56 protein-coding genes, 1 tRNA gene and 1 pseudogene (1 of these 58 cut by a window edge) are annotated in these 57,469 nt (G+C 38.4%); 26 read left to right on the forward strand and 32 right to left on the reverse strand.

The window, feature by feature from the left end:
• Positions 1–178: 178 nt before the first annotated feature.
• Entirely contained in the window at positions 179–709 is a 531-nt protein-coding gene (locus ACLBWE_RS13565; protein WP_447603505.1) for an NMCC_0638 family (lipo)protein, read from the forward strand.
• Between the two features lie 60 nt (positions 710–769).
• On the opposite strand, the gene ACLBWE_RS13570 is transcribed toward ACLBWE_RS13565, so the two are convergent.
• The 3 genes from ACLBWE_RS13570 to ACLBWE_RS13580 form a co-directional block, all read right to left on the reverse strand.
• The gene (locus ACLBWE_RS13570; protein WP_447603507.1) at positions 770–2,143 is read right to left on the reverse strand and encodes a dihydrolipoyl dehydrogenase; all 1,374 of its coding nucleotides are present in this window, start codon (positions 2,141–2,143) and stop codon (positions 770–772) included.
• Positions 2,144–2,226: 83 nt separating this feature from the next.
• Positions 2,227–3,423 carry a hypothetical protein gene (locus ACLBWE_RS13575; RefSeq protein WP_205470168.1) on the reverse strand — a complete coding sequence of 399 codons (1,197 nt, stop codon included), beginning with the start codon at positions 3,421–3,423 and terminating at the stop codon, positions 2,227–2,229.
• Positions 3,424–3,787: 364 nt separating this feature from the next.
• On the reverse strand, positions 3,788–4,123 hold the full coding sequence (locus ACLBWE_RS13580) for a TIGR01244 family sulfur transferase (protein WP_002116083.1): 336 nt from the start codon (positions 4,121–4,123) through the stop codon (positions 3,788–3,790).
• A 189-nt stretch (positions 4,124–4,312) separates the two neighbouring features.
• Between ACLBWE_RS13580 and ACLBWE_RS13585 the strand changes: the two genes are divergently transcribed.
• From ACLBWE_RS13585 to ACLBWE_RS13595, 3 genes are read left to right on the forward strand one after another with little or no spacing between them, the layout of a single operon-like run.
• Positions 4,313–5,209 (forward strand): alpha/beta hydrolase, encoded by an 897-nt coding sequence (locus tag ACLBWE_RS13585; RefSeq protein ID WP_003655110.1) that lies wholly within the window; start codon positions 4,313–4,315, stop codon positions 5,207–5,209.
• On the forward strand, positions 5,210–5,647 hold the full coding sequence (trxC, locus tag ACLBWE_RS13590; protein WP_004638738.1) for a thioredoxin TrxC: 438 nt from the start codon (positions 5,210–5,212) through the stop codon (positions 5,645–5,647).
• A gap of 1 nt (position 5,648) precedes the next feature.
• Positions 5,649–6,068 carry an acyl-CoA thioesterase gene (locus ACLBWE_RS13595; RefSeq protein WP_004638741.1) on the forward strand — a complete coding sequence of 140 codons (420 nt, stop codon included), beginning with the start codon at positions 5,649–5,651 and terminating at the stop codon, positions 6,066–6,068.
• A gap of 40 nt (positions 6,069–6,108) precedes the next feature.
• On the opposite strand, the gene ACLBWE_RS13600 is transcribed toward ACLBWE_RS13595, so the two are convergent.
• On the reverse strand, positions 6,109–6,603 hold the full coding sequence (locus ACLBWE_RS13600; protein ID WP_447603511.1) for a DUF4442 domain-containing protein: 495 nt from the start codon (positions 6,601–6,603) through the stop codon (positions 6,109–6,111).
• A gap of 35 nt (positions 6,604–6,638) precedes the next feature.
• Positions 6,639–7,127, reverse strand: a complete 489-nt coding sequence (locus ACLBWE_RS13605) for a YajQ family cyclic di-GMP-binding protein (protein WP_004638746.1) — start codon at positions 7,125–7,127, stop codon at positions 6,639–6,641.
• 91 nt (positions 7,128–7,218) lie between these two features.
• On the opposite strand from ACLBWE_RS13605, the gene ACLBWE_RS13610 reads away from it, so the two are divergent.
• Positions 7,219–7,533, forward strand: a complete 315-nt coding sequence (locus ACLBWE_RS13610; RefSeq protein ID WP_004638747.1) for a rhodanese-like domain-containing protein — start codon at positions 7,219–7,221, stop codon at positions 7,531–7,533.
• Between the two features lie 37 nt (positions 7,534–7,570).
• Here the strand turns inward: ACLBWE_RS13610 and mnmC are convergent, their stop codons facing one another.
• Genes mnmC through ACLBWE_RS13630 form a run of 4 tightly spaced genes read right to left on the reverse strand, consistent with a single transcriptional unit; the run spans position 7,571 to position 10,889 of the window.
• A complete protein-coding gene (gene mnmC, locus ACLBWE_RS13615) occupies positions 7,571–9,445 on the reverse strand; it encodes an FAD-dependent 5-carboxymethylaminomethyl-2-thiouridine(34) oxidoreductase MnmC (protein ID WP_447603514.1) in 1,875 nt (624 codons plus the stop codon).
• A 23-nt stretch (positions 9,446–9,468) separates the two neighbouring features.
• The gene (locus ACLBWE_RS13620) at positions 9,469–9,933 is read right to left on the reverse strand and encodes a hypothetical protein (RefSeq protein ID WP_416660133.1); all 465 of its coding nucleotides are present in this window, start codon (positions 9,931–9,933) and stop codon (positions 9,469–9,471) included.
• Between the two features lie 4 nt (positions 9,934–9,937).
• A complete protein-coding gene (locus ACLBWE_RS13625; RefSeq protein WP_003655119.1) occupies positions 9,938–10,240 on the reverse strand; it encodes a YciI family protein in 303 nt (100 codons plus the stop codon).
• Between the two features lie 34 nt (positions 10,241–10,274).
• Positions 10,275–10,889 carry a septation protein IspZ gene (locus ACLBWE_RS13630; protein ID WP_003655122.1) on the reverse strand — a complete coding sequence of 205 codons (615 nt, stop codon included), beginning with the start codon at positions 10,887–10,889 and terminating at the stop codon, positions 10,275–10,277.
• Positions 10,890–10,933: 44 nt separating this feature from the next.
• Here ACLBWE_RS13630 and ACLBWE_RS13635 point away from each other — a divergent pair, with 44 nt between their 5' ends.
• Positions 10,934–11,785, forward strand: coding sequence for a PHP domain-containing protein (locus tag ACLBWE_RS13635; protein ID WP_133747698.1), 852 nt, complete (start codon positions 10,934–10,936; stop codon positions 11,783–11,785).
• A 4-nt stretch (positions 11,786–11,789) separates the two neighbouring features.
• Here the strand turns inward: ACLBWE_RS13635 and ACLBWE_RS13640 are convergent, their stop codons facing one another.
• Both ACLBWE_RS13640 and radC read right to left on the reverse strand, forming a co-directional pair.
• Entirely contained in the window at positions 11,790–12,701 is a 912-nt protein-coding gene (locus ACLBWE_RS13640) for a bestrophin family protein (RefSeq protein ID WP_003655126.1), read from the reverse strand.
• A gap of 61 nt (positions 12,702–12,762) precedes the next feature.
• Positions 12,763–13,482 (reverse strand): RadC family protein, encoded by a 720-nt coding sequence (radC, locus tag ACLBWE_RS13645; RefSeq protein WP_080595481.1) that lies wholly within the window; start codon positions 13,480–13,482, stop codon positions 12,763–12,765.
• Positions 13,483–13,581: 99 nt separating this feature from the next.
• On the opposite strand from radC, the gene coaBC reads away from it, so the two are divergent.
• Positions 13,582–14,835, forward strand: a complete 1,254-nt coding sequence (gene coaBC / locus ACLBWE_RS13650; protein ID WP_003655128.1) for a bifunctional phosphopantothenoylcysteine decarboxylase/phosphopantothenate--cysteine ligase CoaBC — start codon at positions 13,582–13,584, stop codon at positions 14,833–14,835.
• 65 nt (positions 14,836–14,900) lie between these two features.
• On the opposite strand, the gene secF is transcribed toward coaBC, so the two are convergent.
• From secF to queA, 7 genes are all read right to left on the reverse strand, one after another.
• A complete protein-coding gene (gene secF / locus ACLBWE_RS13655) occupies positions 14,901–15,866 on the reverse strand; it encodes a protein translocase subunit SecF (protein WP_017392409.1) in 966 nt (321 codons plus the stop codon).
• A gap of 8 nt (positions 15,867–15,874) precedes the next feature.
• Positions 15,875–17,776, reverse strand: coding sequence for a protein translocase subunit SecD (gene secD, locus ACLBWE_RS13660; RefSeq protein ID WP_447603519.1), 1,902 nt, complete (start codon positions 17,774–17,776; stop codon positions 15,875–15,877).
• Positions 17,777–17,827: 51 nt separating this feature from the next.
• The gene (yajC, locus tag ACLBWE_RS13665; protein ID WP_003655131.1) at positions 17,828–18,157 is read right to left on the reverse strand and encodes a preprotein translocase subunit YajC; all 330 of its coding nucleotides are present in this window, start codon (positions 18,155–18,157) and stop codon (positions 17,828–17,830) included.
• A 97-nt stretch (positions 18,158–18,254) separates the two neighbouring features.
• The gene (tgt, locus tag ACLBWE_RS13670) at positions 18,255–19,388 is read right to left on the reverse strand and encodes a tRNA guanosine(34) transglycosylase Tgt (protein ID WP_004638765.1); all 1,134 of its coding nucleotides are present in this window, start codon (positions 19,386–19,388) and stop codon (positions 18,255–18,257) included.
• 153 nt (positions 19,389–19,541) lie between these two features.
• Positions 19,542–20,111 carry a LemA family protein gene (locus ACLBWE_RS13675; RefSeq protein WP_347019488.1) on the reverse strand — a complete coding sequence of 190 codons (570 nt, stop codon included), beginning with the start codon at positions 20,109–20,111 and terminating at the stop codon, positions 19,542–19,544.
• A gap of 82 nt (positions 20,112–20,193) precedes the next feature.
• On the reverse strand, positions 20,194–21,222 hold the full coding sequence (locus tag ACLBWE_RS13680; RefSeq protein WP_447603522.1) for a hypothetical protein: 1,029 nt from the start codon (positions 21,220–21,222) through the stop codon (positions 20,194–20,196).
• A 235-nt stretch (positions 21,223–21,457) separates the two neighbouring features.
• A complete protein-coding gene (gene queA, locus ACLBWE_RS13685) occupies positions 21,458–22,495 on the reverse strand; it encodes a tRNA preQ1(34) S-adenosylmethionine ribosyltransferase-isomerase QueA (RefSeq protein WP_447603524.1) in 1,038 nt (345 codons plus the stop codon).
• A 182-nt stretch (positions 22,496–22,677) separates the two neighbouring features.
• Here queA and ACLBWE_RS13690 point away from each other — a divergent pair.
• The 3 genes and pseudogenes from ACLBWE_RS13690 to ACLBWE_RS13700 all read left to right on the forward strand — a co-directional run bounded on the left by ACLBWE_RS13690 (position 22,678) and on the right by ACLBWE_RS13700 (position 23,938).
• Positions 22,678–22,764 (forward strand) — tRNA-Leu (locus ACLBWE_RS13690).
• Between the two features lie 92 nt (positions 22,765–22,856).
• A pseudogene (locus ACLBWE_RS13695) lies at positions 22,857–22,955 on the forward strand (helix-turn-helix domain-containing protein); the annotation flags it as partial.
• A gap of 11 nt (positions 22,956–22,966) precedes the next feature.
• Complete coding sequence (locus tag ACLBWE_RS13700) at positions 22,967–23,938, forward strand: hypothetical protein (RefSeq protein WP_447603526.1); 972 nt, start codon at positions 22,967–22,969, stop codon at positions 23,936–23,938.
• Between the two features lie 28 nt (positions 23,939–23,966).
• On the opposite strand, the gene ACLBWE_RS13705 is transcribed toward ACLBWE_RS13700, so the two are convergent.
• Positions 23,967–24,182, reverse strand: a complete 216-nt coding sequence (locus ACLBWE_RS13705; protein ID WP_447603528.1) for a hypothetical protein — start codon at positions 24,180–24,182, stop codon at positions 23,967–23,969.
• Positions 24,183–24,456: 274 nt separating this feature from the next.
• Between ACLBWE_RS13705 and ACLBWE_RS13710 the strand changes: the two genes are divergently transcribed.
• The 8 genes from ACLBWE_RS13710 (at position 24,457) to ACLBWE_RS13745 (ending at position 34,064) form a co-directional block, all read left to right on the forward strand.
• Entirely contained in the window at positions 24,457–25,728 is a 1,272-nt protein-coding gene (locus ACLBWE_RS13710) for a sensor histidine kinase (protein ID WP_447603530.1), read from the forward strand.
• Between the two features lie 67 nt (positions 25,729–25,795).
• Entirely contained in the window at positions 25,796–28,546 is a 2,751-nt protein-coding gene (glnE, locus tag ACLBWE_RS13715; protein ID WP_270903437.1) for a bifunctional [glutamate--ammonia ligase]-adenylyl-L-tyrosine phosphorylase/[glutamate--ammonia-ligase] adenylyltransferase, read from the forward strand.
• Between the two features lie 24 nt (positions 28,547–28,570).
• Complete coding sequence (locus ACLBWE_RS13720; protein WP_416703442.1) at positions 28,571–29,497, forward strand: branched-chain amino acid transaminase; 927 nt, start codon at positions 28,571–28,573, stop codon at positions 29,495–29,497.
• A gap of 67 nt (positions 29,498–29,564) precedes the next feature.
• Positions 29,565–30,455, forward strand: coding sequence for a mitochondrial fission ELM1 family protein (locus tag ACLBWE_RS13725; RefSeq protein ID WP_447603533.1), 891 nt, complete (start codon positions 29,565–29,567; stop codon positions 30,453–30,455).
• A gap of 22 nt (positions 30,456–30,477) precedes the next feature.
• Positions 30,478–31,506: a glycosyltransferase family protein gene (locus ACLBWE_RS13730; protein ID WP_209735013.1), complete on the forward strand. Its 1,029-nt coding sequence runs from the start codon at positions 30,478–30,480 to the stop codon at positions 31,504–31,506.
• Positions 31,503–32,258, forward strand: coding sequence for a polysaccharide deacetylase family protein (locus ACLBWE_RS13735; protein ID WP_447603535.1), 756 nt, complete (start codon positions 31,503–31,505; stop codon positions 32,256–32,258). The genes ACLBWE_RS13730 and ACLBWE_RS13735 overlap by 4 nt, the downstream gene beginning before the upstream one ends.
• Entirely contained in the window at positions 32,255–33,022 is a 768-nt protein-coding gene (locus ACLBWE_RS13740) for a glycosyltransferase family 2 protein (RefSeq protein ID WP_447603537.1), read from the forward strand. Before ACLBWE_RS13735 ends, ACLBWE_RS13740 begins: the two co-directional genes overlap by 4 nt.
• 7 nt (positions 33,023–33,029) lie before the next feature.
• On the forward strand, positions 33,030–34,064 hold the full coding sequence (locus ACLBWE_RS13745; protein WP_447603539.1) for a glycosyltransferase: 1,035 nt from the start codon (positions 33,030–33,032) through the stop codon (positions 34,062–34,064).
• Here ACLBWE_RS13745 and ghy read toward each other — a convergent pair.
• Positions 34,061–34,948 (reverse strand): glycosyl hydrolase Ghy, encoded by an 888-nt coding sequence (ghy, locus tag ACLBWE_RS13750; protein ID WP_447603541.1) that lies wholly within the window; start codon positions 34,946–34,948, stop codon positions 34,061–34,063. The two genes, ACLBWE_RS13745 and ghy, sit on opposite strands and share 4 nt — an antisense overlap.
• Positions 34,949–35,031: 83 nt before the next feature.
• Here ghy and ACLBWE_RS13755 point away from each other — a divergent pair, with 83 nt between their 5' ends.
• Complete coding sequence (locus ACLBWE_RS13755) at positions 35,032–35,790, forward strand: glycosyltransferase family 25 protein (protein ID WP_045435562.1); 759 nt, start codon at positions 35,032–35,034, stop codon at positions 35,788–35,790.
• Positions 35,791–35,828: 38 nt separating this feature from the next.
• Positions 35,829–36,773, forward strand: a complete 945-nt coding sequence (locus ACLBWE_RS13760) for a glycosyltransferase family 2 protein (protein WP_447603543.1) — start codon at positions 35,829–35,831, stop codon at positions 36,771–36,773.
• A 6-nt stretch (positions 36,774–36,779) separates the two neighbouring features.
• On the opposite strand, the gene ACLBWE_RS13765 is transcribed toward ACLBWE_RS13760, so the two are convergent.
• Both ACLBWE_RS13765 and ACLBWE_RS13770 read right to left on the reverse strand, forming a co-directional pair.
• Positions 36,780–37,703, reverse strand: a complete 924-nt coding sequence (locus tag ACLBWE_RS13765; RefSeq protein WP_209832015.1) for a capsular polysaccharide synthesis protein — start codon at positions 37,701–37,703, stop codon at positions 36,780–36,782.
• A 32-nt stretch (positions 37,704–37,735) separates the two neighbouring features.
• Entirely contained in the window at positions 37,736–37,951 is a 216-nt protein-coding gene (locus ACLBWE_RS13770) for a hypothetical protein (protein ID WP_005036150.1), read from the reverse strand.
• A 204-nt stretch (positions 37,952–38,155) separates the two neighbouring features.
• On the opposite strand from ACLBWE_RS13770, the gene ACLBWE_RS13775 reads away from it, so the two are divergent.
• Complete coding sequence (locus tag ACLBWE_RS13775) at positions 38,156–39,184, forward strand: stealth conserved region 3 domain-containing protein (protein ID WP_447603546.1); 1,029 nt, start codon at positions 38,156–38,158, stop codon at positions 39,182–39,184.
• Between the two features lie 65 nt (positions 39,185–39,249).
• On the opposite strand, the gene aspS is transcribed toward ACLBWE_RS13775, so the two are convergent.
• The gene (aspS, locus tag ACLBWE_RS13780; protein ID WP_005036159.1) at positions 39,250–41,034 is read right to left on the reverse strand and encodes an aspartate--tRNA ligase; all 1,785 of its coding nucleotides are present in this window, start codon (positions 41,032–41,034) and stop codon (positions 39,250–39,252) included.
• Positions 41,035–41,204: 170 nt separating this feature from the next.
• Positions 41,205–41,969 carry a DUF4184 family protein gene (locus ACLBWE_RS13785; protein WP_447603548.1) on the reverse strand — a complete coding sequence of 255 codons (765 nt, stop codon included), beginning with the start codon at positions 41,967–41,969 and terminating at the stop codon, positions 41,205–41,207.
• A gap of 137 nt (positions 41,970–42,106) precedes the next feature.
• On the opposite strand from ACLBWE_RS13785, the gene znuD reads away from it, so the two are divergent.
• Together znuD and ACLBWE_RS13795 are read left to right on the forward strand one after the other, a co-directional pair.
• Positions 42,107–44,182, forward strand: coding sequence for a zinc piracy TonB-dependent receptor ZnuD (znuD, locus tag ACLBWE_RS13790; protein WP_447603550.1), 2,076 nt, complete (start codon positions 42,107–42,109; stop codon positions 44,180–44,182).
• 75 nt (positions 44,183–44,257) lie between these two features.
• Complete coding sequence (locus ACLBWE_RS13795; protein WP_447603552.1) at positions 44,258–45,721, forward strand: phospholipase D family protein; 1,464 nt, start codon at positions 44,258–44,260, stop codon at positions 45,719–45,721.
• 279 nt (positions 45,722–46,000) lie between these two features.
• On the opposite strand, the gene ACLBWE_RS13800 is transcribed toward ACLBWE_RS13795, so the two are convergent.
• Entirely contained in the window at positions 46,001–46,447 is a 447-nt protein-coding gene (locus ACLBWE_RS13800) for a hypothetical protein (protein ID WP_004638883.1), read from the reverse strand.
• A 165-nt stretch (positions 46,448–46,612) separates the two neighbouring features.
• Here ACLBWE_RS13800 and ACLBWE_RS13805 point away from each other — a divergent pair, with 165 nt between their 5' ends.
• A complete protein-coding gene (locus ACLBWE_RS13805; protein ID WP_005036171.1) occupies positions 46,613–47,002 on the forward strand; it encodes an RcnB family protein in 390 nt (129 codons plus the stop codon).
• Between the two features lie 48 nt (positions 47,003–47,050).
• Here the strand turns inward: ACLBWE_RS13805 and ACLBWE_RS13810 are convergent, their stop codons facing one another.
• The 4 genes from ACLBWE_RS13810 to ACLBWE_RS13825 all read right to left on the reverse strand — a co-directional run bounded on the left by ACLBWE_RS13810 (position 47,051) and on the right by ACLBWE_RS13825 (position 52,072).
• Positions 47,051–47,533 (reverse strand): phosphate-starvation-inducible protein PsiE, encoded by a 483-nt coding sequence (locus ACLBWE_RS13810; RefSeq protein ID WP_005036172.1) that lies wholly within the window; start codon positions 47,531–47,533, stop codon positions 47,051–47,053.
• A gap of 120 nt (positions 47,534–47,653) precedes the next feature.
• The gene (locus tag ACLBWE_RS13815) at positions 47,654–49,435 is read right to left on the reverse strand and encodes an acyl-CoA dehydrogenase C-terminal domain-containing protein (protein WP_045125954.1); all 1,782 of its coding nucleotides are present in this window, start codon (positions 49,433–49,435) and stop codon (positions 47,654–47,656) included.
• Between the two features lie 167 nt (positions 49,436–49,602).
• Entirely contained in the window at positions 49,603–51,405 is a 1,803-nt protein-coding gene (locus ACLBWE_RS13820) for an acyl-CoA dehydrogenase C-terminal domain-containing protein (protein WP_447603555.1), read from the reverse strand.
• Positions 51,406–51,694: 289 nt separating this feature from the next.
• Entirely contained in the window at positions 51,695–52,072 is a 378-nt protein-coding gene (locus ACLBWE_RS13825; protein ID WP_107881273.1) for a hypothetical protein, read from the reverse strand.
• Positions 52,073–52,204: 132 nt separating this feature from the next.
• Here ACLBWE_RS13825 and baeS point away from each other — a divergent pair, with 132 nt between their 5' ends.
• A complete protein-coding gene (baeS, locus tag ACLBWE_RS13830) occupies positions 52,205–53,863 on the forward strand; it encodes a sensor histidine kinase efflux regulator BaeS (RefSeq protein ID WP_447603558.1) in 1,659 nt (552 codons plus the stop codon).
• A 21-nt stretch (positions 53,864–53,884) separates the two neighbouring features.
• Positions 53,885–54,571 (forward strand): response regulator, encoded by a 687-nt coding sequence (locus ACLBWE_RS13835; RefSeq protein WP_447603560.1) that lies wholly within the window; start codon positions 53,885–53,887, stop codon positions 54,569–54,571.
• A gap of 70 nt (positions 54,572–54,641) precedes the next feature.
• Here the strand turns inward: ACLBWE_RS13835 and ACLBWE_RS13840 are convergent, their stop codons facing one another.
• The 3 genes from ACLBWE_RS13840 to ACLBWE_RS13850 form a co-directional block, all read right to left on the reverse strand.
• Positions 54,642–55,223, reverse strand: coding sequence for a L,D-transpeptidase family protein (locus ACLBWE_RS13840; RefSeq protein WP_447603562.1), 582 nt, complete (start codon positions 55,221–55,223; stop codon positions 54,642–54,644).
• A 77-nt stretch (positions 55,224–55,300) separates the two neighbouring features.
• On the reverse strand, positions 55,301–56,743 hold the full coding sequence (locus tag ACLBWE_RS13845; RefSeq protein WP_447603564.1) for a protein adenylyltransferase SelO: 1,443 nt from the start codon (positions 56,741–56,743) through the stop codon (positions 55,301–55,303).
• A 99-nt stretch (positions 56,744–56,842) separates the two neighbouring features.
• A protein-coding gene (locus ACLBWE_RS13850) for an acyl-CoA desaturase (protein WP_017392438.1) crosses the window boundary here: on the reverse strand, positions 56,843–57,469 show its 3' portion. The gene runs 546 nt beyond the window's last position; 627 of the gene's 1,173 nt are visible here — the last part of the coding sequence; the start codon falls outside the window, past its right edge — the gene reads right to left on this strand; its stop codon occupies positions 56,843–56,845.

Here is a 57,469-nt window from a genome sequence, read left to right on the forward strand (position 1 = left end):
GGTAGTGTGGGGTTTCCCATGTGAGAGTAAGTCATCGCCAGCTCATTATTCTAAACACCCTCAACTTAACAGTTGAGGGTGTTTTTTTATGCTTGGGAAAATTGAAAATGATAGAATAATTTTGGAATGAATTATGATATAAACCAAATACCTTAAAATGATAACAAGAGTATGAATAATGAAATTTATAGGATTGAAAATATTTGTCTGTATGCTAGCTATAACACTTGGTAGTAAATCTATCTATGCTAATGAAGCTGTAGAAAGTTTATTTAGCACAAAAGCTTTTTTAAATATTTGTGTTAGTTCTAGAGGAAATCCAGAAATAATAAATAAACAAGCAAAAAATATGGGTTTTATTCAAATGCCTAATGAGTATGCTGCACATTTTTTAAAAGATTATAATGGGAGCGCTTGGATGATAAGCTCTTCAGAAGGGAAGTTTGTTATTACTCAACTCGATAACGGTGCATGTTCATTATTTATAAATAAAGGAAACTCAACTGAAATTCAGAAGAGTTTAGAAAGCTGGTTGCCCCCTAAATCTACTGGTTTAACTTATAAAAAGGAAATATCTAAAGATAAAAATTTGACTACAACAAATTATATTATTTCTAAAGATGGAAAGGCTTTAGAGACATGGATATATACTAGTTCATCTGAAAAGAATGCTTCATTAGTTGCAGTTATTTCCCATCAAATGAATTAATTAAAACAATTTAATGTATAGAAGAGCCAACTTTTATTAAAAGAGCTCTTCTAAAATTGATTATTTCAACTGTCTACGTGCATGTTTTAAAGCAGTTCGAAGACCTTCTTCTAGAGTTGGATGATAAAAGGGTTTCTCTAAAATATCATTTAAGGTTAAACCTTCGCCTATTATCCAGCTTAATAGGTGAGCCATATGTTCTGTTGCTTCTGTAAATAACTCAGCACCCAGAAGCTTTTGACTTTCTTTATCTATATAAACCTCAATGCCTCCTTTGTTTTTTCCAAGGACGATAGCTCTACCTTGTCGTTCATAAGAGGCTTCGCCAGTAATAAAGTCTATACCTGTGTCTTTTAGTTGTTTAGAACTTTGCCCAACGATCGCCATTTCTGGATCACTAAATACAATTCCTAATGGGGTAAGAGTCTTAATTGAATTGATTTGTGGATAGTTCAAACAGTTATGAACAACTTTTTTCCCCTCATGTGCTGCTTCATGTTGTAATGGTGTTGAGGTATAAGCATCACCGACAATAAAAATTGGATAGGTCTCTAATTGCTTGGTTTTTGCATTTATAGGTAATGACTTAATATCTTTAAAAGAACTATCAATATTTTCTAGTTTTAAAGTATCAAGCAAACTTGAACGGCCTGTTGCAACTAGAACATATTCAACTTTGAGAGTTTTCTCTTTTTCTTCAAGCTTATAATTTAATATGACACCTTCAGAATTACACTTAACTTCACTTGGTAAAGTCTCGAATAGAATTTTTAATTCTTTCCCTAGCTCTTTTTGCGCAAGTTGTTGAAGTTTCGAGCTAGTCAGTATTCCAATTCGTTTACTGCGAGCAAATATAGTGGTTTCTACGCTCAAACGATGCAAGGCTTGCGCGATCTCAAGGGCAATCACACCACTACCAATGACGGCAATAGATTTAGGTAGTGTTTTTAATTCGAATATTTGATCTGTTGTTATAAGTCGATTACCGAGTTCTTGCTTCCAGGCTTGATCATAATTAGGAGTTGAACCAACCGCCAGAATAAAACTTTTTGATTGGTAATGTTTCCCGTTAACTTCTACAGTCTGTGCATCAATAAAATGTGCTTTACCAGAAATTTTATGTTTAGCAGGCCATTGTTCTACATCTTTTAAAGTTGCTTGTGTAAAACGATCACGCAATGTTTGTACGTGCTGCATAACCTGAGTCGTATTAATTTTTGCAGATACATCCAAAGCAACCTCTTGAGCATTTTGAATGTCAAACATACGGTTTGCTGTAGAGATGAGGATTTTACTCGGCATACAGCCTACACGAGCGCATGTCGTATCCCAAGGTCCATCATTTATAATTAAAAGATTCTTAGTATATTTAACTGCTTCTTTGTAGGCGCTGATGCCTGCTGTACCTGCGCCAATGATAATAATATCGAACATTTTTCATTAAGCTATTTTAATAGATATTTAGAATATATAGAAAAACCCTCTTGAACAGAGGGTTTAGTTCTAATTATTTAGCTTTAAAATGTAAATTTTTGCATAAAAGGTGTTTTTAAAGTAGTGGAAACAGTTCCATTCTGATTAATAGACTGACCTTCAATACTTATGCCATTAATTAAATGTTTAAAGTTCAAAGTGGTTCCGTTCATACTTTGTTTAAAGGTAAATATATCTTTTCCTTCTAGATAAATACTGCCATTAAATTTTTGTGTATTAGTCGCTGGAGCTTCGTTCTCAACGCGACTTCCTTCAAGGCTACTAATATTAGGTAAGCTTAGGATTTGATTACCAGATTGACTCACCTTATATGTCGCATTATTTGTGTTTCCTGCTGTTGAGTTCACGACAAATGAGATTGGTTCTGCAAAAGGAACATTAGAGTTATCATTGATAAGTACGTTGAAACCAGAACCACCCTGAACTACGTAGAGATCACCATCTGTTGATGTATTATCTTTATATACACTCATTGCACCAGTAGTAACTTCTTTTTCAGTGGGTTGACCTGTTTCTGGATCTTGAACAATAGTAGTTGTAGTAATTTTATAATCACTTGTTGTTGAATTAATTAACACAAATCTTTTTTGCTTTGTTTGTTCAAGTCCCCATGACTGTTGAAATGGATACGCAAAGGCTCCAGTAATTGTTACATCCTGGAAGTTCTTATCATTATTTTCGTTTTCAAAAATATAAATTCTGGTATTTGATTGATAATCCTCTAAATTTGGAGATATGTTATCGCTTGCCAGTTTAATATTCTTTAAATCATCTGCTGTAATATCAAAGTCCCAATCATTATAACCAGAAAGCAAGGTTTTAATTTCTTCACCTTTAAATACATAGCAGGCGCGGTAGTCTGTAGTACTCTTAATAAAGCATTTATCACGATAGTGGTCGGAGTACTTGGTAAGATCTACTTTTCGAATATCTAATGTTAACTTGAGTGGACCTTGTGCGAAGGTATCTAATGCGTGATCAATATAACCTTTTGATAATTTTTCATCATTAAGATCATATGCACCAAATAAATATTTCCCTTCTTGCTTTACGCTATTTAAAACAGAAGTCGCTAACTCTTGATCTGTTGATGGTGTGGTTGGTGTTGTCGTAGAACCAGAGTTTGAATTCTGGTTATAGTAGCCATCACTGCCACCCCCACCACAAGCTGTCAAAAAAGCAGCCAAAGTAACCCCACATACCCCATGAGTAAGTTTCATCATTATCCCCAATTAAAATGATAAGTTATTTAAAATAATTTTTTAGATTTATAAAATAACATATATTTCATGAGGTTGCTCATTATATTTGTGGGGAAGCTATCCGATTAAATTCGTGTACCCATAGTTACTCCAACTGTAGGCTTTACTTGCATTGATGAGCATGCTGTAAGAATTAAACAGGTTAAAAGAGCAAATATAAATTTATTCATGAAAATTAATAAATGATTCAAAAGATTTAAATACTTTAGATCAATATTATTTTTAGTTCTGTTGAGTTCGTGCAGAGATATGCAAACTAAGTTATCAAAAAACCCTACTTTAAAGAAGAAATAGGGTTTTATAAAATATTAATTTCTTAAAATTAATCGTCTAGCAAATCCATTTGTTTTGCTAATTGATATAGGTTGTTTGAGCGGTTTCCTGTACGGCAGAACATAAGTACAGGTTTTGGCAACTCATTGTAATGATTTGCGAAAGTACGTACATCGAGTTCTGTAATCTGTCCAGCTACAACAGGTTGATAAACGTAGTCTAGACCTACTTGACGTGCTGCTTCTTCAATTTGAGCACTTGTAGGTTGTTCTGGGCCGCCTTCCATATCTGGTCGATTATTAATAATCGATTTAAATCCTTTTTCTACAACTTGGCCAACATGCTCTGGACCAATTTGACCTGCGAAACCAACATTATCTGACATTTCGTCACTCCAAAATTTAACAAAACCTCTTATGCTGTATCATAGCATTAAGCCTAACCTGAGATACAAGACACTCGTGTGTTGTTCTGACTGAGAAAGTTATGTCTTATAGCTAAGTTATAAATTTTAAAAATGATCATCAAGCTATTTTAAAATTGGTTATTCATATTCTATTTCAACGGAGCACATATGCACGCTTATACGGTTGAGCCTTTATATGTTCCATGTGGTCAGGAAACGATCGCAGCTGATTTTTATATTCCAAAAACAAATAAGAAATCTGCCGTTATTATTATGGCCCATGGTTTTGCAGCGTTGCGTCAATTTAAATTAATCCAATATGCTCAGCGGTTCGCACAGGCGGGTTATGCTGTTATTTTGTTTGATTATCGATATTGGGGAGGAAGTACAGGTAAACCCCGAGAAATGGTCTCCATCAACTCACAGTTAGAAGATTGGAAGACAGTAATTCAATATGCTTCTACCTGTAAGCTTGTGGATAATCGAAGGATCGTGTTGTGGGGGACCTCATTAAGTGGGGGATATGCGCTAAGTCTGGCTTCTGAATTAAAAAATATTCAGGCAATTTTAGTACAAATTCCTTATGTCGATGGCGCTGAAACTGCCAAGCTTTATCCTTTGCAACGCTATCCTCAAGCATTGAAGTTATCGAGTCAGGATTATATGGGATCAAAAATGGGGCTTAATCCCAAAAGATTGCCTGTCGTCGATCAACATAATTTATGCTTTATGCCTACAGCTGATAGTTATTATGGTTATTTATCGATTGTAAATCCTGACTATTATTGGAGTGGGGAAGTTCCTGCACGTGTCTTTTTTAATTTGATGCGATACCGTCCAATTCAAGTTGTACGCCAGATTAATATTCCAGTTTTATTTATTGCGGCCCAAAAAGATTCACTTATTCCTATTGAGTCCAGTCGCGAAGCTGCGACAAATATTGCGCCTTTTGTGAGTTATCATGAGTGGGATATGAAACATTTTGATATTTATCACGGTTCATGGTTTGAAAAAGCAGTGATAACCCAATTAGAATTTTTACATCAGCATATAGGAGTGGTGTAAATGATTATTGTATGTGCATCGTGCGGTGCAAAAAACCGAGTTCCGGAAGAAAAACTTCCTGAGCAACCAAGCTGTGGGCAATGTCATCAGCCATTACTACCGCTTGCGCCTATTGAGTTAAATGAGCAAAATTTTAGTAACTACATCACGAATAGTGATCTACCTATTTTCATAGACTTATGGGCAGAATGGTGTGGACCTTGTAAAATGATGGCGCCACATTTTGCGCAGGTCGCAAAACAGAATCCAGGCGTTATTTTTGCCAAGATTAATACCGAAGAATCTCCTCGCTTGAGCCAAGCTTTTCATGTGAGAAGTATTCCGACACTTGTCTTAATGAATAAAACGACAGAGGTCGCGCGTATTAGCGGTGCATTACGTGCGCCTGAATTGCAACAGTGGCTTGATCAACAACTTCAAACGAATTTCGGGAGCTAAGGTGTCAGAAGCTTATACCAAACCAGAAGGGGTTTTATCCTTACAAACGATTGCCATGCCAGCCGATACAAACTGGAGTGGTGATGTCTTTGGTGGATGGATTGTGTCACAAATGGACTTGGCTGGAGCAATTCACGCAGAACGTTTCAGTCGTGGCCGCTGTGCTACGATTTCCATTAATCAAATGACCTTTTTGGTTCCGGTAAAGGTTGGCTTTGTCATTAGCTGCTATACCAAAATCTTAAAAGTTGGAAATACTTCTATTCAGATGCAAATTGAAGTTTGGGATAGTCATGATGACTCTCGTGAGCCAATACGTATTACTGAAGGAGTCTTTACCTTTGTAGCAGTGGATGTGAAAGGTAATAAGCGTCAGATTCCCGAAGAAGCGAGACAAAAGTTTTTAGTATCTTGTGAATAATAAAAAAAGCCCAAATTCAAATTTGGGCTTTTTTATATCTTTATTTCTTACGTTTAGGTAACCATGCCCACAGCATTTGGCAATGGATTGGTTCATTGCCTGCATCATCAATCACAGTAACCGGAATCACAAGTTCACCTTTCTCATTATCTGCAATAAACTTTTGCTGTTCAGTAGATAACGTTGCTGTAGCAGTTAAACCACCTTCAACCACTTTTAAATAATCTACATGCAATGATTTGATTAATAAAATGCGGTTATCAGGAATGTGTAAACCCGTTAGGAAACCAGTCGCAGTTTCTGCTAAAAGAGCCATAGCAGCAGCATGGACTCCTTTAATATGATTCTGCATATTTTTTTGGTTTTCTAAACGGACAGTAACGTGATTTGAGTCTACTTCCAGATAGCGAATATTTGCTGTACCCACCATTGGCACGATACGACCAAACGCCTTGCTCCAAAGTGTACTCCGAATACCTTGAGGGAATTTTGAAGTCGCTTTTACCAGTTTTGATAGACGATTGGATTGAGACATGGAATTACCTTAGCTTTGAATGTCACGACAAGAGATTAATCTTTAAAGTTATTAAACTGTAATGGCACACCAAATTGTTGTTCACGTAAAAAATTCATCACTTGTTGTAAAGTGTCGCGCTTTTTATCCGTTACACGAATTTTGTCGCCTTGGATAGAAGATTGCACTTTAACGCCACTTTCTTTAATGGCTTTATTAATTTTTTTTGCAGTATCTGAGTCAAGACCGTCTTTAAGTTTAATTACTTGTACAAAATTTTTGCCTGAAGCAGCAGCTTTTTGCGGGTCTAGAGCTTGTACATCAATTTTACGTTTGTAAAAATGATTTTCTAACATGTTGTAAACTTGTTCACACTGGAAATCACTTTCGGTACTGATTTTAATTTCTTTATTTTTTTCGTTTATTTCGACTGAAACATCATGACCACGAAAGTCAAAACGTGTTGCAATCTCTTTTTGTGTGTTCTGTACGGCATGATTAACTTCAAAAATCTCTAATTCAGAGACAATATCGAAAGAAGGCATAGTTTAGACCTTTACAAAGGGAAAGAATATTTGAGATGCTAAGAGGGTTTTCTTCATTTGCCAAGTGTTGTTTACATCAAAGGAGTGCACAATGATCCGTAAACAAGAAATTACAACATTTGAATTCCCAGAAAATGCTGTTATCTGGGATGTCCGTGATACAAATGCTTATGCAGAAGGGCATGTTAAAGGTGCGGTAAATCGCCCGATTAATGATTTGAATGCTGATATTTTGAACCAGGTCTCTGCGGGTCAGCCGATTTATATTTTATGTGGTGGTGGTAGCAAAGCTCCTCGTGCAGCTGAGACACTAGAAGGATTCGATGCCTCGCGTGAATATGTCGTGCTGATGGGGGGGACACGTGCAGCTCGTGATGCCGGCTTGCCTCTAGAGCAGGGCGCATAAAAAAAAGCACCTTCGGGTGCTTTTTTATGGAATTGAACTATTGTGGTTTGAAATAAGGCTTTCTAGGTTTTACTTTTTTTTGGAATCGTTGCGGATTCAATTTTTGTAATAAGCGGTCGGGTACTGGACAAGCTTCTTCTAACATTTGGGCAACTAAGATCTCACTGCATAGCGGAGCAAATAAGAAGCCCTTAGAACCAAGACCAGCAAAAGTAGCAATTTGGCTATTCTCCTGCATTTTTCCAACGAGAGGAAAATAATCTAAGCTTTGTGCGCGGATAGATGCTCGGCCTTGCCAAGTAGTTGTAGAAGGCAATTGTTGTGCATATTCAGGGAATACGCTGTGGATTAATTCAAAGTTATGCACATGGTCTTCTGGCACTACTTCTTGATCCTCACGATTTGGGTAGAAAGACGCACCTAAAATCATCTGTGAAGCATTAAGTTGCATACAGTAGCCGCCATAGCTATAAGCTTTCTGTATAGGTAGGGGAGCAAAAGTATTGTCAACCCAGCTTACTTGCCCACGTATTGGTTTTAACTGTGGATAGCTTTCAAAAAAAGTCGCGCTTTGACGTGCACAGCATACGATCACATGGTCGCTTTCATCGATAGTTTTATTCTCGCTTATGATTTGTACTTTATTTTCACAAGATACAAGCTCTGTAATATTGAGAATTTTTAAATCGATCAAAGGATGTTGCAAAATTTCATCACGTAATTGATGTGGTGAAACTGAGCCCGCTTCGGTAAGTAAAACACTTGAATATGCGGTTTCAAGTGAGTTGATTGAGTGGGTAACAACCTGAGCTGGATATTGATTTACAAGATCGAGAAGTTCATCAGCATTTTTTAAGGCGATTTGTTGTATTTGAAGTGGACGAAATGCTTGAAAATTTTTATAAAAATTCAAGGCATGTTGCCAACTTAAGGTCATCAGATGTTCATGACTTTGCTCAATTGGGCATAGCTTTGGATTAAGCAGGGCTAAAGGGTTTCCAGAAGCACCAGATAATGCCTCTGTTCGCTCATATAGGGTGACTTGATGCCTACGCGCAGCAAATGCCCATGCCGTAGTTAAACCTGCTATACCGGCCCCAATAATCGCAATATGCTGTTGTCCCTTACCCAATGAGTGAACTGGGTCTGATGGGGAGGACTCATCATCAGATTGAGGTGGGTTCCAGATCGCTTTGAGCATTTCCCGTTTATGCCGAAAACCACGTGGACGAGAAATATTAATACCGTGCGCCTTTAGTCCACGTTTTAAAACACCCGCGACACTAAAAGAGGAAAATGTGCTGCCATAGTCAGAAAGACGGACAATATGGTTTAAAACGTTTTGTTCCCACATGTCTGGATTGCAAGAGGGCGCAAAGCCATCTAAAAACCAAGCATTTACTGCTTTAGTTTTAGCCATGCTTGGGAAAATATCTTGTGCATCTCCTAGCCATAAGTCGATGCTAAAACGCTCTTCAGGGAAGCTTAAACGATGACATCCGGCAATAGGTAGCGGATATTGTTCAATTAACTGGTCTGCAAGTGGTTTAAGCTCATCCCAGACATTTAAAGCGCGAATGAGGTCGGCTTTAATTAATGGAAATTTTTCAACACTAATGGCGTGTAAATGGCTTTGATTATCAGGACGGACTTGTTGCCAAAGTTGCCAAAGTGCAAGAATGTTTAAACCCGTACCAAAACCGGTTTCTCCTACACTGAAGTATTCAAAATCTTTTAGATTGGCTAATCGTTCTGATAAGTCGTTACCATTTAGAAAAACATGCCGTGTTTCAAGTAGGCCATTATCTTTAGAGAAATAGACATCACCAAATTGTTTGGAAATGGGAACCTCGATACCATCGATTAATTCCCAGTCCAGTTCTGCTGTTTGTATACGGTTTGATACGTTCATTTAGTTTAATAGATCGCTTGGATTTACCACTGGCGTCGACGTTTTGTATGGATATAACTAGAGATAAAGAAACCCAGCAATACGCCACCCGCTAAGGTAACCGCACCATATAAAAACATTTGTGCACTACGTTCGCTTTGTAAGACTTGGACCTGAACAGAGAGGCTATCATTTTTTAACTGTAACTCTTGGTTCTGGGCGAGTGCTTCAAGATTGGCATGTTCTAACTGTTTTAAACGAGATGCCTGATCTTGAACTAAAGCTTTGATTTTCGCATCTTGCTGTTGTTTATTCTTTGCAAGTTGCTCAGCCGTGAGTGGTTTTGTTGCGGTCGACGCCGTTGTAGCAGCTGTTGGAACTGGCTGATTCGCAGCCTGAGTTGAAGGCGCACTTGGAGGAGTCGTTGCTGGTGTGGCAGCAGGTTCAACTGCACTAGCAGTTGAACAGATCAAACACAAGCCGAGAAAGCTTTTGATTGCAGGGTGCATATGATTACCCTTTTGGAAATGCTTTATTAAACGGTTTTACATCAATATGAGCGTAAATGCCTTCTTTGAGAAATGGTTCTTCTTTTAACCATTCGTCTAATGCTTCGCGACTGTCGAATTCAACAATCATGGTGCTGCCATAAAAACCTGCTTGAGGATCATTAGGGTCTTTGGGCATAGCTCCCGCTGTAACAAGGCGGCCTTCATTATCAAGTTTTTGCAAACGTTCGATATGCTGAGGGCGTACTGCCAAGCGTTTTTCTAAAGTTCCTTCGTTATCGGTACAGCTTAGAACAAAAAAAGGCATGTAATCGTATCTCTGTAATCAATCAGGAATCATTTTAAGCTTCAGGTGACTTAAAATGTTTACGTAAAATAATGAACTGAATAATGATAAATGAAAACATGACAATCATGTCACCAAATGCAGTGAATTCACCCCAATATTTTCCGCCGTGAAATAAAAATGCGAAGAAGATATGTAAACAAGACATCACCACAAACATGACTGCCCAAGCAAAATTTAGATTTTTCCAACCTTTTTCACTTAAGTCTAAAATAGGGTCAAATAGACGTCGTATGAGTGGCTTACGATCTTTACCAAACCAAGGTGAAACTAAGAATGCACCTGCAAAAACCAAATTCAAAATTGCAGCTTTCAGACGAATATAGAAATCATCACTTAACATGAGGGTGATGCCACCAAAAATGACAGTCATAAACAATACAAACCACTGTTGTTTATCTAGACGGAATTTTTGGAAAACAAATAGGGCACCATATACCACAAGCATTGAAATAATTAAGCCTGTAGTCGCTACAAGAATATTATTATTATCGGCACCACCAGCAGACCCGATCAGTTTAAGTAAAGGATGCTGTGTATCGGTTGGATCAACTGTTTTATATAAATAGAAGAAAATAATTAATGGAACAAAGTCCAGAAGTGCTTTCATGTTAGAGTATCTGATCAGGTTTGGTGAATGGCATAGTATAAAAGATGCAAGGCATAGATTTACATACACATAGCAATATTTCTGATGGAACTTTGTCTCCGGAATTACTGGTGCAAGCTGCTATAGATGTGAATTTGCATACTTTGGCTTTAACTGACCACGATACAATGGATGGGTTGCAGCGAGCTAGAATTGCTGCACAAGGTCATGATTTAAAAATCATTTCTGGTACAGAGATTTCAAGTCAGTGGTCACGTCCAACAACGAAGAAGAGTTATGGCGTACATATTGTTGCTTTAAACATGCAAAATGAAGCGCCAATTTTAGAAGCATTAGAACAACAAAAAAGAGTACGGGCGCAAAGAGCTAAAGTAATTTGCGATTTATTAGAAAAATGTATTGGTTTTCAGATTTATGAAGATGTTCTTGCCAAAGTAGAAGATCAGGCAGATCGCATCACCAGAACACACATTGCTAAAACACTCGTCGAGAAAAAAGTTGTAACCCGTCCTCAACAAGCATTTGATCGTTTCTTAAAAGAGGGAAGACGTGCTTTTGTAAAGTTTGAAGGATTAGGGTTAAAAGAAACAATTGACATGATCCACGAAAGTAAAGGGTTGGCAGTTTTAGCACATCCGACTCGTTATGATTTATCTGCAACTAACGTTCGATATTTAATTGAATTGTTTGCAACTTCAGGCGGAGACGCAATTGAGCTACCCCCACCGATGGAAACTTTATCTACTCGCCAGATGATTGATCGGATGATTGAGCAATATCAATTAGCCGTATCGATTGGCAGTGATTTTCATGGTGAAAATATGCCATGGATTAAACTGGGAAATACACCTAAGCCAACGGCTAATCAGCACGGTGTTTGGGAACGTTTTCTCTAAGCCATTATAACAAGTTATTATCTTGAGCTTGAATTGGTGGTGGGGTAGGTTTCCCCAAAGTCCCTAAAAGTTCAATTTCGATACTACGTACCATGGCATCTAAAGGTAAATCATTACTTTGAGTACCGAAAGGCTCTTCAATTTCCGAGCTGAGTGCATCAAGTCCTAAGAATGTATATGCCAAAATTCCAACCAGTAAAGGTGTTGCTAACCCAAGCAATGAACCAAGACTGAATGGCAACATAAAACAGAAAAAATAGACAGTGCGATTGAGCAAAACTGAATAGGCAAATGGAATAGGTGTATTGGCGATTCGGTCACAGCCAGTTTGCACGACACTTAAATCTGCAACATTTCTATTCATCTGGGCATAGATGATGTCTGAGATTTCACCTTCTTTAAGCGCTTGCAATAATTCCCAGTGAATGAGGCTAAGTGTGTACTGAGGGGCATTATTTTGCTGATAGAGCTGGGTGAGTGCTTGCTGGCTCATACCACTGGTTTGTATTAGCTCAGTTGGGTTCGCGGTCTGACGACGTAAACGATCTCGTAACACGTTAGCAAAAACAATCACATGCTGAATAACACGTTCACGGCGGGCTTGAGTCAAAATTCGGCAGTCACGGTCAAAATGGCGTGAAGTTGCAATTAAAACACCCCATAATTTTCGGGCTTCCCACCAACGGTCATAACATGCAGTATTTTTAAATCCTAAGAAAATAGAAAGTACGACGCCAATAAGGGTAAAGCCAACCAAAGGAATCTCTGGAAAGCGATAAAGATTGATATATTCTACGCCCCCAATGATTGCCGAAATCAGCATAACGACCCCTAGAGAGGGTAAAATTTTGGGTAAAATTGTCCCTCGCCAAGAGAATAATACTTTGAAAATACTAGGCTGCTCACGAACAATCATTTTATTTTTAACGTCACTATTTTTGCTTTGATCTTCTAGGCTTAGTGCCCCTTTGTCAATATCATTGAACTGATATTATTGCTGGGTTGAGCAGTTGTTGTTCAGCAAATGAAAAGCTTCCTTCTGGTGAGATAATAAAATGATCCAAGAGGCGTATTTCGACAAGCTGACAGGCATGTTCCAGTTGCTGAGTTAAGGCAATATCTTCGGCAGAAGGCTGCGCTGAACCAAATGGATGATTGTGTGCAATGACCAGTTGGCAAGCATGTTGCTGTAGGGCGTAGCGTAGGGTTTGATTGACTGAAACCGCACAATGTTGAACTGACCCAAAAAATAACTTTTTAAAATGAAGTTTTCTTAATTCTGGATCAAGACAGAGCACTGCAAAGACTTCTTGTTTTTCGCCTTTTAATTCGTAGCGCAAATAATCCAAGACTAAATCAGAAGTGTGAAGGCTGAGATTATTTTTCTGAAAGTGATGATCGAGATAACGCCGTCCGAGTTCTTTGACTGCTAGTAATTGTGAATATTTTGTTGCTCCAATTCCATTAAATTGAGTTAACTCACTTAAAGATGAATCAAACACTGCATTTAGGCTACCAAAGTGCTGAATGAGTAACCGTGATAATTCGACTGCTGAATGTTGTCGTGAACCTGAGCGAAGAAAAATTGCGAGTAGCTCTGCATCTGATAGACTTTGCGGACCTTGTTGTAATAACCGTTCTCTTGGCCGTTCTTGTTCGGGCCAATTTTTAATAGAAGTATTCATATTCCCCAGCATAATTCGCTTAAAATTTTATTTTGTTTGCCCAATCAATCTTGGGTCTGCGCGTATTTAATGCTATTGTGAGCGCCACTGCAACAGTAAGGTATCCTGTTCGTGAGCTTTGATCTAAGTGTTATTCCTCATAAAAACATTGTTTTAGCTGTCACTGGCGGAATTGCTGCCTATAAAAGTGCCATTTTAGTCCGTCGCCTTAAAGATTATGGCTTTGACGTGCGTGTGGTCATGACACATGGTGCTCAGGCATTTATTACCCCACTAACGTTTCAGGCTCTTTCTGGTAATCCCGTTCATACTGAACTTTTAGACCCTGCGGCTGAAGCTGGGATGGGGCATATTGAATTAGCGCGTTGGGCTGATTTATTACTGGTTGCGCCTGCAAGTTGCGATACTTTGGCAAAATTTGCGCATGGTTTAGCTGATGACTTGCTCAGTACAGTGTTTTTGGCAACAAAATCTCCTGTGTGGGTTGCACCTGCCATGAACCAGCAAATGTGGGCAGCCAAAGCAACACAACGAAATTTACAAACCTTGGTCGAAGATGGCGTACATGTGATTATGCCAGATGCGGGTGAGCAGGCGTGTGGTGATGTCGGTTTAGGCCGTATGCCAGAGCCAGAAGAAATTGCAAGGCAAGTGGCTGGCTATTTCCATCAGGCTCAACGTGCAATCGCTGAAAAATTTGGGTTGTTGGCTGGAAAGCGAGTTGTGATTACCGCTGGGCCAACGCGTGAAGCGATTGACCCTGTTCGTTATATCTCGAACCACAGTACTGGTAAAATGGGCTTTGCTTTAGCTGCTGCCTGTTACGCTGCTGGTGCACAAGTGACGTTAATTGCTGGACCTGTAAGTTTAGATACACCGAATGGTGTAAAAAGAGTAAATGTTGCCTCAGCACGACAAATGTTAGATATCAGCATGAACTCGTTAGAAACAGGCTGTGATATCTTCATTGCAACTGCCGCAGTCGCGGACTATCGCGTAGCAGAAGTTGCCGAGCATAAAATTAAGAAGGCAGGGGATGAGTTGAATGTTTCCCTTGTGAAAAATCCAGATATTGTGGCAACCATTGCGGGTCAGGAAAAACGTCCATTTATGGTGGGCTTTGCTGCTGAAACACAAAATGTTGAAGAATATGCGGCAGGAAAACTGGTCGCTAAAAAACTAGATATGATTGCATGCAACGATGTGTCACGTGCAGATATTGGTTTTGCTTCTGATGAAAATGCCATGACGGTTTTCTTTGCTGAAAACTATCACATGAAAAAGCGTGAGTTAGAGAAAGCATCTAAACAAGAAATTTCTCAACAGTTAGTTGAAGCAATTTCGGATGCATTGCGCCGTAAATAATATGTTTTAAATAAAAAAACCGCGAATTAATCGCGGTTTTTTTTATATGTCTTACTTTAGACAACTTAAGGAATTTCATCTTCAAATTCAGGCTTAACCTGAACGATGAAGTCCTGACGGTTAAGACCACGCCATAAGGCAAAAGCTGTACCGATATAAATTGAAGAGTAAGTACCTACAAAGACACCAACAAACATTGCAACAGCGAACCAGTGTAGACCATCACCACCTAAGAACATCATTGCTAGAACGACAAGCAATAAGGTCATTGATGTATGAATGGTACGACGTAAAGTTTCGGTTAAAGCAATATCGATGATTTCACGAGGAGTCGCTCCGCGAATTTTACGGAAATTTTCACGGATACGGTCTGACACTACAATGTTATCGTTAAGCGAGAAGCCAATGACAGCAAGTACCGCAGCTAAAACCGTAAGGTCAAATGGCCACTGGAATAATGCAAAAGCACCAATAATAATGATGATGTCGTGGAATAAAGACATCACGGCACCCATCGCGAGTTTGAACTCGAAACGGATCGTCACGTAAATCAACATTAAGATAAGTGCAAGTGCAACCGCACCAGCAGAGCGAACATAGAGCTCGTTACCAACTTGACCACCTACAGAGTCCACTTTATGAACTTCTGCGGCATTGTTTGGCAACTGTACAGCCTTAGTAATCGCGTTATTAAGGTCTTCAACCTTAACTTCTTGTACTGGCATGCGCACAAGTAAGTCTTTATTACTACCAAGTGTTTGTACTACAGCATCTTTAAAGCCAGCTTTGTCGAGTGCCTGAATAACTTCAGACTGATTTGCTGGTTGAGCGTAGTTAAGCTCAGCTGAAACACCACCTGTAAAGTCCAAACCGAGGTTAAGACCTTTAGTTACAATAAAGAAAATACTCGCTAACGTAATAAGGATCGAGAAGATTGCCGCAGGTTTGGCAATCTTCATGAACGGGATGATTTTTGCATCATCCGGACGTCCATATTGTTTTGAATCTTGTTGAGTCACTTTAGTCATCATCGATCTCCTTAAATGCTCAACTTTTTCAAATTACGGCGTTTACCATAAATGATTTGTACAATTGCGCGAGTCACTGTAATTGCAGTAAACATCGAACACACGATACCAATCATTAATGTTACGGCGAAACCTTTGATCGGGCCTGTACCAATTGCAAACAAAATGAATGCAACGAGGAACGTCGTTAAGTTCGAGTCAAAAATGGTGTTATAGGCTCGATCATAACCGGCCACAATGGCCTGTTTGGGCGATGCACCCCAGAGCATTTCTTCTCGAATACGCTCACATATCAATACGTTCGCATCGACGGCCATACCAATGGTAATAACGATACCCGCAATACCTGGTAAGGTGAGGGAAGCCCCAATCCATGACATAACCGTTAAAATCATTGCCAAGTTAACAACAAGTGCAAAGTTAGCGATTAAACCGAATAGACGGAAGAAAACCACCATCCAGATTGCAACAAGCAAGAAGCCGATTTGAGTTGATAATACGCCCTTATCAATGTTTTCTTGACCAAGGCTTGGACCAACTACACGTTCTTCAACAAAATACATTGGCGCAGCCAAAGCACCTGCACGTAGCATTAATGCAAGTTCTGATGCTTCTTGAGGAGAACTTAAACCGGTAATACGGAAAGTTGAACCTAAAACGGCCTGAACTGTTGCAGCATTGATGACTACAGATTCAGTGTATGGAGTACGAACTTCTGTTTGTGCACCAGTTTTAGGATCTGTGACATAAGTAATTTTTTGCTTATTTTCGATGAACAATACCGCCATGCGTTTACCAACAGCATTACGAGTTGCATCGGACATAAGCTTACCGCCAGCACTGTCGAGAGTAATATTTACTTCGGCACCACCAGAGTCTTGGCTAAAGCCAGAACTTGCATTTTGAACACGCTCACCCGTCAAGATACGGTTACGTTGCAACAAAAGTTGACGACCGCTATCTAAAGACTCATAAGCAAAAACTTCTGTACCCGGAGGTAAAGGTTGACCATTATATTGACCTGTATATGGGTCAATATATTGATCATTTGAGTCAGAAACCAAACGGAATTCGAGGTTTGCAGTACGGCCTAAAACACGTTTCGCTTCAGCTGTATCTTGAACACCCGGTAATTCAACGACAATACGGTTGCTACCCTGACTTTGTACCAATGCTTCTGCAACACCAAGTTCGTTAATACGATTACGTAATGTTGTTAAGTTTTGATTCACCGCATATGACTGAATTTCTTGGCGACGTACATCGGTATAAGAAAGCTTTAAAGTAGAACCTGTAGAGCTTGCTAATGCCTGTTGGGTATATTCATTCCCATTACGACGTAAAAAATCCATTGCTGCATCACGGTCAGCATTGTCAGCAAATTGAACAGTGATCACATTATTGGTTAATGCAAGACTATTAAATTTGATCTTGTTTTCACGGAACTGACGACGTAAATCGGTGGCAGAGGTTTCCATACGTTGGGCAACGGCTTTGTCCATATCTACTTCAAGCAAGAAGTGGACACCACCACGTAAGTCCAAACCAAGTTTCATTGGTTTTGCCCCAATCTTTTGCAACCATTCTGGTGTGGTTGGTGCAAGGTTTAGGGCGACAACATATTGATCACCTAAGTCACGGCGTAATACTTCTTTTGCTTTCAACTGCGCTTCAGAAGAGCTGACACGCAATAGGGCAGCATTATTTGTAAAAGTATTATCGTGACTTGCAATGTTTGCTGTTTTTAAAATTTGCTCTGCTTTTTGCACCACACTTTGATCAATTTGGGTGCCAGCTTTGGCACCGGAAATTTGAACGGCGGGCTCATCCGGATATAGACTAGGCAGTGCGTATAATGTACTGATTACCAGAACAACCAGAATCAGTAAATATTTCCATGCAGGGTAACGCATTCGCTTTCTTCTTAAATGAAAAAGCCGTGCTAAAGCACGACTGTTTTATGATTAAAGGTTATTTAGAGTGCCTTCAGGTAATACTGAAATTACGCTGGCACGCTGAATTTTTACTTCTACACCACGGCTAAGTTCAACAACTGCATAGTCACCTTCAATTTTGGTCACTTTGCCCATTAAACCACCAGCGAACACAACTTCACTACCTACACCTAAGCTCTCGATTAAAGAACGGTGCTCTTTAGCACGTTTTGCTTGAGGGCGCCAAATTAAGAAATAAAAGATTGCAACGAATACGACAATCATCAAGATGTTTGGCAAAATACCTGTAGTTGGGCCAGCTGCCGGTGCTGCATGTGCAGCAGAAATTAAAAAGCTCATTTTGATTTCCTAAAGTTAAAAATATGAGTCAGATACCTGACATAATCCTAATTCGTTTTGCAATTTACCTTGTCTTGAGGTTGAGCGCAAATCGGGCTTATTCATCAACCGGACATGGTGGAACTTCTAAACCACGACGGGCATAAAAGTCCTGAACAAATTCATCAAATGTGCCATTCTCTAATGCATCACGCATACCTTCAGTTAAACGTTGGTAATAACGTAAGTTATGAATAGTACCGAGCATAGACGCTAACATCTCTCCACATTTTTCAAGATGGAATAGATAAGCACGGGTAAAGTTCTTACAAGTGTAGCAATCGCAATGTGGATCGAGCGGGCTCTGGTCATGGCGATATTTACTATTACGAATACGTACCAGACCATCAGTGACAAAATAATGACCGTTTCGCGCATTACGGGTTGGCATTACACAGTCGAACATATCGACACCGCGGCGCACCGCTTCAACGATATCTTCCGGTTTACCAACGCCCATCAAGTAACGCGGTTTATCTTGTGGCATTTTGCTTGGTAGATAATCTAAAACTTTGATCATCTCATCTTTAGGTTCACCTACAGATAAACCGCCAATCGCATAACCGTCAAATCCGATTTCAAGAAGACCATTTAAAGACTCATCACGTAAGTCTTCATACATACCGCCTTGAATAATGCCAAATAATGCATTCTTATTTTTGAGCTCATCATGATGATGGGTTTTACAACGTTTTGCCCAGCGTAAAGAAAGCTGCAATGATTTTTGCGCTTCTTCATGAGTTGCAGGATAAGGTGTACATTCATCAAAAATCATGACGATGTCAGAGTTCAAGACCTGCTGAATTTCCATAGAAATTTCAGGCGATAAAAATACTTTTGAACCATCAATCGGCGAGCGGAAAGTAACACCTTCCTCTTTGATTTTGCGCATTGCGCCAAGACTAAAAACCTGGAAACCGCCAGAGTCAGTCAAAATTGGCTTATCCCATTTAATAAAGTTATGTAGACCGCCGTGTTCTTTAATCACTTCAAGACCCGGACGCAAATATAAATGGAAGGTATTTCCTAAAATAATTTGTGCCTGAATGTCTTCGATATCACGCGGTAACATACCTTTGACTGTGCCGTAAGTCCCCACTGGCATAAAAACAGGTGTTTCAACAACACCATGCTCTAAAGTTAAACGACCACGACGGGCGCGCCCCGACTGACCTAATTTTTCAAACTTCATCTAAAAATCCTGAACACGAGCAGAGGCGAAGAAACAGTTCGCTGCTAAAAAGAGAGCTATTTTCCTTGATTCTGCGATGTAGTTCTACTACTAAATGTAGCTGGCTATAAAATAGATAAAATTTCCGACAGGTTAGGGGCTGTTTTTTTCCTATTAAAAATTAGGTTTATAGTCAAAATTTTCATTAACAAGATTATCCTTAAAAGGACGAATCGCTTTCTTGGATAAAGTTAATGTATTGATGAGATTGTTAGGGAATACTTCAATCTGGTTGTTAAACAGCTCGACATTACGGTTAAAGATACTAATCGCAGCACCTACATTTTCGTTTTGTTCCTGAATATCATCCATCATTTTGCTATAAAGTGAATCGGCTTTAAGCTCAGGGTAGTTTTCAACAACCACATTTAAGCTTCGAATCAGTTCTTTGCTCATTTTCTCGATTTGTTGGAGCTGAGAAATATCAGTGTTATTTACATTTAAATTAAGAATTTGCTGACGTAGTTCGGTGACTTTTTCTAATGTCGATTTTTCAAACTGAGTATATTGATTCAGTGTTGTCTCAAGCGCTTCCAAAGTTTTGACTTTTTGACGTTCGAAATTGGCAACCTCAGACCAAGCACGTTTGGTCGCATTAAAATAACGTACGATGGTATTACGGATGTGAACGCCCCAGACAATCAGTACAACAAAAATCCCCAGGAAAATAATTAAACCAGTCATGGTTAGTTCCTTATTGTTATTCCCTCAGTTTACTTTTTAACTTCTCATTTTTATGAGTCGACAATTAAGTAATACGAGAGATTTATTTAATTAAGTTCAACATTAATTGCTGAAATTTTTCATATTGCGGCATGGTCATGGTACGTAAGTGTCCACGCAATGCTGAAACATCATGAATTTCACTTTGCTTACTGGTGGTGTGAAAAAGGTTTTGCTCACCCAGATAACACAAAATTTGTTCTTCGTGATGATAAATTAAATCACCTGTAAAGTGTTGAAAAAAATCATGTAATTTTAAAGTTAAGCTCGGGCTGACTTCTTTGGCTAACTGATGTTGATTAACCCCAAAAATATTAAGTTCTTGGTTAATCAAAATATCACTACTTTGCCATTTACTGCTGTAGGGAGTAAAAAACCGAGAACGCTGATTGCTGACAGCAATACCTAGGGCAGGCATTTCAAATATAAAAGCGCCCCATAGGTCTTTATGAATTTCTTTTATAATTTTTTTATCGCTACTTTGATCTTGAATAATCGGTATTTCATTAACGTAATGATATTGAAACAGCAAGACTTGATGATCGGTTACGCCATCGTTCCATGTGACAGAAGCATATTGGGTAATTTCATTAGATTCAGTCCCTCGGTTAAACAGTGGGAAATACTGTTTTAATTTACTCAGAACTAAAACTGGCTGAGCATGAATGGGAAGATAAGCGGGTAACTGCTGAAACTGTAAACCGTAACGCAAAATCACCATACGCTGTTCTAGGTAACGGATAACTTGCGTTAATGGTTCTTGAGATTGATAGAGTAAATAAGCCAGAAACCCTGTTAAAAAGGCACCTAAAAAGCTCCAAAGATATTGAATATGCGGATGAAGAAAATAACCAAAACCTAATATTGTGATGCTGCAAATAGCGAGTAAATAGGGGAGCACATTAAAAAAACGAAGGTTGTGATCTTCACGCCATGGATGTAAAGCATCTAAAAGATCTTGGGCTGAATGAGATTTTTGTCCAGCATCCCAAAGTCGAGCAATATTGCGAAAAACCTGTGTATTTTTTTTACGTCTTATATGAAGAGCTTCTTGTACAGTATCGATTGGCATGGAGGTAATGAATTGATTATCATAAAAAAGTGCTATCTAAGATTATCTTTTAAATTGAAAGAGATAAATACTAAATGCTTTTAAATTAAGAAATTGTCTTCAAAAATTTGATGCTTGAGTTTTATTTATAAATTTCTGCAACACACAGGGTTAAATTCATGATTTTTTATTGTAAATATCTGGGCTGGGTTAAACCTTTTAATTCACCAGTGTGGTTTAACCCAACCTCAATTTTTTAAACTTCTAATTTATCAACCAGCATTGCATCGCCATAACTAAAGAAACGATAGCGGCTTTTAACTGCATGTTCATAGGCAGCTAAAATGTTGTCTCGATTTGAAAGAGCTGACACCAACATGAGCAGGGTAGATTCTGGTAAATGGAAGTTGGTAATTAAACGATCTACGATGCAGAACTCATAGCCCGGATAGATAAAAATTTGTGTGTCGCCAGTCCAAGCTGCGATTTTACCGCGATGAGCTTGAGCTGCACTTTCTAAAGCACGTGTTGCAGTTGTGCCTATGGCAATCACTTTATTTCCGCGTGCTTTAGTCGCCAAAATTAAATCAATGGTTTCTTGAGGAACATCACACCATTCACTGTGCATGATATGGTTGGTAATGTCATCAGTACGAACTGGCATAAATGTGCCGGCACCAACGTGTAAAGTCACAAAAGTTTTTTGAACATTTTTTTGTTCTAATTTTTCTAATAGTGCTTCATCAAAATGTAAGCTCGCAGTGGGTGCGGCAACACTGGCAATTTTTTCAGGATTATGAAAAACCGTTTGATAACGTTCGGTGTCAATTTCTTCTGCTTCACGGTTAAAGTAAGGCGGAATAGGTAATTGACCATATTGCTCAAGGACAGGCAAGATTGGCTGTGAAAACTCAACCACAAATAAATTTTCGTGACGGCCACGGACAATCACAGGAATGTTATCTGCACCAACAAAAAGCTCAGCACCTGCTTTAGGTGAGTTACTCGATTTAATATGACAATACGCTGTGGTGTGGTTCAGCATGCGCTCAACCAAAATCTCAATAGCACCACCTGTAGAACGTTTTCCTTTAAGTCGAGCTTTCATGACTTTGGTGTCATTGAGCACTAGCAGATCACCTTCTTCGAACAGATCGATAATGTCTGTGAACATGTGATCGTGATATTGACCCTTTGAGTCTAAGTGCAACAACCGCGAAGCACTACGTGATTCAAGAGGGTAACGGGCAATAAGTTCATCAGGTAATTCAAAGGAAAAGTCAGACAGTTGCATATTTGAGAAAAAACACCGCAAAAATTGCGCCTAGTATAAACTTTTTCGCTTTTTTATGGCTGTGCTTCTGGCTTAAATCATGAAAAATGTTTAAGTGATCTAAAAGTGAACGATAATATTCACTTAGGGTTTGACAAGTTTTACAAACGCGCTAATATACGCAACACAAACATACTTCCTCTCCCGAGGTGGTGAAATTGGTAGACGCGGCGGACTCAAAATCCGCTGTCAGAGATGACGTGTCGGTTCGAGTCCGACCCTCGGGACCATATTCAGAATCTTATGATTCTACGAAAACCCCTAAGCTAACGGCTTAGGGGTTTTTTGTTGGGTAATTTTTTACGAAATTTTGATAATATATGATGAAGCAAAGCTAATTCAGTTGTATCGTCAAACACGTGAAGAAATACGTTCTGGGTTGGCCTCTATAGCTGAGACTTATGCAAATCAATTTAAATAAAATATTTCAATATGAACTTAACTGACTTTCAAAAAAGACTTTTATGGGGTTTAGGGATCCTATTTATTTTAATTTTATGGATAACGTTTCCTCTGATTTTTAAGGAATGGGTATTTACACTATTAGTTAAGCCACCCTTTACTCCAGAGGCATTTGCTACGTTAGGCCCAATAGGTGATATTTTTGGAGGCTTAACGGCATTCTTTACTTCAGCTACATTAATTATTGTTATGTATTCTGCGTACTTACAAAAAGAGGCTAATAAAGATGCACGTGAAGCTATGGCAGAACAACTTAAGCAAGCAAGGGAGGCGAATGATGAACAACTTAAACAAGCGAAAGAGGCAACTTATTTACAGCTTCAACAAGCAAAAAGTTCAATGGATGAGCAATTAACTTTAGCAAAATTAACAAATGAAGCGCAGATTAAAGAATCTAGATCTTCAATATTTTCTAATCTATTTTATGGTTTATTAAACTTAAAATTTAACAAACTACAAGAGTTGTCAATTTACCATTCTGAAAAGGTATGGAAAGGAGACATAATTTTTATTTTACTTTCTGGTGAATTAAATAGACTTATACAAAATGAATGGATTGATATAGAACAAGTAGATAGACGCCAAGTAAGAGAAAAATTTGAAAATTTTTTAAACAAAAGCCGCGGTCATTGTTCTGATACAGTTTTTTCTTATTTTACAATTTATATTAGTTTAATTGGTTTAATTTTAAAATCAGAACTAGACGATAAAGATAAAAATTTTTATTTTCAAGTATTAAGTAATTCGATGACTCTTCATGAACAAATGATTTTATTTTGGATTTCACCAACAGTCTTTAATTTTAATAAAGATTTGCCAAAAACTGGGATTTTTAACCAATTCTATGATGAAAAATTAGTCCCATTTGCATTGAAATTTCATAAAAAATCAAGTTTTAGAGAGTCGAATTGGGTATCTGAATTTGAAAAGGAAATGAAATAAACCCAGCCTAAGCCGAGTTTCTTTTAAATCACTTAGCATGTATCGCGCGGTTAATATTGACCACTTGGTGATGTAGTGTGTTGATGATGGCACTAAATTCTTGTTCTTTTAAACCATCATCGACTTTCATTTTTGAAAAGGCAAAAAGTAAGTTTTGAAGGTTCTCAAGTGGATATTCAATTTCTTCCAGTATTTTTTCAGCCGTCATCTTCTTTTGGCTATTAATGTCTAGTGTTGAGTGCATTTCTCTCTCTTTCTATTGATCATGAGGCTGTTTTATGAACTCGCATTTCTAAGATCTTACAACTCTCCACCTTCAAACATTTGTTGTATTTTCCTAAAAACTGCTCGCTTTATGTATCTAAAAACCTTTAATTGAAACTTCACATTTCTATTTTGAAAAGAAAGTTGCTCTTTTAATGTACTGTGTTAAAGTTTGTAGTAGATCATAATGATTATAAGTACATTTCTTTTAAGAGCGGTTCCGACCAAAAACGACAAAATCTGTGAGGCGGGCAATGACATTCCAACATTTAGAACTAAACCAGATTGAGCAGTTAAGTGCTTGTAGAATATCGCTTTTGCTTGGATTAAATGCCGAGCAGAACTATATCGAGCAATTTTTCCGGTTTAGTCTTCGTCTTTTGAAGTGTAAAAAAGCCTTATTGACTTTTAATCAAGAACCTTACTTTTGGCATCGTTGCCCAGATGGTATGACCGCCATTTCGTTTAAACCTTCAAAACATTTAAAACAGTGCTTTGCTAAACAACAGGTGATTAATCACTTACATCCTTCCTATCAAAATTTAACCAACTATTTAAAAGAATTAAATATTGAGTGCAGCAGGGCATTGGCCGTGCATCTTCTACACCCTGATAAAACATCTATGGGTTTCGCCGTTTTTTTTGATGACGATGCAACAACATTTGAAGATGAAGACATCCAGTTATTGCTCGATTACTGTTCTACTTTTATGCAACAGGTCGAGTTAAAGTTTAACTATGAAGAGTTAAACGAACTCTATGAGCAACAAGTCGCGATTAACTCAAGTAAAACAAAATTCTTTTCAATCATTTCACATGATCTTCGAGCGCCATTTCATGGTCTGCTAGGTTTTTCAGAAGTACTCGCCAAAGAGCGTGAAACTTTAGATGAATCGAGCATTCAAAACATTGCAGACTATCTATATGACACTTCGCAATCGACCTATAACTTGCTCGAAAGCTTACTGACATGGGCGATGGCTGAGGGTGGGCGTTTTGTTTATCACCCAATTAACTTTAACCTTAGACAAGTCAGTAATATCGTTTTTGATGTTTTATATACCTTAGCTTTAAAGAAAAATATTGAATTGGTGAATGCTGTACCAGAAGATTTAAAAATCTATGCTGATATCAATATGATGACCTCAGTAATTCAAAACTTGGTGTCAAATGCGCTGAAATTTACAGATGTTGATGGTTCGGGCAAAGTCTTTATTGAAGCCAAACAAACTGGTGAAAATATTGAAATAACAGTTCGAGACACCGGTCTAGGCATGACCAGGCAACAAATGGCGAATTTGTTCCATCCACGTATTACTGCCAGCTTCAAAGGTACCGCAGGTGAAAAAGGTGCGGGTTTAGGTTTGAGCTTATGTAAACGTTTTGTCGAGATTAATCAGGGGAAAATTAATGTCAGTTCCAAAGAGGGTGTTGGAACCACATTTAAAGTTTTATTACCTTCGGCTCAAGACAGTCATGATCCTCATATCGAATATCAATCATCATCGGAAGCAAAATTAGTCTAATCCCTTTTCCTACCACTACTCGAACTGCTATAACTAAAAAGAGAGTACGAGGAAAAGAGCTTTTTATATGAATGCGGAGCAGTTACAAAAAACATTGCGTGCTAGTCAGTATGCAGAACAAGTTTTAGGCCTGCATCAGGCTGTTTTAGAACAAGATTACCAAATAGATCAATTTACTGCACCGCTCTCAACTGATCAAATTTATCAATTTGTACAAACCACATTAGATGGAATTGGTGACGAAACATCTTGGATGCGCGCACTTCGTATTTTGCGTGGTCGTTTAATGTTTCGCTGGATCTGGCAAGATGCCAATCAGCTTACCGATGTTGTCACACTTACTCGTGAACTTTCTGATTTTGCTGATGCCAGCATTTGTGCGGCAAAGGCTTTTGCACGTGTAGCACTCGTAGCGAAACACGGTGAACCTGTGGGTTACTCTGGCAAAGTTCAAGATTTGATTGTAGTTGCCATGGGTAAGCTCGGTGCACAAGAGCTTAATCTCTCGAGCGATATTGATCTAATTTTTGCCTTTGATGAACAAGGCGAAACCAATGGTCGTAAATGCATTGATGTGCAGCAGTTCTGTATTTTATGGGGACAAAAACTCATTTATCTGCTTGAGCACATTACCGCAGATGGTTTTGTATTTCGAGTAGACATGCGCTTGCGTCCTTGGGGTGATGGCTCGGCATTGGCGATTAGTCATGCAGCTTTAGAAAAATATTTAAGTCAGCATGGTCGTGAATGGGAGCGATATGCATGGATTAAGGCACGTGTTGTAACTGGAGATAAAGAAGGGCAAGACTTGTTAGAAATGACACGTCCTTTTGTTTTCCGTCGTTATGTCGATTACACCGCCTTTGCTGCTATGCGCGATATGAAAGCGATGATTGAGCGTGAAGTTCTACGCCGCCATATCGAGGATGATATTAAACTCGGCGCGGGTGGTATTCGCGAAATTGAATTTATTGTTCAGGTGTTCCAGCTTATTTATGGTGGGTCTAAACGTGAGTTACAAGACCGCCAATGTTTAGTCAGCCTTGAGCACATTGGCGAAGCTGGTTTGTTAGAAAAACAAGCCGTTTTAGAATTAGAAGATGCCTATCTGTTTTTACGCCGTGTTGAACATGCAATTCAAGCGCTCAATGACCAACAAACCCAGCTATTGCCAGAAGAAATTGACCTAAGACAACGAATTATAGATACCTTGGGTTTTGCGAGCTGGAATGAATTTATTGATGTTCTCAATGAGAAACGCCAGAAAGTAAAAGTTCAATTTAAGCAATTGATTGAAGATACAAGTTCAAATGCAGCGACTGAAAACTTTGGGCAGTTAGAGCAGCAGTTAGATGAAGTGTTGGATGACAATGCGAAAAATCTGATTCATGAATTCTGGCACGGTCATGCACTTAAAAAACTACCTTCAAATGCAGTTCAGCGACTAAAGACATTCTGGCCTCATTTAATTGAAGTGATCTTACAGTCCGAACAACCTCAAACTGCACTTTTACGTTTAATGCCGCTGATTGAATCGGTCATGCGCCGGACAGTGTACTTAGTCATGTTGATTGAAAGTAAAGGGGCATTACAACGCTTAGTTAAAATGGCGACCGTAAGTCCATGGATTTGTGAAGAGCTAACGCAATATCCAGTACTGCTTGATGAATTTTTATCGATGGACTTTGAGTTGCCAAAACGCAAAGACTTAGAAGACTCTTTGCGTCAACAATTGCTTCGCATTGAGATTGATCAGGTTGAAGACCAAATGCGAGCACTTCGCCTGTTTAAAAAGAGCAATGTACTCACTGTTGCTGCAAGCGATGTGTTAGCTGAAAGCCCACTAATGAAAGTATCCGATGCGTTAACTGATATTGCTGAAGTGAGTGTAAACGCAACCCTCCATTTAGCTTATCAGACTGTAGCAAAGCGTCATGGTTATCCATGTGATGTTGATGGGAAACGTTGCTCACTCGATTACAAAGCCTTTGCTGTTATTGGTTATGGCAAGGTAGGTGGAATTGAGCTGGGTTATGGCTCCGATTTAGATCTTGTCTTTATTCACTATTTAGATGAGCAAGCAGATACTGATGGAACGAAGTCAATTAGTGGCTTTGAGTTTGCTATGCGTGTCGCTCAAAAGTTTATGTCACTCATGACCACTCAAACCCTTGATGGCCGTGTCTATGAAATTGATACGCGATTAAGACCTTCAGGTGAGGCGGGTTTATTGGTGACAAGTCTTAAGGCCTACGAACACTATCAGTTGAAAAGTGCATGGCTTTGGGAGCATCAGGCACTCGTTCGAGCACGCTCTATTGCTGGTGATGAGGTGCTTTGCCAGAAATTTGAAATATTTCGACGTGAGATATTGACTCAATCTAGAGATGAGGCTTATGTTCGTGAAGAAGTGTTGAAAATGCGTCAGAAAATGAAAGACCACCTAGGTTCGTCTTCTGAACAAAAAAAACATGGTATTTTTCATTTAAAACAGGACGCAGGTGGTATCGTCGATATCGAATTTATGGCACAGTATGCTGTACTTGCATGGAGCGGGACGAAACCCGATCTCGCCCATTATTCTGATAATGTAAGAATATTAGAAGATGCTGCTAAAGCAGACTGCTTATCCAGTGAAGATGCCACAGCATTAATTCGAGCCTATCTTAGTGAACGTGCCGAAAGCCACCGTTTAGCCCTTGCAAATCAATCCATGCAAGTAAGCGCAGCGGACTGGCGTAGTACCCGTGCGGTCGTTTGCAATTTATGGCAAAGATTAATAGACCCAACCGCCTCGGTTGAGTTGGATAGTGAATGATTTTATAACAATTTGGAGTGTTCCATGAATTTGGCTGATCGTGATGGTTTTATTTGGCAAGATGGAAAATTAATTGATTGGCGTGATGCAAAGATTCACGTTTTAACCCATACATTACACTACAGTATGGGCGTATTTGAGGGTGTTCGTGCTTATGAAACGCCTAAAGGTACTGCCATTTTCCGTCTTCAAGACCACACAAAACGTTTGTTAAATTCAGCAAAAATTTATCAAATGAAAGTACCGTATGATCAAGCCACGCTTGAACAAGCACAAATCGATGTAGTTCGTGAAAATAAATTAGCTTCTTGCTATTTACGTCCATTAATCTGGATCGGTTCAGAAAAACTTGGTATTGCAGCAACAAATAATACGATTCATGCCGCAGTTGCAGCATGGGCGTGGGGCGCATACCTTGGTGATGAAGCAATGGCGAATGGTATTCGCGTTAAAACTTCATCGTTTACTCACCATCATCCAAACGTGACCATGTGTAAAGCAAAAGCATCTGGTAACTACACGTTGTCAATTCTTGCTCACCAAGAAGTTGCACATTCTGGTTACGATGAAGCTATGTTAATGGACCCACAAGGTTATGTATGCCAAGGTTCAGGTGAAAACGTATTCTTGATTAAAGATGGCGTTTTACATACTCCAGATATCGCTGGTGGTGCGCTTGATGGTATTACACGCCAAACTGTCATGACGATTGCGAGAGATCTTGGTTATCAAGTTGTTGAGCGTCGTATTACACGTGATGAATTCTACATTGCAGACGAAGCATTCTTCACAGGTACTGCTGCGGAAGTAACGCCAATTCGTGAATACGATGACCGTCCAATTGGTGCAGGTGGCCGTGGCCCAATTACTGCTGAAATTCAAAAGACTTACTTTGATGCAGTTCAAGGTAGAAATCCGAAATATGAACACTGGTTAACTTACGTAAAATAAGTTAATCCGTTAACATAAAAAGGCGAACTTTGGTTTCGCCTTTTTATTTTTGGCTTATGGAGCTTTTATGCATATTGTCTATGTCTCTGATGGTAAGGCAGGACATCGCTCACAAGCATTAGGCTTGTTTCAGGCGATGCAAAGACAACAGGCAGATACAACTTTTGAAGAGATCCTCATTTCTGATTTACCTATTATTTCTTTAATTCAGGTACTTTTCTCTTCAAAAAACTCCTTATTTCAACAAGCCCCCGATTTTATATTGGGAGTGGGCAGTCACACTCATTTTCGGGTCTGGTTACTCGGTAAAATTTTTAGAAAAGCTAAAACTATTATTTTGATGAAGCCTAATTTACCTGTGGTTTGCTTTGATTATGCTGTTATTCCAGAACATGACGGTATTCATGCCGATAGCCATGTGATTGTCACGCGTGGTGCACTCAATCCAATTCGTAATGAAAACCGCCATCAAACAGCCAGAATTTTAATAGCCTTAGGTGGCTCATCTAAACGACATCAATGGAACCAAGATAAAGTATTAAGCAGTGTTCAAAAAATTGTTGAGAATAATCCAGACTCTGAAATTATTCTGACGACTTCACGCCGAACGCCAGCAGGATTTATCGATATTTTAAGACAGCAAAGCTTTGCCGAGCATTTGCAAATATTTCCGGTTGAGCAAACACCTCAAGGCTGGATTTTTGAAGAAATGCAAAAAGCAGAAGCTGTGTGGGTGACAGAAGACAGCGTATCTATGATATTTGAGGCGCTTACTGCGGGTTGTCGAGTAGGGGTAATGGCAATGGACCGTTTGAAAGACGACCGCATTACCTACTCAGTTGATCAAATGTTAGAATCAAAATTAATTTCACAGCAGACTTATGTTGTACAGTTACCACAACCTTATGCTTTTAAAGAAGCAGACCGTGTGGCAACATATCTTTTAGCGAAAAATTAAATTTTTTATTTTGAGTAAATAAATGAAAATATTGCATATTGCGAATTTTGGCTTTAATAAACAAGGCGCCCATTTTTACTGCACAGACCGTAAAATTTCTGCCGGATTAATTGAAAATGGCCATTTCGTTTATGACTTTAGTTTTCGTGACATGGCTCGCATGGGAACCATTTTTAAAACAAAAAAACTGGGTGCCAGTTGGGCCAATAAAGAAGTACTAAAGGTCGTTAATAATATTGAACCTGATCTGGTACTCATCGGACATAGTGATTTAATGAGTCCAGATGTTTTAAAACAGATTAAAGAATCTTATCCAAATACTAAAATTGCATTTTGGTATGTTGACCCGCTTTATCTCGAAAGCAAACTCGATTTCGTAAAAGCATTTTCGCCTTATCTAGATGCTATTTTCTGCACAACAGGTGGCGAATATCTACAAAAATTAAAGCAGCCTCATTTAAGCGTCGCCTATTTGCCAAATGTTGGTCACCGTAATGTAGAAACGCTACAACAATTTTCAAACGCTAACACAGACAAGACTTTTATTTTCTGTGGCGTGGTTTATAAAGAACCTGAGCGTGAGAAGTTCTTAAAAGATTTGGCAGATGCATTGAAACAAGGCCATGTGAACTATCAATATTATGGTTGCTTTGAACAGCCGGGTGTTTACGGTAAAGGTTATTATAAGGTTCTTTCTGAGACAAAAATGGGACTCAATTACTCACGCCGTAATGATGTAACCTTGTATAGTTCTGACCGTATTGTACAACTGACCGGTAATGGTTTACTCACCTTTAGCCCAAGAATTCCTGGCTTTGAAAAACTCTACACTGAGCAGGAAGTGGTTTACTTTGATGATCAGTTCGACTTGGCCAAAAAGATACAATTCTTTGATCAGAATCCAGAGCAAGCTGAAAAAATAGCGAAAGAGGGATGGGAGAAAACACGCAAATCTTTCAATGCTAAGCGCATCACCCAATTTATGATTGAAGTGACATTTAAGCAGCCCCTTTCAGAAAATTATGAATGGTCACATGAGGTTTATGCATGATGTGGTTTTTGTACGTTGCGGTAGGCCTACTCGCACTTGCTGCACTGTTATATGTGCTGGGTAATTATACATTTTGGCTTCCGTTTCGTTCGAGCAAACTACCACGTATTGTCATGTTACATCAGGTGACCCCTAAAGATGCGGCCTCTGGCATGAATATGCCTCCTGAAAAGTTTGAACAACTCTTACAGTTGTTGACGCGTAAAAAAGCTACTTTTTGCTTTGTCTCTGAGCTTGAACAATATCGTGGTCAAAAGAACGTTGTTGCTTTAAGTTTTGATGATGGCTTTATGGATAATTATCTATATGCCTATCCATTACTTAAAAAATATAATGCAAAGGCAACCATTTATTTGGCTACGCAAATTGAAGGAATCGAAAAGCTAACTCATGAGCAAATCCATGAAATGGCAAACTCTGGTTTCATTGAATTTGGTGCACATACACAACATCATGTGAATTTACTTAAGCTTGATGATCAAACTGCTTATCAAGAGATGCTTGAGTCTAAACAAGATGTCGAAGCACTAGTTGGAAAATGCCCTAGCTTTGCTTATCCATTTGGTCGATTTAACGAAAAGCACCAGAAAATGGCGCAAGAGATTGGCTTTAAAAACGCCGTATCAACTCGTAAAAAAATCGAAGCGTACGAAGCAATTAATCAATTTAATATTCCACGTGTCAGCACGCATGGTGCCATGAATGCTTTACAGATGCGTATCGCCCTTGCTAAAGGACGTTATAAGTTATGAATAAAATTCCATGTAGTGTCTATATTGTCACTTTAAATTGTGGCGCTTGGTTAGAGCGAACTTTGCAAAGTGTCAGTGATTTTGATGAAGTCATTATTTTAGACTCTGGCAGTACTGACAATACTTATGAAATTGCACAGCACTTTGAAAATACACATATTTCTCATCAAGATTGGCAAGGTTATGCTGGGCAAAAAAGTTTGGCTTTAGCAAAATGCCGAAATGATTGGGTACTCAATCTAGATGGTGATGAAGTCTTATCTAACGAGTTAAAACAAGAGATTGTTGAGACCATTCAACAGAACAAGCTTGATGCATTAATCACACCGATTAATGATGTGTTCTTAGGTGTTCCCAACAGCAAACATACTAAAAAGCATGCAAAAGTGCGTTTTTTTCGCAAGTCTAAAGGGCATTATGATCTTGCCAATAAAGTCCATGAAAATGTGATTGTGGATGGTGAATCACAGCGAGCTCAACATGATATTTATCATTATGGTGAGTCGAGCATTTTTGTTAAAGTCGAAAAAAATAACCAATATTCCAATTTAAAAGCATTAGAGAAATTCCAAAAAGGAAAGTCTCCAAGCATTGCAAAATTGGTTTTGGTGATGCCAGTGACTTTTATGAAGTCTTATTTTATTCGCCGTAGTTTCTTAAATGGTTGGCGTGGTTTCGTAAATAGTATGATTAACGCATTTTATGCATTTCTAAAAGAAGCCAAACTATTTGAACAGACTCTGAATAAAGATAAAAATAAGTAGGCAAGCTATGAAAATTGTTCAGGTATTGGCAACGAGTGGCGGAATTGGTGGCTTAGAGCAGCACACTTTTAACCTTGTTAATGAGCTTGCTTTGAACCATGAAGTGCACGTGATTGCACATCCTTGCTATGTAGACAAGTTTAGCCAACAGGTACATTTTCATGCTGTCGACTTTGCTCGTAGCCGCTGGAATATTTTTTTACTCTGGCAACTTAAAAATCTGATCCAGCAAATTCAACCTGCTATTGTTCATGCACAAGCAGGAAAGGCGGCTGAGCTGATTGCCCGAATTAAGCCATTTTTAGTTGGCCCAAAATTTGTAACGACGGTACATGGTACCAAAAAGAATAAATCTGCCTATTTAGCCGGCGATGCGGTTATTGCGGTGAGCCAAGCTCTAAAGCCAGGGATTCCCGAGGCGAAAGCACACGTGGTTTATAATGGAGTGTATCCTCAACCTGCTCTTACAGCTGAAAATAAAGAAAAATTACTTCAATCGATTCAAAAAGATTTTGCTGAGCTAGACCCTAGCAAAAAAGTTGTCATGTGTATTGGACGTCTAGAACCAGTAAAAAATATCAGTTTATTGATTGAGTCGATGCAACATATCGATGCCAATTTATGGATTGTAGGCGATGGTTCACTTAGAGCAAGTTTAGAGAAACAAGTCAGTGAATTAAACATGCAAAATCGGGTCGCTTTTCTTGGGTTTAGAACTGATGCTCGAGATTTAGTTCAGTTGGCAGATGTTGTAGTTTTATCTTCTGACCGTGAAGGTTTTCCGCTCGTAATGGTAGAAGCTTTACAGGCCGATAAAGCTATGGCTTCAACTAAAGTGAATGGTGTGATCGAGTGGCTGCCAGAACAATATCTAGCAGAAATTGGAGATGCAGAGGGCCTAACAAGCGCAATTCAAGCTGCACTTAAGCCGGATGCACAAAATGCCTTTAGCCCTCTGTATGAAAAAGCCAAAGCTGAACTAACTGTGCCAGCCATGGCCGAGCAGACGCTTAATATTTATAAGCAGCTGTTGAAAACTTAATTATTTTTTGGCGTAAGGCGGATGGCATCAAGTACCACGAAGTTATCTTCGACATTAATGGTATGGCAACCGTCATCTGCCTGATTCCAGTCTGGTAAAACCACTTCTAGTAATTTTTCTTCATAGGCTGTTGGGCTAAGCTGAGTAATCGCTTTTAATTCGATATTGCCGCCATAACGTTTTAAAGAATCTTGGCTTGGTCGAACCAGTTGTCCTTTATAAATAAAAGGTTTGCCTGCCATACGAAACTGCTGACTGCCTCGGCACACTGGATTCATTGGGTGCTCTTGCCATTGAGGATTCAAAATATCTTCGGTAAAAAATAGATCTAAACGGTCACCAAACTTCTTACAATCACGACGTGTTGAAGTAAAAAGATACCATAAGCCTTCATGATAAAAAGGTGTGCTGTCGACTGCTTCGATATTCTCGATCAGATTAGAATGCTTTTCCCATTTCAGTGGAAACTCAGTACATTTCCAAAGCTCAATAGTTTTATTAGCCGAAGTCTCAGGAATCATGTACCAAGTGTCTTCTACTTTAAATACACAAGGATATGAGAGGTGGTAATCGAGTTTTAAAATAGTCTCAGGTGGGGTGTAGGTGCCATCCTTAAAGACTTCCAAGACAGAAAGAAAGCCGACTGGATGCTGATCATCGACTTCTTCAAAAAAAATAAAATGACGGCCATTTTCATAAGCATAAAAGCTATCTGCAAATGTAAACTTTTTAGGGGAATGGATCTCAAAAAGAGAATGTAATTGCTCAAGTGTTGTAAAAGGTTGTTCTAACCAGCCGAAACGCATATACCAATGAGAGTCAAAAGATTTTGCTTTTTTTGCTTGTTGGTATTTGTACCATTTTTTTTGAATTGAACGAATCATGACAATACAAGAAAATAAAAAAGATATATTAACTCTATTTTACATTAGATATGATACTCGCTGTTTAAAAGGGGAATAGCTTAATGAAGATTTATGTTGTAACTATCGAAGATGAAAAATCACCTCGTTTAAGTAAGTTCCTCGGCCAAAATTTTTTCAAGACGAGTAAGGTTGACTACACAAAAGTAGGCGTTAAGGGGGTGGATTTATCCGTAAAACAATATTTTGAAATGGCTGTAAAAGGTCGTTCCCAACCTTTAACACCGAGTGAGCTAGGCTGTACCTTATCTCATTTAAAAGCTTTAGAGCTTTTTCTTGAATCGGAAGATGAATATGCATTGATTTTTGAAGATGATGCAATATTGCCTGATGATTTAACGATTGATAAGTTAAAAGAAGAATTAGAAAAAGTAGCTTTACCATCGAATTTACTATTTAGTTTAGGCGGTATTCAAATGAAGGAATGCCTAAAAACAAGAGGTGAATTTAAAGACTACAATTTTTTAAATAAAAAAGTATTAGAAGTGGTTCCAGATTTTTTCCATCGTGCTTGCTATGCTTTTGCGTACGTTGTTGATAGAAAAATGGCTGAAACATTACTTAAATATCATCATAAAATAAGAAAAGCAGATGATTGGAGTTATTTATTTGATTTTGATTCAACTGTTCATATCTTAATGTCATTTATTGTCGATCATCCAGTAATTGAAATTGGAGAAAAAGATCCAATATTAAGCCGGTTAGAAAGTGAAAGAGCAAAATCTGAAGATTTAGAAAAAAGTAAATATGGTCATGGCTTAAGAAAAAATTTGGCGAAATTATCATATAAGCGATACTTTTAAATTTTTTAATTATACTTTTAAGCTTAGAGATATTTTATATGACAGCTTTAGTTAGTATTATTGTGCCGGCTTATAATGCCTCAAATACTATTCTTGATACTATTAAATCAATAGACGAACAAACTTATAAAAATTTTGAGTGCATAATTGTAGATGATGGGTCAAATGATAGTGATGAGTTGTGTGAAAATATATCTGATTATTTAGGTAAAGATAAGTATAAATATTTTAAAAAAGAAAATGGGGGAGTGTCGAGTGCTAGAAACTGGGGAGCAAATAATGCCTCTGGTGATTATTTGATGTTTGTTGACTCTGATGACAAAATTGCATCTAGCTATATTGAAAAATGCTTAAATATATTGCAAAGGCGTCCTGATTTAGCATTAGTGTGTACAAATGTTCAAGAGTTTGAACGCTCAAATAATAAGATTAGCCATAAAATAGTAAGTTTAAAAGAGTTCATTTTTCATAATGCTATTTTTCCATGTATTGCTCTAATGCGGACTACTGACTTTAAAAGAGTAGGAGGCTATGATGAAAAACTTAAAGTTTGTGAAGATTGGAACTTATATATCTCTTTATTAAAGAATAATAAAAACTATTTTGTTATTCCAGAATATTTATATTTTTATAGAAAAAGATCAGATCAGTCTAGTTTAACTGATCAAATCGATTGTCAAAAAATTTCAAAAGAAATTGCTTTGAATAGAATATTTGATAACCATAAAGATTTATACAGTGATCATCTTGGATCAATCTGGAACATGGTTGAAAAGAATAATGAAGCCATAAAAATTTCTAAACGGTATAGTAGAAGTGTTAGTCTGATTTTTATCGTATCACTAATAAGTTTCTTTATTGCATTTTGGGGTGGTTCTACTCGATATATTCAAATAATTGTAGTTTTTAATATATTTGTTTTTGCACTATTTCTTTTTTTAAATAACAAATTTAAAAAAGAAATAACTAAGTATAGATATTAATAGATTTTAAAAATCAAGAAGTGAATTTTTCTTAACTTTGTTTGATTTAATATATGGTGCTAATAAATTTCTATCTGAACCAATTAACTTTATAAGATAAGGCATATTTGATGGTCTATAGTTCAGTACTAATGATTCAATAAAATGGATGTGAGATTTTTTATTAAAACTATGATAGATAAAAGCATTTTCATCACAATTAACTAGTGAAATACTCATATCCATTTTTCTTAAAACTTTTTGGCAAGCTACATAAATAACTAGATATTCGAGTCGACAAATATTTTGAAAATATTCATTATAGTTTGGACATGTTTTTCTAATTTCCTCAATATAGTTTTTAACCCCTAATTTAATGGCATAGGTTAGTTCAATTAACCATTCTTTAAAAAAAGGATTATCTTTCTCAGAAGCTAGAAGCCAACTTTCAATAACTGGGTACTGTTTTACAGTAGTATTGGCATTGCTATAATAACCAAATGCCTTGGTTTTATTGTTATTACATAGATCAATAATCCAGTCTAAATTACTATATAGAATTACACTTGCATCAACCCATATACCACCATGTTTATATAATAAATATAAGCGTAGTAGATCAGATTTTAATTGAGGAGTGAGACCTTCAAATTGAGAAAAGTCAATTTCACAAAAATCATTTATATTGTTATTATCTAAAATGTGAACAGTATATTCATGATTCAAACTTTTAATACGTTCTAAACAACGTTCTACAAGTTCTGGTTTTTTAGAGTCCCAGTATATCCATATGATTTTTGGAATATTAATTTTACCTTCAGATTGAGGATGAAGGGTAATTAGATTTGCTAGGTTGTTAGGTTCAAGATTTTTAATACGCTTATCTATATAGAATTTAAGATGAAACCTTAAAAGGAAAAAAATTTTTCTTGTAGATTTGCGTAAACCCATAACAACCTCAAATGATAAATAAAAAGAATTTTTTATTTATCCGTATTTCCTTTTAAAACCATATAAATCAGCGCAACAAAAATAAGCAATGCACCTGCTAAGCTACTTACGCAGAAATAAAGAATACGTTGATTTGTATTGATGTTAAATAATTCATTTGCAAGGATATAGCGCATGAAAAACCATTGCGCAAGAGAGAATACAATTACGATTAAAGCATGTCGACGTACATCAGGGCGCATTGCCATAATGAATCACCAAGGGAGAAAAAGTGGAGGTATTATGCCATTTGCCCACTCTCATCTCAATAGAGCCTTAATTGAGTAAAATTGTGTAGAAAAACTAAAATTATGAATAAATTGTGAATTTTTATTAACATTAATAAACTTTGAGGTCCATTTTTTATCTGAAATTTTCTAGTAAATTTCTGTACTTATTTGGATATATGTTTAATGCAGCCTGTTGATTTTGTAATGATTTGGGTAGACTCAACCGATACGAAATGGCAGCAACAATACATATATTATAAATCCAGAGAAACTAAAACAAAGACGGTTGAACTTGTTGATCAATGCCGCTATCGCGACTGGAATAATCTTCATTACTGGTTTAGATCTGTTGAGAAATTTTGTCCGTGGGTCAGAAAGATCCATCTGGTGACTTGTGGGCATTTCCCAGAATTTTTAGTCAAAAATCATCCTAAGTTAAATTTGGTCACACACGATCAAATTATAGAACCAAATTGTTTACCGACATTTAACTCACATGCCATTGAAATCAATATTCATAAAATTGAGGGATTAGCAGAGCATTTTGTCTATTTTAATGATGATACCTTTATCAATAGGCCTTTAGAGCCTGAGTTCTTTTTTAGAAATGGTTTACCTTGTGATGGTGTGCGTTTACAGCCACTTATGGTAGTAGGTGAAGAGAACTTTTTAGGCGCAGTTGCTTTGACTGATGTTGCAATTATTAATAAACATTTTGATAAGCGAAAATTATTTCATAAAAATCCTTATGCTCTTTTTAATTATCGCTATTCTATGAGCAGTAATTTGGGGAATTTTTTAAGTTTATATAACCGAAAATTCTCAAGCTTTTATAGTACTCATTTGCCTCAACCTTTTTTGAAATCGGTATTTGAAGAAGTTTGGAAAACTGAAGAAGCTTATTTAAAAGAAGTATCAAGTCATCGATTTAGACAGCCTTTAGACGTTAATCAGTATCTTTTTCGGTTGTGGCAATTGTGTTCAGGTCGCTTTTATCCTGTAAATATATTTGAACGTGGTCAAAACTTTAACTTAAGGCTACAAAACCTTCCTGAAATTAATAATGTTATTAAGAATGAAAGGCTTCCACAGATTTGCCTAAATGACGATGAACATGTGGTCGATTTTGAAAAGATTAAAACAGAAATCATTCAAATTTTTGATCAAAAATTTAAAAAGCTCTCAAGTTTTGAAAAAGAAATATCTCATTAAAATTTGAAAATGACTCAATAAAAAACCCTGCAATTGCAGGGTTTTTTAATTTGAAAATCTAAAAATTATTTAGTTTCTTCAGCTTTTGGCTTTTCACGTAAGCGGATGCCCAAGTCACGAAGCTGATTTGCTTCAACAGGAGCAGGTGCTTGAGTAAGTGGACATTCAGCAGTCTTAGTTTTAGGGAATGCAATAACGTCACGAATAGAAGTCGCGCCAGTCATTAACATCACTAAACGGTCAAGACCAAATGCCAAACCACCGTGAGGAGGAGCACCGTAACGAAGTGCATTTAATAAGAAGCTGAATTTCTCTTCTGCTTCTTCATCAGAAATACCAAGCGCTTCAAAAATCGCTTTTTGCATTTCTAATGTATAAATACGTAGTGAACCACCACCAACTTCAGTACCATTCAATACCATGTCGTAAGCAACAGAAAGTGCTTCACCTGGATTGCTCTTCACTTCTTCTACGCTTGATTTTGGTAGCGTGAATGGATGGTGAACAGAAGTCCATTTGCCATCGTCAGTTTCTTCAAACATTGGGAAGTCAACAACCCAAAGTGGAGCCCACTCACAAGTTGAAAGATTCAAATCATGGCCAATCTTCACACGAAGAGCACCCATTGCATCATTTACAACTTTAGCTTTATCTGCACCGAAGAATACGATATCGCCATCTTGCGCACCAACACGTGCCAACAGTTCAAGTACGATTGGCTCAATGAATTTCACGATTGGAGATTGAAGACCTTCAATTCCTTTAGCGAGTTCATTAACTTTGATGTAAGCCAAACCTTTTGCACCATAGATGCCAACGAATTTAGTGTATTCATCGATTGCACTACGTGGCAATGACGCTGCACCTGGAACACGTAAAGCAACAATACGGCCTTTAGGGTCTTTTGCGGGACCCGCAAATACTTTGAACTCTACTTCTTGCATTAAGTCTGCAACGTCAACGAGTTTCAACGGAATACGCATATCAGGTTTGTCTGATGCATAGTCACGCATTGCATCTGCATACGTCATACGTTGGAATTTATCGAATTTAACGCCAAGAAGTTCATCGAACATCTTCACAGTAAGGACTTCCATTAAGTCCATAATGTCATCGTCACTCATGAACGATGTTTCAACGTCGATTTGAGTAAATTCTGGTTGACGATCAGCACGTAAGTCTTCGTCACGGAAACATTTCGCGATTTGGTAGTAACGATCAATACCACCCACCATCAACAATTGTTTGAATAATTGTGGTGATTGTGGAAGTGCATAGAAACTACCATTTTGTACACGACTTGGTACTAAGTAGTCTCGCGCACCTTCAGGTGTTGCACGTGTCAAAATAGGCGTTTCAACGTCTAAGAAACCATTGTCTTCGAAATAATTACGAATAAGATTGGTTAATTTAGAACGGAAGCGTAAACGATCCAACATTTCAGGACGACGAATATCTAAGAAACGATATTTCAAACGAATTTCTTCAGAAATATTGGTATTTTCATCATTTAACGGGAATGGAGGTGTTTCTGAAGCGGCAAGAACTTCGATGTCTTTACCTAAAACTTCAATTTGACCACTCACCATATTGGCATTTTCAGTACCTTCATAACGGCGACGAACACGACCTGTAATTTTTAATACATATTCAGAACGTGCTTTATCTGCAGTTGCAAATGCTTCTGGAGTATCTGGGTCAATAACCACTTGAACGAGGCCATCACGGTCACGCATATCAAGGAAAATAACACCACCATGGTCACGGCGACGATGTACCCAACCGCATAGTGTAACGGTTTGGTCGATTTGGGCTTCAGTTAAAGAGCCACAGTAATGAGTTCGCATCATAATGAAGATTATCCAAACTATATTGGCTGAAAAGACGGATGCGTAAACCGCGCACCGTCAAAAAAATAAGTTTTCGATTATGCCTTGTTGCATGGTTTGTCACAAGAAGTAGATCAAAAAACCGCAGAAATTAACCTGAAAATGAGCAATTTGGCAGCAAGTTTCCTGATTCATCCCATTCTTTGTTGCCGATCTAAAAACAAGAATAATAAGCATCCTAAGCTAAAGGTGCTTAACCAGCCCTGCATAAACTCATTAATCGAACGGCCTGTAAAATAATAGGTATCAGCATGCCAAACCTCATGAGGAATGTAGCGAGCATAATCCCAAAAAGAAAATAAACCCAAGAATGTAGATAGTATAAAAAGAGTCCACGCGAAAACTTTAATTTTTATACTGACCTTCCAATGCTGTTTATAGCGCTGGTAATAGTGAAGGCACATCCAAGCGAGAAAAGGCAAAGCAAGAGCAGAAGAGCCTAGTTGCAAAAGACGATGTAATGGATATGGACGTCCAAAAAGATGAACTGTTGTCGCTAATACATCTTTAAATACAAAGGTCCGAAAGTCTGCATGCGTTAAACCATCCCAAATCAGATGAGTCGCTATGCCGATGATGAGTGCAAATATGATTCCAATAAAAAATATAGAAATACGTTTTAAAGAATTGAGCGCAAGATCATGTTGCACACCAAAAAAACGGTACACCACTGGACGATAAAGAAAATACCAAACTGCACAAAAGACGAGACCTAATGTAAGGTTGGGATAGATCAGGCCTTTCCATTGGTGCGTCAGCATGCTGGCATGAACTGTAAATAAGCGGTAAAGATCGGGTGTCATACTCCCAATTGCTAAAGCAGCAATCGGTAAAGTATTTTGGCTAAGCTTGGAAAGAGGAGGGGCTATAACGGCATGAGAGATTGTAAAAGGCATTAGAAATCAAAAATTACTCACATCATTCAAACGACCAGTCTAACGAATCGTCTAATTAAAAATGTTTTTTATTGCAAAACAAATGAAATGTTATAGTATAACAAAAATAAAACATATCGTGATTCGGGACACATCCAATGCAGTTTTATAAAAATATTTTGACCTTATCCATTTTAGCTGTCATATCCGTTCCTTCGTTTGCAGCAGAAAGTGAAAATGTTGAAAAGTTAGAAACCATTCGAATTAAGGCTCATCCACTTGAGCAAACTTCACAAGATTTTGCAGTTGCAGATACTGTTGTTGATCAAAAGCATTTATCGCAAGGTGCTGCCACCATTGGGGATGCGCTGAGTAGTGAAGTAGGAATTTACGCTAATCAGTTTGGGGCTGGTTCGAGTCGTCCAGTCATTCGGGGGCAAGATGGGCCACGCGTTAAAGTACTTCAAAATTCATCAGAAAATATTGATGTCTCGACGTTGTCTCCTGACCATGCCGTAACTGTAGATCCTGTGCTTGCAAAACAAGTCGAAGTAATTCGAGGTCCTTCAACTTTACTGTTTGGTGCTGGAACTGTGGGCGGTTTAGTCAACGTTATTGATAACAAGATCCCTACGCAAATGCCTGAAAACGGCTATGAAGGACAAGTTGGCTTACGTTACAACACTGGAAGTGATGAAAAACTGGCGAGTGCTGGTGTAACTGTAGGTTTGGGTAGTCAAGTGGCTTTACGTGTTGAGGGGTTAACACGTGATGCGAATAACTACATTGCGCCAAATTATATTCATGAAGGTGAAAAAGAGCGTCGTGTAGACAATACTTTTGCTCAGGGTGATTCAGTTAACGTCGGATTGTCTTGGATTTATGACCGAGGTTATACAGGCATTTCTTATAGCAACCGTCGAGACCAATATGGTTTGCCTGGGCATAGCCATGAATATGAAAGTTGTAGTGCTCATCTAACGGGAATACCGCATTTACATTGTGGCGATCATGAACATGAAGATGGTGAAGAAGCCCATGATCATGGAAATGAAGAACATGATCATGAACATGGCGGCCCATGGATTGATTTAAAATCTGAGCGTTATGATTTTAAAACTGAGTTAAATGATCCATTTGCAGGCTTCCAAAAGTTACGTGCTCAGGCGAGCTATACTGATTATCAGCATGATGAAATTGAAGAAGGAACAATTGCAACCCGATTCCAAAACAAAGGCTATGACGGGCGTATTGAGTTAGTACATAACCCTATTGCTGATTGGGAAGGGGTCATTGGCGCGCAGTTAGGCCAGCAAAAATTAGATTTGACTGGCGAAGAAGCTTTTATGGCTCCGACCACTACGAAAAAGTGGAGCATATTTGCCTTAGAACATAAACAATGGAAAGACGTACATTTTGAGCTTTCTGCACGTGCAGATCAGCAAGAAATTGATGTAGACGACAACTCTAAACAAGATTTTGATGGTTCTGCCTTTTCTTATGCTGGTGCTGCGAACTGGGAGTTTGCACCAAACTATAAACTTTCTTTTGTAGCCTCTCATCAAGAGCGTTTACCTTTAGCTCAAGAGTTATATGCAAATGGTGGGCATTTTGCGACGAATACTTATGAGTTAGGAAATGATCAACTCAGTAAGGAAAAATCGAATAATGTTGAGTTAGGTTTGCATTTTGATAATGACAAACTTGATTACCATCTTCATGTTTACCATAACTGGTTTGATGACTACATCTATGCGCAGACCCTTGACCGTTATAAAGACTTCCGTTTAGTTCAATACACCCAAGATAAAGCACGTTTCTATGGTGCAGAGGGTGAAATTGGTTATCAAATTACCCCAATGTACAAGATCAGTGCTTTTGGTGACTATGTGCGCGGTAAAATTGATGCTGAAGGAAATGCACCACGTATTCCAGCAGGACGCTTAGGGACTAAAGTCGATGCAGACTTCGGTGATGGTTTTAGTGGTTCTGCCGAGTATTATCATGTCTTTAACCAAGACAAAATCGCGGCCTACGAGACCGAAACTGAAAGCTATAACATGCTAAATCTTGGTGTGGCATATTCTGGGCAATATGGTGCAAAAACAGATTATCGTGTCTATATGAAAGCGAATAACTTGTTAGATGACACCATTTATCAACATGCATCATTCTTATCAAATATTCCACAAGTTGGACGCAATTTTACAGTAGGTGTTGATTTTAGTTTTTAAGGCTTTAACACGAAACTAAACTTGAAAAATCAATCCAAAAGACCTAACTTGAAGCTATCAAGTTAGGTCTTTTTTATGCGTATTTTTCAACGAATTCATCAAAAAATAAATTGGTCAGGGCGTCGTTATATGGCGATATTACTTTGCGTTGTTGCTATTGCATATCTTGCATCGGCAATTTACCACACAGTAAAACCATTGCCACAAGGGATTAACTTTAGTGGCAAGCTTAGACATGCCGATGTCAAATTTTTAGCAGATAAAACCTACCTTGATGCAAAAGGGCAACAACAGGTTGATCAGCACATCTTTGATGAAATCTTGAAAATGATTGATGAGGCAAAAACCACGATTGTGGTGGATATGTTCTTGTTTAATTCAGAAGTTGGCGATTCAAAAATAAAGCAAAGACCACTCATGCAAGAGTTAACCGATGCATTGGTAAGTAAAAAAAGACAAAATCGCCAAATTCAGATTGTGATGATTACTGACCCGATTAACTCGGTCTATGGGGGCTTAAAACCTGAAAATTACCGTCAGTTGCGTCAAGCGGGTGTTGATGTGATTGAAACCAATTTAGGTCCATTACGTGCGTCTAACCCATTCTGGTCCGGCTTATGGTACATCTGCTGCCAGAATGTTGGAAATAATCCTGAAAAAGGCTGGTTACCCAATCCGTTCGGTGATGAAAAAATTACACTGCGTAGCTATTTAAACTTATTTAACTTTAAGGCGAATCACCGTAAAACCGTGGTCGTCGATACCGATGCGGGCTGGAAATCACTCGTAACTTCTGCAAACCCACACGATGGTAGTTCTAGACACTCAAATGTTGCATTGGTTGTAACGGGAGCCACAGCAGCTGATGTTCTACAAACTGAAGCAGCGGTTGCACGAATGTCGGGAAGTAGTGCACCCTCGCTCATTTTAGGTGATTTTGAAAAAGACGTAACCAAACCTCAAGTCCAAGTCTTAACTGAAGGGGCGATTTATCAATCTGTATTAAAATTGATTAACTCAGCTCAGCCTAAAGAGTACCTTGATTTGAGTATGTTCTATTTATCTGAACGTAAGATTATTCAGGCTTTAAAAAATGCTCAAGAAAGAGGGGTGATTGTTCGCGTTTTGCTTGACCCAAATAAAGATGCTTTTGGCCGACAAAAAAATGGTATTCCAAACCGTCAGGTGGCTTCAGAACTTCATGCTGTAGGTATTCCAATCCGTTGGTGTGATACGCATGGCGAGCAGAACCATAGCAAAATGATATTAAAATATAACGCTCAGCAAGCTGAGTTGATTGTAGGATCGGCTAATTTTACAGCCCGTAATTTAAAAAATTATAACCTTGAAACTGACATGCTGGTGATTGGTAAAGTTCAAGATCAAGTCTTTAAAGACGCTCAAAATTACTTCAATACCTCGTGGTCAAACCTGCAAGGCAGACAGATGAGCGTGGACTATGTGAAGTATGCAGATGAGTCTAAAGTGAAGTATTGGATTTATCGTTTTATGGAATGGTCTGGATTGTCGACTTTCTAATTCTATTTTTTATATAAACGTTGAGGTTATATGTTCACGACGGAGTCTCACGTCGTCTCACCCTAAACCTAGAGCTCATTCGTTACTTTGGTTTTGCCCAAAGTAACCAAAGGCATTTGTCATCCACAAAACCTGTTCAATATCTTCATTTAACCGATTTTATTGCAAAAACAATATATTCATAAATTTCGGGCAGGTTGTGGATGACATTTAGCACCAGCGAATATTGGAAAATATTTAATTTCTATATCACTTAGCCTATTCCATCATTCAAATAATTTAAGGCGCTGGCGGAATCAACTGATCCAAAGTCTTATCATCTAACTTTTCCAATTCACTCAAATCAGTCTTAATTTTCCACTGTGACTCATCATCAACAGGATTTGGTAAACGTGCCTCAAGCCAATCACAGACCACATCTGGAGAAAACTCCGGATGATTACACTGAATAATCCACGATAAAAAATCTTTTGCTTCACCGTTCATATACGGAGGTGGAGAAACAGGAAAGAATAAGGTCGGTAGGCGTTCGTTTGTTGATAGGTAGTTTAAAACATGCCCTAACTCTTGAACTGTTTGCCATGCAAGTGGGTGTTCTACATCAATACTGAACTTAAACCACCAAGCGTGTTCGCCATCTGCACCATTCGCCATGATACGTGCTTCTTGCACACTTGGAACTTTGCAGAAAAACTGATGAAGACGTTCAAAACTGATTTCAGACACAGCAATTGACCTAGCTAGAAAAAAGCTAATGTTAGCATAGATACAGATTCTTCATATTTTCTTTATAGTCATTACAAACCTTAGCAATGTTATCTGTTTTATTCATGGTTTCTCCTTGACTGTCTTCTAATCTAGCTTCATATCAAGATTAAAAGGAAATAGGGCATGAAAAAGCCAATCGTTCTTGTACTTTCGACGTTAATGTTAGGTATATCAGCTACCGCGATGGCCGATACAAATCATCGTTGGGATAATAATCATGGTAGAGACCATGACCGATATGAACACCGTGATCGTGATGACCGTCGCCATGATTATCGTAATGATCATCGGGCTCCAAGTTGGTCAAATGCCGATCGTGGTAAGCACTATGGTAGATATGTAGCATTTAAACGCGGTGATCGTATTCCTGCGGAATACCGTAATAGTCGCTATTATGTTTCAGACTGGAGATCGCATCGTTTGTATGAGCCACCACGTGGATACCGTTGGGTTAAAACGCCTAACCAATATTTACTCGTAGACTCAAAACATCAAATTTATCGTGTTCGTTAATTTTGAAATATAGAATATATAAATGGCCTCAATCTTGAGGCCATTTTTTTATGCTAATTCATCATCTTGAGGCTGAGGAGGCTTTAAGGTTGTAGGTGTTTTTGCATGTTTTTCTTTCATCACTGAAGGATAATTCCAAGATGCAAAACGAACAACCAAGATAGAAAGGGCTAAAATAAGAATTGAGCCTGTAATAATGACTTGGTCCATATCCGCTTTATGGTCATGTTGGATATCTGAAATGAGTAGACGGGTTAATGCCGTAATCGCAACATAAATAAGAAAGCGTACAGGCATATGATTGGTTTTAAAGTAAATCCCAACCATTGCTCCAAGTTCTAAGTATATAAATAATAATAAAATATCATCAATTGAAGCATACTTTTTGACAGTCAAAATTTCAAAAACAGTATTGGCTGCGGACCACGCCACCATACAGCCAATAATAAACAGGGCTAAATAATGAAAAGCTTCAACGGCATAATGACCAAATCGGTCCAGAATACGCTCATACTTTTTGGGATCAGGCATAGTAAAATCTTTTGTTCGCTTCGTAATGTTTAGAAATTAAACAAATTTCATGCCAATTGAAATAGTAGATACAAAATAAAAAACGCCTGATTTTTCAGGCGTTTTTTATAAAGAACTTAATTAAGCTTGGTTCGTAAAGTAATCTTCACTAAAGCCCATAATTAAGTCAGAACCTGCTTTGATTTTAGCAATACGCGCATCAATATCTGGCAAGATACGTTCAGCAAAGTATTGAGCTAAAGCAAGTTTGTTTTGATAGAAATCACCAGATTTATCTTTAGCAGCAGCTGCAATCTTCGCAAACATATAAGAGAAGCTGAGTAAACCAACTGCATGTAAGTAATCAACCGCAGCTGAGTTCGGGAAGTCTACATTTTCAGCAGCTTGTTCAATAATAAACTGAGTGATTGCTTCAATTTCAGTTGCAGCATCTAAAGTTGCATCTTTAATAAAGTTCAAATCTGTGTCTAAGTCATTTGCAAAGTCACGGATTTCAGTGATGTATTCAGCAATGAACGCACCGCCGCACTTAATGGTTTTACGACCAATTAAATCTTGAGATTGAACGCCGTTTGTTCCTTCGTAAATTTGAGCAATACGAAGATCACGAATGCATTGTTCCATGCCCCATTCACGGATATAACCGTGACCACCGAACACCATTTGAGCATCTAAAGTTGCTTGGAATGCTGTATCGGTCAGGTAAGCTTTAGCAATAGGTGTTAAAAGCGCAACGCGATTATTGGCTTTTTTCACAGCTTCGGCATCAGTTGAGAATTTAGTGATATCGAGCTGTTGACCTACATAGACTGCAAATGCACGTGATGCTTCATTGTTTGCACGTACGTTTAACAACATACGACGTACGTCACCATGTACCAAAATGCTATCTGCTGGTTTGTTTGGTGATTGAACACCTAATGCACTACGGCCTTGTAAGCGGTCAGTCGCATATTGTGCTGCATTTTGATATGCAAACTCAGATGCACCTAAACCTTGAATACCCATAGATAAACGTTCGTAGTTCATCATAACGAACATGGCAGCAAGACCTTCGTTTTCTTTACCAACGAGGTAACCTTTTGCTCCATCAAAGTTCATCACACAAGTTGCAGATGCTTTAATCCCCATTTTATGTTCGATAGAACCTGGACCAACTAGGTTGCGTTCACCTAATGAACCATCTTCATTAACAAAGTACTTAGGTACGATAAAGAGCGAGATACCACGTGAACCAGCAGGCGCATCTGGAGTTTTAGCAAGTACCAAGTGAATGATGTTTTCTGCTAAGTCGTTGTCACCACCAGTGATGAAAATTTTAGTACCTGTAATGTTATAAGTACCATCTTCATTAGGTTCAGCTTTAGTTTTGATAATACCTAAGTCAGTACCTGCATGCGGTTCTGTCAAACACATCGTGCCTGACCATTCGCCTGAGTAAATCTTAGGTAAGTAAGTTTCTTTTTGTTCTTGAGATGCATAGCTGCTTAAAGCCATGCCTGCACCCACAGAAAGAAGCGGGTAGAGCATAAATGATGGGTTAGTTGCAAATAACATTTCATCAGAAAGAACGGTGAGCATTTTTGGCATGCCTTGACCGCCCCATTCTTCGTCGGCACCTAAGCCAATCCAACCACCTTCTGCATATTGACGGAATGCATCTTTAAAACCAGCTGGTGTGAACACCTCGCCGTTTTCATAGCGAGCGCCTTCTTCATCACCGGTACGGTTTAATGGATGAGTCACGTTCTGAGCAAATTTAGCCATTTCTTCTAAAATTGCTTCAGCAGTTGCAGCATCTACATGAGCGAGTTTCTCATTAGACTGCCAAAATTGTTCTGCTTTGAATACATCATTTAAGATGAATTTCATATCAGCTAAAGGAGCATTGTAAATTGGCATAATCGTTCACCTTTTTTGTGCACATTGGCCTGTGCTAGATATCCTGTTAAACGAAATGGATATGGAATTTAAAGTGTAAATTTATCATTGATTTTATAAAAAAAGGACCGTCAAAACTGAGCAGTCCTTTTTCGTTTTTTAACATTGCATATCGCAACTAACTATGGTTAGAAAGCGAAATGTTCAGCATCTAATGACATTAATGGATCGAGGCCACCAGCAATAACATCTACATGTGAGCGAACACGTGGCAAGATTTTTTTGAAGTAGAATCGAGCAGTTGTTACTTTTGCATTGTAGAAGTCAACTTCGCTAGTACCTTCTGCTAATTTCTCTTGTGCAACAAGTGCCATACGAGCCCATAGGTACGCTAAAGTGATATAACCTGAGAAGTAGAGGTAGTCTACAGCAGCAGCACCTACTTCATCTGGGTTTTGCATTGCGCGCATACCGATTTGCATAGTGAGATCGCCCCATTCTTTGTTAAGCGCTGCAAGCGGCTCAACAAATTCTTTCATGGCAGCGTTGTCTTTGTTTGCTTCAACAAATTTGTGAACCATTTTGGTAAAGTCTTTCAGCATTGCACCTTGAGTTTGCAATACTTTACGACCTAACAAATCAAGTGCCTGAATTTCGGTTGTACCTTCATACAAGCAAGCAATACGTGTATCACGTACGATTTGTTCCATGCCATGCTCAGAAATAAAGCCATGACCACCGAAGACTTGAACACCGTGCTTAGCAGACTCAGAACCAGTTTCAGTTAAGAATGCTTTTGCAATTGGAGTCAATAAAGACAAGATGTTGTCAGCAAACTTACGCTCTTCTTCTGTTTCGCCTTTTTCAACGATATCAGCATATTGAGCAAGTAAGTAAACAAGTGAACGACCGCCTTCAGCAAACGCTTTTTGAGTTAAAAGCATATTACGTACAGCAGGGTGAACGATAATCGGATCTGCATCTTTTTCTGGAGCTTTCGGACCAGAAAGAGAACGCATTGCTAAACGTTCTTTCGCGTAAGTTAACGCACCTTGGAAAGATGATTCAGATGCTGCTAAACCTTGAACAGCAGTACCAATACGTGCTGTGTTCATGAAGGTGAACATACAGTTCAAACCACGGTTTTCAGGTCCGATCAAGTAACCTTTAGCTTGGTCAAAGTTAATGACACAAGTCGCGTTACCATGAATACCCATTTTATGTTCGATAGAACCACAACGTACCGCATTACGCTCGCCAATTGTTCCATCTGCATTTACATGGAATTTAGGAACGATGAATAATGAGATACCTTTGGTACCTTTCGGCGCACCTGGTAAACGTGCAAGAACGATATGGATGATGTTCTCAGCCATGTCGTGTTCACCAGCAGAGATAAAGATTTTCTCGCCAGAGATTGCATAGCTACCATCAGCATTTGGTTCTGCTTTAGAGCGGATAATACCTAAGTCCGAACCTGCATGAGATTCAGTTAAGCACATCGTACCTGTCCAAACACCTGAAACAAGGTTTGGTAAATAAGTATCTTTCTGTTCATCAGAACCATGATGTTCTAATGTACGTACAGCTCCGTGAGACAAGCCTGGGTACATACCCCAAGACCAGTTTGCTGTACCAACCATTTCAGAAATTGCAATACCTAGAGAGTTAGGTAAAGCCTGACCACCGTATTGTTCTTCTGCTGATAAAGACGGGAAGCCAAGTTCAATATATTTTTGATAAGCTTCTTTAAAGCCTGTTGGAGTGGTAACTACGCCATCATTCCAAGTACAACCTTCGCGGTCGCCAACTTGGTTTAAAGGAGAAAGTTCATTTTCACAAAAGTCTGCCGCAGCTTCTAAATATTGATCAACCAATTCACGGCTTACGTTACCTTGGAAATCAGGTAATTTTGCATAGTGTTCTTCAGCATTTAATAATTCATGCAAAACGAATTGCATATCACGTAAGGGCGCTTTGTATTGTGGCATATCGGGTTCCTCAATACTGGTGAAACCAGAGTTATAATCTTAATCTATGATAATGTGCCATGAGGCACCTTGGACTATTACATCGTGCAACAACTTGCATAACTGCACAAGCACCTCAGGACCTTTACTTTGTGACTGCAAAGTCAAGAAAAAAATGCTTAAACTAGCTAAGTGCTTTGAGTGTAAACACTTTTGGTTATGTTTATATGATACAAATAGTCAAAATCGTAAATAGTTATGTATAAACAAAAGGCGCCTATAGGCGCCTTTTGTTTCATGATTTTTAGAATTATTTTGCTTGAACTGATGCAGGAGCAGGGGCGTTAACTGGTGGTTGAGGGCGCTTTGGTTCAAAACGAAGGTTACAAGTACCTTCAAGTGTCTTATCTCCAACTTGAACATTTACTGCTTGTCCGTTGGCCTTACCATCACATGCTTTTTGGATTTGTTCAAAGCGCGCTTGACGTTCTGCACGATGCTGTTCCCATGCTGCTTTTTGTTCTGGTGTGAACTCACGATGTTTCATACGGTGGTGGCCTTCACGTGGGCCATCTTGCATCATGCCACGTTCTGGCTTAGGTGGTTGAGTCGTCGATTGACAAGCCGCTAAACTTCCCATTGTTACAATTGCCGCACTGAATAATGCAATTTTTGCCGTCATTTTCATATTTAAAGCCTTTTAATGTTGTGTTTACTGATGGCTTAAAGATTAGATAATAAAGATGTAGAAACAATGGAGAGTTTTTCTTTTCGTTGTTGGTTACAATGCCAAATATAGCGTAAAAATGAGAGAGTGCTTTTGAACGTTCTACGTGTTCCCATTGCATTACGGTTGTTTTTGACAGTCTTGCTCACCACATTACTTATTGCGACTGCAAGCTTGAGCGTTTTGCACTGGACAATGCAAAAGAACTTTGCCAAATATGTGGCTGACGTTGAAATGCAGAAGCTCGACCGCCTTATTACCAATCTTAGCAATGTCTATACGGTGTACCATGATTGGGGAAATGCGATTCAGGCACAAATTTTACAAATCGAAGGGACTGCGGCTCCCGATGATTATGATCGCCTCTCGCAGTGGTGGCTCCGTCGCCAATATGATATTGCCATACAACAGCACTCTTTCGATGAACATGCCCTCATCAATATTTCACCTCAAGTTGCGCCGACAAATAAAAATACTATTTTTAGCGATGAAGAGTTAAAAACGCTTGAGCAAAATTTACCTTCTCAATATCAACCGTTTGAAGGGCTACGTTTCCCTTTAAGTGCAAACCAGTTTCGCCCAAGTGATGATAAAAATAAGTCAAAGAAGGGGAGCTTAAAAGATATTGAAACTCAAAATGGTAAGAAGCGTTTTATTGCTTTACCTGACCGTTTGGGTTTAAGTTCTCGTTTGTCTTTATATGATGCAAATCACCAGTTTGTGGTTGGTGAACCGCCTTCTTCAGATCAGATGTCATTTCGTCCGATTATCTTAAACAATCAAGTCGTGGGATATTTAGGCTTAAAACCCGTTTTAGATAAAGAAGATGCTTTAAGTATTAATTTCTTTAGTAATCAAAAGCGTTATTTACTCTTAATTTATGCTTTAACCTTGCTCTCAAGTTTAGTTGCGGCGCTATTGATGGCGACTTATTTTAAGAAACCGATTCAGCGTTTATTAAATGCGACAAATGAATTAACGAAAGGAAATTATCAGCATCAAGTTGTTATTAAACGAAATGACGAATTAGGTGATTTATCCACCCAATTGAACCATTTGGCAGAAATTTTGCATCGGCATGAAGAATCACGTCGTCAATGGGTAGCGGATACTTCCCATGAATTAAAAACGCCATTGGCTGTATTGCAAGCACAAATTGAAGCGATGCAAGACGGTATTCGAAAGGCAACCCCTGAACATCTAGATGCGATGATGCGTCAGGTTTCAAGCCTGAAAAAACTGACTCAGGACCTTGCGGACTTGGCGCAGGCAGATGCACAACAACTCAAGTGTTATTTGAGTTCTGTCAATCCGTGGGAAGTTGTATTACAAGAGGTTGAGAACTTTAAACCGAAACTTGAGCAAGCTGATCTCGAAATTCAAGTTGAAGGAACAAGTTCTCCGCTATTATTAGATCGTGATCGGTTTAAACAGATTATTGTTAATTTAATTAGTAATAGTATTCGTTACACAGAAACAGGTGGCAAAATTCATATTCATACAGCTCAAACTCCGCAGGAGTGGACTTTGTATGTTGATGACAGCCCATTTGGTTTAAACGATGAGCAGTTATCTCGTTTAGGTGAACGTTTCTATCGCGTAGATGATTCGCGTACGCGTAGTACAGGTGGAACAGGGCTAGGCTTGGCTTTGTCTTGTAAAATTGCGCAGGCGCTCGGTGGTACACTCAGTTTTGAACATTCACCCTTAGGTGGTTTACGTTGTGTACTCACTTTTAAAAAGCAGAGTTAAATATAAAAGGAAAAATATCTCATGAAACATGTGATGTTGGTTGAAGATGAAGTCGAATTGGCGCATTTGGTGCGTGATTATCTTGAAGCTGCCGGTTTTGAAGTAAGTATGTTTCATGATGGTCAAGATGCTTATGCGAGTTTCCAGCAACGTAAACCTAATTTAATGGTTCTGGACTTAATGGTTCCACGAATGGATGGTTTGACCATTTGCCGTAAGGTTCGTGAACAGTCAGATTTACCGATTATTATGGTGACTGCTCGTACCGAAGAAATCGACCGCGTCTTGGGTCTGAATATGGGCGCTGATGATTATGTATGTAAACCGTTTAGCCCAAAAGAGTTGGTTGCTCGCGTACAGGCAGTTTTACGCCGTTTAGAACGTAAGGCAGAACCGGAACTGAATGATTCTTTCCGAATTGATAAAGCACAGCAAAGAATTTGGTATCAACAAAAATCGTTGAGCTTAACGCCAACCGAATTTCGTTTACTTGAGCTATTTTTAGAGCATGTTGGACAAGTTTATTCACGAGCACAATTATTGGATCATATTAATCCAGATAGTTTTGACGTTGCCGATCGTGTGATTGACAGTCATATCAAAAACTTGCGCCGAAAAATTAGTGAAGCGGCTGAAACTGGTAACCGCCATGAGTGGATTCAAGCAGTTTACGGTGTAGGTTACCGCTTCGAATATCCAGAAGAATAAGTACTCACAAAAGTTATTCTGTGGATAACCACAATGTTATCCACAGAAAATGTGGATAATTTTAAAGATTTTATGGATAAATTATAATCTTTGTATGATTTGGCACGAATTGCCAAATCTCGTCTATATCTGCATTTCTAACTGCGATACATCCTAAAGTCCAATCCTTATGTGGCATATAAGTCGAGCTAAAAGGCATCGATAGTAAGGATTTTGGGACTGATCCATGAATCATGATATCTCCTCCTGTTGGTTGATTATGTTGCTTGGCATAAGCAATATCTTTCGCATCGGGATAGGAGATATGCAAAGATTTATAGTACGCACTTTGTGAGTTTCGCCAATCTATAGAATAAACACCTTCAGGTGTTTTACCATCATTTTCAAAGTGTTTATGCCCTTCAGGGTTAAAGCCTAGACGAATAGGATAACGACGAATCACCTCATTATTATTTTTGAGGAGGAGGACGCGTTGATTTTTAAACACTTCAATTGAGGTGACAGGCTTTGTCTTGATCAGTTCTAAGATCTCTTCGGTTGAAAGAGCTTTATGGGATGATGTAAAAGTCGGTAAATATTTTTCATAATTATAAAAAGCGATTCCCAATGGAATCATGAGAAGTGTACAAATAATGATAGGTCTAATTTTCATATATTATTCTTTAATGTTTAAGAAACTCTCTAAGCTACCACTAAAGCGGCTTAAGAGAGTTTTAGTCTTTTAAAATATTAAGAAGAACAGCTTACCGCTACATCTGGTACGTCACTTGGTAAAGGACCTAAATCTTGTGGCTGTTCAAGTTCTGGTTGTCTTGTATATGGCTGATCAAGCAGCTTAAACAAACGGTCTACTTCGCTAAAATCATCTCGTTCAGCTGCTTCAATAGCACGTTGAGCCATGTGATTCCGTAATATATAAACTGGATTAGCTTTTTGCATATTCGCATCAAGCTCATCTGTATCTTGATGTTCACGAATGCTTTGATATTGGCTAAGAAACTCATCAAACTGTCGAATATCAAGGCAATCATCTCGTAGAGTTTTATATTCTTTATTTTGAAGTCGGATAAAGCTTTGAGTGTAATCGAGTTGTTCAGTTTGTAAGATTTTTAAAAAAGTAAAACTACAATCAAGACTATCTTTATGAAAATGGGGTAATCCCATTTTTTGACATAAACCAGTTGTGTAATGTTCCATGAAGGTTGGTTCAAATTGTTCTAAGCAACGCGCTAACTCTTCTTTGAACTGATCCTTTTGTTCAGGCTCAGCGAGAGGGATTAAGTTGTTTAACCACGTCCATAAATTCCAATGACCTATACTTGGTTGATTTTGGTAAGTATAACGGCCTTGATAATCCGAGTGGTTATTGATCCAGTTCGGACGAAAGCGCTCCATAAAGCCATATGGACCAAAATCGAGTGTAGAACCAGTAATGTTGAGATTGTCTGTATTCATCACCCCATGAGCAAATCCAACCAACTGCCATTTTGCAATCATAATTGCAGTACGCTCAACCACCTTTTTGGCAAAGGATAAAATAGGGTTCTCGGTTTCTAGACACTCAGGATAATGCCACTCAATACATTTTTGAGTGAATTCTGGCAGCAACTCTGGAGCGTATTGATTAATCCATTCAAAATGCCCTAAACGGATATGACATTCAGATGTTCTTAGTAACATCGCGCCTAACTCTAGTTTTTCGCGCTGTACCCCTTGAGTGGAGGTTGTAAAACCTACGGCGTGACTAGAAGCGACTCCTAAAGCATTTAAAGCATGCCCAGCTAAATATTCACGAACCACAGAACGCAACACTGCGCGTCCGTCTCCCATTCTTGAATAGGGTGTCGGGCCTGCACCTTTTAGATGTAGATCTATGGTTTGACCCTTTGTATTAATTATTTGCGCAATCAGTAAGCCACGACCATCACCGAGTTGTCCCGCCCATTGTCCGAATTGGTGACCAGCATAGACCATAGCAAGAGAAGGAAATTCAGAGAAAGTACGCTGTCCGCTACAGATTTCAACCCATGCATTTTTTTCGTCTTCTGACCATTGCAGCTCATCAGCCAAAGCAGTATTGAAATGGCCTGCTTTTGCACCACGTAAAGGTGATGGTTGCTGCACATGGAATAATTTAGACGGAAGTGAAGGGTAAAGCGGATTAAATTGCATGGGCTTGGCAAAATAGAGAAAGCAGATTTCACTATACCATAGTTAAAAAGCGGGCATAAAAATAGCTCCCGAAAGAGCTATTTTAGAGCAGAATTTATTTTAGTCTGATACTACATTAGTGTTCTTTTTAATGTTACGCATTAAAGTTTCTAAACACTCACGATGATGACTTAAACGGTGTTCAAGCAATTGAAAATCAACTTTAAGCTTGTGATCCATTCTATGAATCTTTTCAGCCATTGCTGCTTTTTTCGCTTGTAGTTCTTGCTCTTTTAGCTTTGCCCAGTCATTTAATGTATGGGTAAAAGCTTCGTATTCCTGAGCAATACGTTGTTTCATCTGAGTCATATCAGCATTTACATTGTGACCATAAATAGCAAGGTCTTGTTCAGCGTATTTAAATTTCATCGCTAATTCTGCTTTTTTAATATTAAAGCTTGGAATACGACGTAAATTTTTAGCTAAACCAAGTTTAGAACATGACCAGATCAACCATTTTGTTGGATCATATTGCCACCATTTCACACCATTACGATAATCGTATTGGAAGATGTGATGATAGTTATGGTAACCCTCGCCCCAAGTAGCAATGGCTAACCAGAAATTATCACGTGCAGTGTTTTCGTCTGTATAAGGACGTTTACCCCACATGTGGCAAAGCGAGTTAATAAAGAAAGTCACTTGATGGCTAATGATTAAACGCAATAGACCACCTATGAGGACTAC

The sequence above is a fragment of the Acinetobacter sp. M5A5_2a genome, assembly GCF_053345265.1.

Excerpts from the sequence above, each read along its gene's own strand:
- ACLBWE_RS13565 (WP_447603505.1), top strand. The coding sequence starts at position 179 with ATGAAATTTATAGGATTGAAAATATTTGTCTGTATGCTAGCTATAACA.
- ACLBWE_RS13570 (WP_447603507.1), bottom strand. The coding sequence starts at position 2,143 with ATGTTCGATATTATTATCATTGGCGCAGGTACAGCAGGCATCAGCGCC.
- ACLBWE_RS13575 (WP_205470168.1), bottom strand. The coding sequence starts at position 3,423 with ATGAAACTTACTCATGGGGTATGTGGGGTTACTTTGGCTGCTTTTTTG.
- ACLBWE_RS13580 (WP_002116083.1), bottom strand. The coding sequence starts at position 4,123 with ATGTCAGATAATGTTGGTTTCGCAGGTCAAATTGGTCCAGAGCATGTT.
- ACLBWE_RS13585 (WP_003655110.1), top strand. The coding sequence starts at position 4,313 with ATGCACGCTTATACGGTTGAGCCTTTATATGTTCCATGTGGTCAGGAA.
- trxC (WP_004638738.1), top strand. The coding sequence starts at position 5,210 with ATGATTATTGTATGTGCATCGTGCGGTGCAAAAAACCGAGTTCCGGAA.
- ACLBWE_RS13600 (WP_447603511.1), bottom strand. The coding sequence starts at position 6,603 with ATGTCTCAATCCAATCGTCTATCAAAACTGGTAAAAGCGACTTCAAAA.
- ACLBWE_RS13605 (WP_004638746.1), bottom strand. The coding sequence starts at position 7,127 with ATGCCTTCTTTCGATATTGTCTCTGAATTAGAGATTTTTGAAGTTAAT.
- ACLBWE_RS13610 (WP_004638747.1), top strand. The coding sequence starts at position 7,219 with ATGATCCGTAAACAAGAAATTACAACATTTGAATTCCCAGAAAATGCT.
- mnmC (WP_447603514.1), bottom strand. The coding sequence starts at position 9,445 with ATGAACGTATCAAACCGTATACAAACAGCAGAACTGGACTGGGAATTA.
- ACLBWE_RS13620 (WP_416660133.1), bottom strand. The coding sequence starts at position 9,933 with ATGCACCCTGCAATCAAAAGCTTTCTCGGCTTGTGTTTGATCTGTTCA.
- ACLBWE_RS13625 (WP_003655119.1), bottom strand. The coding sequence starts at position 10,240 with ATGCCTTTTTTTGTTCTAAGCTGTACCGATAACGAAGGAACTTTAGAA.
- ACLBWE_RS13630 (WP_003655122.1), bottom strand. The coding sequence starts at position 10,889 with ATGAAAGCACTTCTGGACTTTGTTCCATTAATTATTTTCTTCTATTTA.
- ACLBWE_RS13635 (WP_133747698.1), top strand. The coding sequence starts at position 10,934 with ATGCAAGGCATAGATTTACATACACATAGCAATATTTCTGATGGAACT.
- ACLBWE_RS13640 (WP_003655126.1), bottom strand. The coding sequence starts at position 12,701 with ATGATTGTTCGTGAGCAGCCTAGTATTTTCAAAGTATTATTCTCTTGG.
- radC (WP_080595481.1), bottom strand. The coding sequence starts at position 13,482 with ATGCTGGGGAATATGAATACTTCTATTAAAAATTGGCCCGAACAAGAA.
- secF (WP_017392409.1), bottom strand. The coding sequence starts at position 15,866 with ATGATGACTAAAGTGACTCAACAAGATTCAAAACAATATGGACGTCCG.
- secD (WP_447603519.1), bottom strand. The coding sequence starts at position 17,776 with ATGCGTTACCCTGCATGGAAATATTTACTGATTCTGGTTGTTCTGGTA.
- yajC (WP_003655131.1), bottom strand. The coding sequence starts at position 18,157 with ATGAGCTTTTTAATTTCTGCTGCACATGCAGCACCGGCAGCTGGCCCA.
- tgt (WP_004638765.1), bottom strand. The coding sequence starts at position 19,388 with ATGAAGTTTGAAAAATTAGGTCAGTCGGGGCGCGCCCGTCGTGGTCGT.
- ACLBWE_RS13675 (WP_347019488.1), bottom strand. The coding sequence starts at position 20,111 with ATGACTGGTTTAATTATTTTCCTGGGGATTTTTGTTGTACTGATTGTC.
- ACLBWE_RS13680 (WP_447603522.1), bottom strand. The coding sequence starts at position 21,222 with ATGCCAATCGATACTGTACAAGAAGCTCTTCATATAAGACGTAAAAAA.
- queA (WP_447603524.1), bottom strand. The coding sequence starts at position 22,495 with ATGCAACTGTCTGACTTTTCCTTTGAATTACCTGATGAACTTATTGCC.
- ACLBWE_RS13700 (WP_447603526.1), top strand. The coding sequence starts at position 22,967 with ATGAACTTAACTGACTTTCAAAAAAGACTTTTATGGGGTTTAGGGATC.
- ACLBWE_RS13705 (WP_447603528.1), bottom strand. The coding sequence starts at position 24,182 with ATGCACTCAACACTAGACATTAATAGCCAAAAGAAGATGACGGCTGAA.
- ACLBWE_RS13710 (WP_447603530.1), top strand. The coding sequence starts at position 24,457 with ATGACATTCCAACATTTAGAACTAAACCAGATTGAGCAGTTAAGTGCT.
- glnE (WP_270903437.1), top strand. The coding sequence starts at position 25,796 with ATGAATGCGGAGCAGTTACAAAAAACATTGCGTGCTAGTCAGTATGCA.
- ACLBWE_RS13720 (WP_416703442.1), top strand. The coding sequence starts at position 28,571 with ATGAATTTGGCTGATCGTGATGGTTTTATTTGGCAAGATGGAAAATTA.
- ACLBWE_RS13725 (WP_447603533.1), top strand. The coding sequence starts at position 29,565 with ATGCATATTGTCTATGTCTCTGATGGTAAGGCAGGACATCGCTCACAA.
- ACLBWE_RS13730 (WP_209735013.1), top strand. The coding sequence starts at position 30,478 with ATGAAAATATTGCATATTGCGAATTTTGGCTTTAATAAACAAGGCGCC.
- ACLBWE_RS13735 (WP_447603535.1), top strand. The coding sequence starts at position 31,503 with ATGATGTGGTTTTTGTACGTTGCGGTAGGCCTACTCGCACTTGCTGCA.
- ACLBWE_RS13740 (WP_447603537.1), top strand. The coding sequence starts at position 32,255 with ATGAATAAAATTCCATGTAGTGTCTATATTGTCACTTTAAATTGTGGC.
- ACLBWE_RS13745 (WP_447603539.1), top strand. The coding sequence starts at position 33,030 with ATGAAAATTGTTCAGGTATTGGCAACGAGTGGCGGAATTGGTGGCTTA.
- ghy (WP_447603541.1), bottom strand. The coding sequence starts at position 34,948 with ATGATTCGTTCAATTCAAAAAAAATGGTACAAATACCAACAAGCAAAA.
- ACLBWE_RS13755 (WP_045435562.1), top strand. The coding sequence starts at position 35,032 with ATGAAGATTTATGTTGTAACTATCGAAGATGAAAAATCACCTCGTTTA.
- ACLBWE_RS13760 (WP_447603543.1), top strand. The coding sequence starts at position 35,829 with ATGACAGCTTTAGTTAGTATTATTGTGCCGGCTTATAATGCCTCAAAT.
- ACLBWE_RS13765 (WP_209832015.1), bottom strand. The coding sequence starts at position 37,703 with ATGGGTTTACGCAAATCTACAAGAAAAATTTTTTTCCTTTTAAGGTTT.
- ACLBWE_RS13770 (WP_005036150.1), bottom strand. The coding sequence starts at position 37,951 with ATGGCAATGCGCCCTGATGTACGTCGACATGCTTTAATCGTAATTGTA.
- ACLBWE_RS13775 (WP_447603546.1), top strand. The coding sequence starts at position 38,156 with ATGCAGCCTGTTGATTTTGTAATGATTTGGGTAGACTCAACCGATACG.
- aspS (WP_005036159.1), bottom strand. The coding sequence starts at position 41,034 with ATGATGCGAACTCATTACTGTGGCTCTTTAACTGAAGCCCAAATCGAC.
- ACLBWE_RS13785 (WP_447603548.1), bottom strand. The coding sequence starts at position 41,969 with ATGCCTTTTACAATCTCTCATGCCGTTATAGCCCCTCCTCTTTCCAAG.
- znuD (WP_447603550.1), top strand. The coding sequence starts at position 42,107 with ATGCAGTTTTATAAAAATATTTTGACCTTATCCATTTTAGCTGTCATA.
- ACLBWE_RS13795 (WP_447603552.1), top strand. The coding sequence starts at position 44,258 with ATGCGTATTTTTCAACGAATTCATCAAAAAATAAATTGGTCAGGGCGT.
- ACLBWE_RS13805 (WP_005036171.1), top strand. The coding sequence starts at position 46,613 with ATGAAAAAGCCAATCGTTCTTGTACTTTCGACGTTAATGTTAGGTATA.
- ACLBWE_RS13810 (WP_005036172.1), bottom strand. The coding sequence starts at position 47,533 with ATGCCTGATCCCAAAAAGTATGAGCGTATTCTGGACCGATTTGGTCAT.
- ACLBWE_RS13815 (WP_045125954.1), bottom strand. The coding sequence starts at position 49,435 with ATGCCAATTTACAATGCTCCTTTAGCTGATATGAAATTCATCTTAAAT.
- ACLBWE_RS13820 (WP_447603555.1), bottom strand. The coding sequence starts at position 51,405 with ATGCCACAATACAAAGCGCCCTTACGTGATATGCAATTCGTTTTGCAT.
- ACLBWE_RS13825 (WP_107881273.1), bottom strand. The coding sequence starts at position 52,072 with ATGAAAATGACGGCAAAAATTGCATTATTCAGTGCGGCAATTGTAACA.
- ACLBWE_RS13835 (WP_447603560.1), top strand. The coding sequence starts at position 53,885 with ATGAAACATGTGATGTTGGTTGAAGATGAAGTCGAATTGGCGCATTTG.
- ACLBWE_RS13840 (WP_447603562.1), bottom strand. The coding sequence starts at position 55,223 with ATGAAAATTAGACCTATCATTATTTGTACACTTCTCATGATTCCATTG.
- ACLBWE_RS13845 (WP_447603564.1), bottom strand. The coding sequence starts at position 56,743 with ATGCAATTTAATCCGCTTTACCCTTCACTTCCGTCTAAATTATTCCAT.